Origin of the sequence: Streptomyces sp. NPDC032940, from assembly GCF_040636935.1 — a bacterium.
Classification (GTDB): domain Bacteria; phylum Actinomycetota; class Actinomycetes; order Streptomycetales; family Streptomycetaceae; genus Streptomyces.
Map to the genome: position 1 here is coordinate 80,612 of NZ_JBEZVJ010000012.1, position 56,802 is coordinate 137,413.

General features: G+C 74.1%; 50 protein-coding genes and 2 pseudogenes (2 of these 52 only partly in view). 25 read left to right on the forward strand and 27 right to left on the reverse strand.

Annotation, left to right across the window (positions count from 1 at the left end):
• The 5 genes from AB0E77_RS17375 to AB0E77_RS17395 all read right to left on the reverse strand — a co-directional run.
• Nucleotides 1-1,940, reverse strand: partial view of a 3-hydroxyacyl-CoA dehydrogenase NAD-binding domain-containing protein gene (locus tag AB0E77_RS17375; RefSeq protein ID WP_361571043.1) — the 5' portion only. 190 nt of this gene lie to the left of the window's left edge; the window shows 1,940 of its 2,130 coding nt (coding positions 1-1,940); it begins with the start codon at nt 1,938-1,940; the stop codon falls past the left edge of the window.
• Nucleotides 1,937-3,154 (reverse strand): acetyl-CoA C-acyltransferase, encoded by a 1,218-nt coding sequence (locus tag AB0E77_RS17380; RefSeq protein WP_361571046.1) that lies wholly within the window; start codon nt 3,152-3,154, stop codon nt 1,937-1,939. Before AB0E77_RS17380 ends, AB0E77_RS17375 begins: the two co-directional genes overlap by 4 nt.
• 198 nt (nt 3,155-3,352) lie before the next feature.
• Nucleotides 3,353-4,645 (reverse strand): ribonuclease D, encoded by a 1,293-nt coding sequence (locus AB0E77_RS17385; RefSeq protein ID WP_361571048.1) that lies wholly within the window; start codon nt 4,643-4,645, stop codon nt 3,353-3,355.
• Nucleotides 4,646-4,793: 148 nt separating this feature from the next.
• The gene (locus tag AB0E77_RS17390) at nt 4,794-5,456 is read right to left on the reverse strand and encodes a response regulator transcription factor (protein WP_030249151.1); all 663 of its coding nucleotides are present in this window, start codon (nt 5,454-5,456) and stop codon (nt 4,794-4,796) included.
• 302 nt (nt 5,457-5,758) lie between these two features.
• Nucleotides 5,759-6,436, reverse strand: coding sequence for a DUF3000 domain-containing protein (locus tag AB0E77_RS17395; RefSeq protein WP_361571051.1), 678 nt, complete (start codon nt 6,434-6,436; stop codon nt 5,759-5,761).
• Between the two features lie 182 nt (nt 6,437-6,618).
• On the opposite strand from AB0E77_RS17395, the gene hemE reads away from it, so the two are divergent.
• Both hemE and AB0E77_RS17405 read left to right on the forward strand, forming a co-directional pair.
• Nucleotides 6,619-7,686 (forward strand): uroporphyrinogen decarboxylase, encoded by a 1,068-nt coding sequence (hemE, locus tag AB0E77_RS17400; RefSeq protein WP_361571054.1) that lies wholly within the window; start codon nt 6,619-6,621, stop codon nt 7,684-7,686.
• Between the two features lie 168 nt (nt 7,687-7,854).
• Complete coding sequence (locus tag AB0E77_RS17405) at nt 7,855-9,528, forward strand: RICIN domain-containing protein (RefSeq protein WP_361571057.1); 1,674 nt, start codon at nt 7,855-7,857, stop codon at nt 9,526-9,528.
• A 103-nt stretch (nt 9,529-9,631) separates the two neighbouring features.
• Here the strand turns inward: AB0E77_RS17405 and AB0E77_RS17410 are convergent, their stop codons facing one another.
• Nucleotides 9,632-9,871, reverse strand: a complete 240-nt coding sequence (locus AB0E77_RS17410; protein ID WP_361571060.1) for a dTMP kinase — start codon at nt 9,869-9,871, stop codon at nt 9,632-9,634.
• A 155-nt stretch (nt 9,872-10,026) separates the two neighbouring features.
• On the opposite strand from AB0E77_RS17410, the gene AB0E77_RS17415 reads away from it, so the two are divergent.
• Nucleotides 10,027-11,457, forward strand: coding sequence for a WD40 repeat domain-containing protein (locus AB0E77_RS17415; protein ID WP_361571063.1), 1,431 nt, complete (start codon nt 10,027-10,029; stop codon nt 11,455-11,457).
• 14 nt (nt 11,458-11,471) lie between these two features.
• Here the strand turns inward: AB0E77_RS17415 and AB0E77_RS17420 are convergent, their stop codons facing one another.
• The gene (locus AB0E77_RS17420; RefSeq protein WP_361571066.1) at nt 11,472-12,290 is read right to left on the reverse strand and encodes a rhomboid family intramembrane serine protease; all 819 of its coding nucleotides are present in this window, start codon (nt 12,288-12,290) and stop codon (nt 11,472-11,474) included.
• Between the two features lie 134 nt (nt 12,291-12,424).
• On the opposite strand from AB0E77_RS17420, the gene AB0E77_RS17425 reads away from it, so the two are divergent.
• On the forward strand, nt 12,425-12,769 hold the full coding sequence (locus tag AB0E77_RS17425) for a hypothetical protein (RefSeq protein WP_361571069.1): 345 nt from the start codon (nt 12,425-12,427) through the stop codon (nt 12,767-12,769).
• A 19-nt stretch (nt 12,770-12,788) separates the two neighbouring features.
• Here the strand turns inward: AB0E77_RS17425 and AB0E77_RS17430 are convergent, their stop codons facing one another.
• Together AB0E77_RS17430 and AB0E77_RS17435 are read right to left on the reverse strand one after the other, a co-directional pair.
• A complete protein-coding gene (locus tag AB0E77_RS17430) occupies nt 12,789-14,204 on the reverse strand; it encodes an FAD-dependent oxidoreductase (protein ID WP_361571072.1) in 1,416 nt (471 codons plus the stop codon).
• A gap of 27 nt (nt 14,205-14,231) precedes the next feature.
• Nucleotides 14,232-15,221, reverse strand: a complete 990-nt coding sequence (locus AB0E77_RS17435; protein ID WP_361571075.1) for a DUF4349 domain-containing protein — start codon at nt 15,219-15,221, stop codon at nt 14,232-14,234.
• A gap of 165 nt (nt 15,222-15,386) precedes the next feature.
• On the opposite strand from AB0E77_RS17435, the gene hemG reads away from it, so the two are divergent.
• Together hemG and hemQ are read left to right on the forward strand one after the other, a co-directional pair.
• Nucleotides 15,387-16,865, forward strand: a complete 1,479-nt coding sequence (gene hemG / locus AB0E77_RS17440) for a protoporphyrinogen oxidase (RefSeq protein WP_361571078.1) — start codon at nt 15,387-15,389, stop codon at nt 16,863-16,865.
• Nucleotides 16,866-16,869: 4 nt separating this feature from the next.
• Nucleotides 16,870-17,601, forward strand: coding sequence for a hydrogen peroxide-dependent heme synthase (gene hemQ, locus AB0E77_RS17445; protein WP_361571081.1), 732 nt, complete (start codon nt 16,870-16,872; stop codon nt 17,599-17,601).
• A 64-nt stretch (nt 17,602-17,665) separates the two neighbouring features.
• On the opposite strand, the gene AB0E77_RS17450 is transcribed toward hemQ, so the two are convergent.
• The 12 genes and pseudogenes from AB0E77_RS17450 to zapE form a co-directional block, all read right to left on the reverse strand.
• Complete coding sequence (locus tag AB0E77_RS17450; protein WP_361571084.1) at nt 17,666-18,451, reverse strand: TIGR04222 domain-containing membrane protein; 786 nt, start codon at nt 18,449-18,451, stop codon at nt 17,666-17,668.
• A gap of 107 nt (nt 18,452-18,558) precedes the next feature.
• On the reverse strand, nt 18,559-19,884 hold the full coding sequence (locus AB0E77_RS17455) for a DUF692 domain-containing protein (protein ID WP_361571087.1): 1,326 nt from the start codon (nt 19,882-19,884) through the stop codon (nt 18,559-18,561).
• Nucleotides 19,885-20,005: 121 nt separating this feature from the next.
• Nucleotides 20,006-20,728, reverse strand: a complete 723-nt coding sequence (locus AB0E77_RS17460) for an aminoacyl-tRNA hydrolase (RefSeq protein WP_361571090.1) — start codon at nt 20,726-20,728, stop codon at nt 20,006-20,008.
• Nucleotides 20,729-20,756: 28 nt separating this feature from the next.
• Nucleotides 20,757-20,974, reverse strand: a pseudogene (locus AB0E77_RS17465) (hypothetical protein).
• An 18-nt stretch (nt 20,975-20,992) separates the two neighbouring features.
• Nucleotides 20,993-21,853 carry a polysaccharide deacetylase family protein gene (locus AB0E77_RS17470; protein ID WP_361571093.1) on the reverse strand — a complete coding sequence of 287 codons (861 nt, stop codon included), beginning with the start codon at nt 21,851-21,853 and terminating at the stop codon, nt 20,993-20,995.
• 111 nt (nt 21,854-21,964) lie between these two features.
• On the reverse strand, nt 21,965-23,488 hold the full coding sequence (locus AB0E77_RS17475) for an FAD-dependent oxidoreductase (RefSeq protein ID WP_361571096.1): 1,524 nt from the start codon (nt 23,486-23,488) through the stop codon (nt 21,965-21,967).
• Between the two features lie 55 nt (nt 23,489-23,543).
• Nucleotides 23,544-24,911 (reverse strand): PhoX family protein, encoded by a 1,368-nt coding sequence (locus AB0E77_RS17480; protein WP_361571099.1) that lies wholly within the window; start codon nt 24,909-24,911, stop codon nt 23,544-23,546.
• A 99-nt stretch (nt 24,912-25,010) separates the two neighbouring features.
• A complete protein-coding gene (locus AB0E77_RS17485; protein ID WP_361571102.1) occupies nt 25,011-25,787 on the reverse strand; it encodes a slipin family protein in 777 nt (258 codons plus the stop codon).
• Nucleotides 25,788-25,924: 137 nt separating this feature from the next.
• Nucleotides 25,925-27,418: a SulP family inorganic anion transporter gene (locus AB0E77_RS17490; protein ID WP_361571105.1), complete on the reverse strand. Its 1,494-nt coding sequence runs from the start codon at nt 27,416-27,418 to the stop codon at nt 25,925-25,927.
• An 8-nt stretch (nt 27,419-27,426) separates the two neighbouring features.
• Nucleotides 27,427-28,008, reverse strand: a complete 582-nt coding sequence (locus AB0E77_RS17495; protein ID WP_361571107.1) for a carbonic anhydrase — start codon at nt 28,006-28,008, stop codon at nt 27,427-27,429.
• A 77-nt stretch (nt 28,009-28,085) separates the two neighbouring features.
• Entirely contained in the window at nt 28,086-28,493 is a 408-nt protein-coding gene (locus AB0E77_RS17500; RefSeq protein ID WP_361571110.1) for a hypothetical protein, read from the reverse strand.
• A 198-nt stretch (nt 28,494-28,691) separates the two neighbouring features.
• Complete coding sequence (gene zapE, locus AB0E77_RS17505) at nt 28,692-29,816, reverse strand: cell division protein ZapE (protein WP_361571113.1); 1,125 nt, start codon at nt 29,814-29,816, stop codon at nt 28,692-28,694.
• A gap of 348 nt (nt 29,817-30,164) precedes the next feature.
• Here zapE and AB0E77_RS17510 point away from each other — a divergent pair, with 348 nt between their 5' ends.
• The 4 genes from AB0E77_RS17510 (at nt 30,165) to msrB (ending at nt 33,529) form a co-directional block, all read left to right on the forward strand.
• Nucleotides 30,165-30,935 carry a pyrimidine reductase family protein gene (locus AB0E77_RS17510; RefSeq protein ID WP_361571116.1) on the forward strand — a complete coding sequence of 257 codons (771 nt, stop codon included), beginning with the start codon at nt 30,165-30,167 and terminating at the stop codon, nt 30,933-30,935.
• A gap of 206 nt (nt 30,936-31,141) precedes the next feature.
• Nucleotides 31,142-31,615: an indole-3-glycerol phosphate synthase gene (locus tag AB0E77_RS17515; protein WP_361571119.1), complete on the forward strand. Its 474-nt coding sequence runs from the start codon at nt 31,142-31,144 to the stop codon at nt 31,613-31,615.
• Nucleotides 31,616-31,709: 94 nt separating this feature from the next.
• Nucleotides 31,710-33,107: a UDP-N-acetylmuramate--L-alanine ligase gene (gene murC / locus AB0E77_RS17520; RefSeq protein ID WP_361571122.1), complete on the forward strand. Its 1,398-nt coding sequence runs from the start codon at nt 31,710-31,712 to the stop codon at nt 33,105-33,107.
• Nucleotides 33,108-33,121: 14 nt separating this feature from the next.
• Entirely contained in the window at nt 33,122-33,529 is a 408-nt protein-coding gene (gene msrB, locus AB0E77_RS17525) for a peptide-methionine (R)-S-oxide reductase MsrB (protein WP_361571128.1), read from the forward strand.
• Nucleotides 33,530-33,636: 107 nt separating this feature from the next.
• On the opposite strand, the pseudogene AB0E77_RS17530 reads toward msrB, so the two are convergent.
• Nucleotides 33,637-34,013 (reverse strand): annotated as a pseudogene (locus AB0E77_RS17530) (TetR/AcrR family transcriptional regulator); the annotation flags it as partial.
• A 237-nt stretch (nt 34,014-34,250) separates the two neighbouring features.
• On the opposite strand from AB0E77_RS17530, the gene AB0E77_RS17535 reads away from it, so the two are divergent.
• From AB0E77_RS17535 to AB0E77_RS17550, 4 genes are all read left to right on the forward strand, one after another.
• Nucleotides 34,251-35,375, forward strand: coding sequence for an ABC transporter ATP-binding protein (locus AB0E77_RS17535; protein WP_361571134.1), 1,125 nt, complete (start codon nt 34,251-34,253; stop codon nt 35,373-35,375).
• Nucleotides 35,372-36,082: an ABC transporter permease subunit gene (locus tag AB0E77_RS17540; RefSeq protein WP_361571138.1), complete on the forward strand. Its 711-nt coding sequence runs from the start codon at nt 35,372-35,374 to the stop codon at nt 36,080-36,082. Before AB0E77_RS17535 ends, AB0E77_RS17540 begins: the two co-directional genes overlap by 4 nt.
• Complete coding sequence (locus AB0E77_RS17545) at nt 36,079-36,744, forward strand: ABC transporter permease (protein WP_361571140.1); 666 nt, start codon at nt 36,079-36,081, stop codon at nt 36,742-36,744. Before AB0E77_RS17540 ends, AB0E77_RS17545 begins: the two co-directional genes overlap by 4 nt.
• Before the next feature lie 77 nt (nt 36,745-36,821).
• A complete protein-coding gene (locus AB0E77_RS17550) occupies nt 36,822-37,781 on the forward strand; it encodes an ABC transporter substrate-binding protein (RefSeq protein ID WP_361571143.1) in 960 nt (319 codons plus the stop codon).
• Nucleotides 37,782-37,861: 80 nt separating this feature from the next.
• Here AB0E77_RS17550 and AB0E77_RS17555 read toward each other — a convergent pair whose 3' ends face one another.
• Both AB0E77_RS17555 and AB0E77_RS17560 read right to left on the reverse strand, forming a co-directional pair.
• Nucleotides 37,862-38,323 (reverse strand): DUF6114 domain-containing protein, encoded by a 462-nt coding sequence (locus AB0E77_RS17555; protein WP_361571146.1) that lies wholly within the window; start codon nt 38,321-38,323, stop codon nt 37,862-37,864.
• Nucleotides 38,323-39,018: a DUF6230 family protein gene (locus AB0E77_RS17560; protein ID WP_361571149.1), complete on the reverse strand. Its 696-nt coding sequence runs from the start codon at nt 39,016-39,018 to the stop codon at nt 38,323-38,325. The genes AB0E77_RS17555 and AB0E77_RS17560 overlap by 1 nt, the downstream gene beginning before the upstream one ends.
• Before the next feature lie 459 nt (nt 39,019-39,477).
• On the opposite strand from AB0E77_RS17560, the gene AB0E77_RS17565 reads away from it, so the two are divergent.
• The 7 genes from AB0E77_RS17565 to AB0E77_RS17595 all read left to right on the forward strand — a co-directional run bounded on the left by AB0E77_RS17565 (nt 39,478) and on the right by AB0E77_RS17595 (nt 47,735).
• On the forward strand, nt 39,478-40,131 hold the full coding sequence (locus AB0E77_RS17565) for a Tat pathway signal sequence domain protein (protein ID WP_361571152.1): 654 nt from the start codon (nt 39,478-39,480) through the stop codon (nt 40,129-40,131).
• A 190-nt stretch (nt 40,132-40,321) separates the two neighbouring features.
• Nucleotides 40,322-40,969 carry a ScbR family autoregulator-binding transcription factor gene (locus tag AB0E77_RS17570; RefSeq protein WP_361571155.1) on the forward strand — a complete coding sequence of 216 codons (648 nt, stop codon included), beginning with the start codon at nt 40,322-40,324 and terminating at the stop codon, nt 40,967-40,969.
• Between the two features lie 280 nt (nt 40,970-41,249).
• Nucleotides 41,250-42,434, forward strand: coding sequence for a damage-control phosphatase ARMT1 family protein (locus AB0E77_RS17575; protein WP_361571158.1), 1,185 nt, complete (start codon nt 41,250-41,252; stop codon nt 42,432-42,434).
• A gap of 143 nt (nt 42,435-42,577) precedes the next feature.
• A complete protein-coding gene (gene cyc2, locus AB0E77_RS17580) occupies nt 42,578-44,785 on the forward strand; it encodes a germacradienol/geosmin synthase Cyc2 (RefSeq protein WP_361571161.1) in 2,208 nt (735 codons plus the stop codon).
• Nucleotides 44,786-44,875: 90 nt separating this feature from the next.
• Entirely contained in the window at nt 44,876-45,460 is a 585-nt protein-coding gene (locus tag AB0E77_RS17585; protein ID WP_361571164.1) for a PDZ domain-containing protein, read from the forward strand.
• Nucleotides 45,461-45,621: 161 nt separating this feature from the next.
• Nucleotides 45,622-46,752: an aminopeptidase P family protein gene (locus AB0E77_RS17590; protein ID WP_361571167.1), complete on the forward strand. Its 1,131-nt coding sequence runs from the start codon at nt 45,622-45,624 to the stop codon at nt 46,750-46,752.
• 47 nt (nt 46,753-46,799) lie between these two features.
• The gene (locus AB0E77_RS17595) at nt 46,800-47,735 is read left to right on the forward strand and encodes an aminoglycoside phosphotransferase family protein (RefSeq protein WP_361571170.1); all 936 of its coding nucleotides are present in this window, start codon (nt 46,800-46,802) and stop codon (nt 47,733-47,735) included.
• Nucleotides 47,736-47,756: 21 nt separating this feature from the next.
• On the opposite strand, the gene treZ is transcribed toward AB0E77_RS17595, so the two are convergent.
• Nucleotides 47,757-49,502 carry a malto-oligosyltrehalose trehalohydrolase gene (gene treZ / locus AB0E77_RS17600; protein ID WP_361571173.1) on the reverse strand — a complete coding sequence of 582 codons (1,746 nt, stop codon included), beginning with the start codon at nt 49,500-49,502 and terminating at the stop codon, nt 47,757-47,759.
• A 173-nt stretch (nt 49,503-49,675) separates the two neighbouring features.
• On the opposite strand from treZ, the gene AB0E77_RS17605 reads away from it, so the two are divergent.
• The 3 genes from AB0E77_RS17605 (at nt 49,676) to AB0E77_RS17615 (ending at nt 52,208) form a co-directional block, all read left to right on the forward strand.
• The gene (locus AB0E77_RS17605; protein WP_361571176.1) at nt 49,676-50,227 is read left to right on the forward strand and encodes a DUF1707 and FHA domain-containing protein; all 552 of its coding nucleotides are present in this window, start codon (nt 49,676-49,678) and stop codon (nt 50,225-50,227) included.
• Between the two features lie 191 nt (nt 50,228-50,418).
• Nucleotides 50,419-51,744, forward strand: a complete 1,326-nt coding sequence (locus AB0E77_RS17610) for a M14 family zinc carboxypeptidase (RefSeq protein ID WP_361571179.1) — start codon at nt 50,419-50,421, stop codon at nt 51,742-51,744.
• On the forward strand, nt 51,741-52,208 hold the full coding sequence (locus AB0E77_RS17615) for an SSI family serine proteinase inhibitor (RefSeq protein ID WP_361571181.1): 468 nt from the start codon (nt 51,741-51,743) through the stop codon (nt 52,206-52,208). The genes AB0E77_RS17610 and AB0E77_RS17615 overlap by 4 nt, the downstream gene beginning before the upstream one ends.
• 59 nt (nt 52,209-52,267) lie before the next feature.
• On the opposite strand, the gene lpdA is transcribed toward AB0E77_RS17615, so the two are convergent.
• Nucleotides 52,268-53,671 (reverse strand): dihydrolipoyl dehydrogenase, encoded by a 1,404-nt coding sequence (lpdA, locus tag AB0E77_RS17620; protein WP_361571184.1) that lies wholly within the window; start codon nt 53,669-53,671, stop codon nt 52,268-52,270.
• A gap of 134 nt (nt 53,672-53,805) precedes the next feature.
• On the opposite strand from lpdA, the gene AB0E77_RS17625 reads away from it, so the two are divergent.
• A complete protein-coding gene (locus tag AB0E77_RS17625; protein ID WP_361571187.1) occupies nt 53,806-54,753 on the forward strand; it encodes a LysR family transcriptional regulator in 948 nt (315 codons plus the stop codon).
• A 221-nt stretch (nt 54,754-54,974) separates the two neighbouring features.
• On the opposite strand, the gene treY is transcribed toward AB0E77_RS17625, so the two are convergent.
• On the reverse strand, nt 54,975-56,802 hold the 3' portion of the coding sequence (gene treY / locus AB0E77_RS17630; RefSeq protein ID WP_361571190.1) for a malto-oligosyltrehalose synthase. The gene runs 587 nt beyond the window's last position; the window shows 1,828 of its 2,415 coding nt (coding positions 588-2,415); its start codon lies off the right edge, out of view — the gene reads right to left on this strand; its stop codon occupies nt 54,975-54,977.

The window sequence follows — 56,802 nt, forward strand, 5'->3', positions numbered from 1 at the left end:
TGGGCCACCGCGTCCAGGACGCGCTCGCGGACCTGCTCCTCGGTGAGGACGGTGTCGCCCTGCTCGAGCAGCGCGGCGACCTCCGGGTCCAGCTCGGGCTTGCCGCTGTCGTAGACGTAGAAGCCGCGCTTGCCCGCCTCGACGACCGCCTTCAGGTTCGGGGAGACCGTGAAGCGCTCCGGGAAGGACCGGTTCAGGGTCTCCGAGACGTGCAGGCCGATGGCCGGGCCGACCAGCTCCAGGAGGACCAGCGGGGACATCGGCAGGCCCAGCGGCTCCACCGCCTTCTCCGCGACCTCGACGGGCGTGCCCTCGTCGATGACGTTCTGGATCTCGCCCATGAAGCGGGTCAGGATGCGGTTGACCACGAACGCCGGGGCGTCCTTGACCAGGACCGCGGTCTTCTTCAGCTTCTTGGCGACGGCGAAGGCCGTGGCCAGCGAAGCGTCGTCGGTCTGCTCGCCGCGGACGATCTCCAGCAGCGGGAGGATCGCGACCGGGTTGAAGAAGTGGAAGCCGACGACCCGCTCGGGGTGCTTCAGCTTCGACGCCATCTCCGAGACGGAGAGGGAGGAGGTGTTGGTGGCGAGGATCGCGTGCGCCGGGGCGACCGCCTCGACCTCCGCGAACACCTTCTGCTTGACGCCCATCTCCTCGAAGACCGCTTCGATGATGAAGTCGGCGTCCGCGAAGCCCTCGGCCTTGTCCAGGACACCGCTCACCAGCGCCTTGAGGCGGTTGGCCTTGTCCTGGTTGACACGGCCCTTGCCGAGCAGCTTGTCGATCTCGGCGTGGACGTAGCCCACGCCCTTGTCGACGCGCTCCTGGTCGATGTCCGTGAGGACGACCGGGACCTCCAGGCGGCGCAGGAAGAGCAGCGCCAGCTGCGAGGCCATCAGGCCGGCGCCGACGACGCCCACCTTGGTGACCGGGCGGGCCAGAGACTTGTCCGGCGCACCGGCGGGACGCTTGCCGCGCTTCTGCACCAGGTTGAACGAGTAGATGCCCGCGCGCAGTTCGCCGCCCATGATCAGGTCGGCGAGCGCCTGGTCCTCGGCGTCGAAGCCCTGCTGGAGGTCGCCGTTCTTGGCGGCGGCGATGATGTCCAGGGCGCGGTAGGCGGCAGGGGCCGCGCCGTGCACCTTGCCGTCGGCGATGAACCGGCCGCGCGCGACGGCCTGGTCCCAGGCCTCCCCGCGGTCGATCGCGGGACGCTCGACGGCGATCTCGCCCTTGAGGACGGACGCGGTCCAGATCAGCGACTGCTCCAGGAAGTCCGCACCCTCGAAGATCGCGTCCGCGATGCCGAGTTCGTGGACCTGCTTGCCCTTGAGCTGCTTGTTCTGGTTGAGGCTGTTCTCGATGATCACCGAGACGGCCTTGTCGGCGCCGATCAGGTTCGGCAGCAGCGTGCAACCGCCCCAGCCGGGGACCAGGCCGAGGAAGACCTCGGGGAGGGAGAACGCAGGGAGGGCCGCGGACACCGTGCGGTAGGTGCAGTGCAGGCCGATCTCGACGCCGCCGCCCATGGAGGCGCCGTTGTAGTACGCGAAGGACGGCACGGCGAGGTTCGCCAGGCGCTTGAGGACGTCGTGGCCGCCCTTGCCGATGGCCAGTGCGTCCTCGTGGCGCTTCAGCAGCTCGACGCCCTTGAGGTCGGCGCCGACCGCGAAGATGAACGGCTTGCCGGTGACGCCGACGCCGACGATGTCGCCGTCCGCGGCCTCCTTCTCGACCTGGTCGATCGCGGCGTCGATGTTCGCCAGCGACTGCGGGCCGAGCGTGGTCGGCTTGGTGTGGTCGTGGCCGTTGTCCAGGGTGATGAGCGCGAAGCGCCCGGCTCCCAGGGGGAGGTCGAAGTGGCGCACGTGGGCGCTGGTGACGACCTCGCCGGGGAACAGCTCGGCCGCACCCTTCAGCAGCTCTGCGGTGGTGCTCACTTGTCCCCCTCGAAGTGCGGGTTCTCCCAGATGACCGTGGCGCCCATGCCGAAGCCGACGCACATGGTCGTCAGGCCGTAGCGGACGTGCGGCTGTTCCTCGAACTGGCGGGCCAGCTGCGTCATCAGGCGGACGCCCGAGGATGCCAGCGGGTGGCCGAAGGCGATGGCGCCGCCGTACTGGTTGACGCGGGCGTCGTCGTCGGCGATGCCGTAGTGCTCCAGGAACGCGAGGACCTGGACGGCGAAGGCCTCGTTGATCTCGAACAGGCCGATGTCGGAGATCGACAGGCCGGCCTGCGCGAGGGCCTTCTCGGTGGCCGGGATCGGGCCGTAGCCCATGACCTCCGGCTCCACGCCCGCGAAGGCGTAGGAGACCAGGCGCATCTTGACCGGCAGGCCGTTCTCGCGGGCGAAGTCCTCGCTCGCGATGAGGGAGGCGGTCGCGCCGTCGTTCAGACCGGCCGCGTTGCCCGCGGTGACCCGGCCGTGCACGCGGAACGGCGTCTTCAGGCCCGACAGGTTCTCCAGCGTGGTGCCCGGACGCATCGGCTCGTCGGCGGTGACCAGGCCCCAGCCCGTCTCGCCGGCTTCCGCGTTGGTGCGGCGCACCGAGACCGGCACCAGGTCGGCCTGGATCTGGCCGTTGGCGTACGCCTTGGCGGCCTTCTCCTGCGAGCGCACGGCGTACTCGTCGGCGCGCCGCTTGGTGATGCTCGGGTAGCGGTCGTGCAGGTTCTCGGCGGTCATGCCCATGAACAGGGCGGACTCGTCGACCAGCTTCTCGCTGACGAACCGCGGGTTCGGGTCGACGCCCTCGCCCATCGGGTGGCGGCCCATGTGCTCGACACCGCCCGCGATGGCGACGTCGTACGCGCCGAAGGCGACCGAGCCGGCCACCGTGGTGACGGCGGTCAGGGCGCCCGCGCACATGCGGTCGATCGAGTAGCCCGGGACCGAGGTCGGCAGGCCCGCCAGGATGCCGGCGGTGCGGCCGATGGTCAGGCCCTGGTCGCCGATCTGCGTGGTCGCGGCGACGGCGACCTCGTCGATCTTCTTCGGGTCGAGACCGGGGTTGCGGCGCAGCAGCTCCCGGATCGCCTTCACGACCAGGTCGTCGGCGCGGGTCTCGTGGTAGATGCCCTTCGGGCCCGCCTTGCCGAACGGGGTGCGGACGCCGTCGACGAAGACGACGTCCCTGACGGTACGAGGCACGATGGCTCTCCTCCAGGGTGCGGGATGGCACTGCTGCGGCACGCATGCACTGAGCGCGCGCTCAGGCCCATGCTACTTATGAGTAACGTAGCTGCCCAGTCCCCCCGGCCCAAGCGGTGAAGGTCACACCCGGAGCCGGGCGGACATCACCCCTTCGGCGGCCCGGGGGCGTCGCCGCCGCGCCTCCCGCCGCGTCCGTCAGGCGGGCTCCGCCTCCTGGTTCAGGGCCGTCACCAGGACCGGCGTCACCTGTTCCACCTGCCACGGCCGGGCGCCGTGGGCGGTGAGGGCCGCGGCCACGCTCTCCCGGTCGGCCGGCTTCGGCGGCTCCCAGCAGACCCTGCGCACGGTGTCCGGCGTGATCAGGTTCTCCTGCGGCATGTTCAGCTGCTCGGCCAGGGCGGTCACCCCCGCCCGCGCCGCGGCCAGCCGGGCGGCTGCGGCCGGGTCCTTGTCGGCCCAGGCGCGCGGCGGCGGGGGACCCGTCACCGGCTGGCCGGGCTGGGGCAGCTGGGACTCCGTGAGGCCCTTGGCCCGGTCGACCGCGGCCTGCCACTGGTCCAGCTGCCGGCGGTTCACCCGCCCGAAGCCGCCGAGCGCCCCGAGCGCGTGCGCGTTGGCCGGCAGCGCGAGCGCGGCCTCCACGATCGCGGCGTCCCCGAGCACCTTGCCGGGGGAGACGTCACGGCGCTGCGCGATCCGGTCCCGGGTCTGCCACAGCTCCCGGACGACGGCGAGCTGCCGGCGCCGGCGCACCTTGTGCATGCCGGACGTGCGGCGCCACGGGTCCTTGCGGGGCTCGGCCGGCGGGGCCGAGGCGATCGCGTCGAACTCCTGCCGGGCCCACTCCAGCTTGCCCTGCCGGTCCAGCTCCTTCTCCAGCGCGTCGCGCAGGTCGACCAGGAGCTCGACGTCGAGGGCGGCGTAGCGCAGCCACGGTTCGGGCAGCGGGCGGGTCGACCAGTCGACGGCCGAGTGGCCCTTCTCCAGGACGAATCCCAGCACGTTCTCGACCATCGCGCCGAGGCCGACCCGGGGGAAGCCGGCGAGCCGGCCGGCCAGCTCGGTGTCGAAGATGCGGGTGGGCACCATCCCTATGTCCCGCAGACACGGCAGGTCCTGGGTGGCCGCGTGCAGCACCCACTCGGCGCCCGAGACCGCCGCGCCCAGCTCCGACAGGTCGGGGCAGGCGACGGGGTCGATGAGCGCGGTGCCGGCGCCCTGGCGGCGCAGCTGCACCAGATAGGCGCGCTGGCCGTAGCGGTAGCCGGAGGCGCGCTCGGCGTCGACGGCGACGGGGCCGCTGCCGGCGGCGAATGCGGCGGTCACCTCGGCGAGGGCGGCCGCGTCGGCGATCACCGGCGGTACGCCCTCGCGTGGTTCGAGCAAGGGGATCGGCGCCTGGCTCACAGAAGATCCGGCGTCGTCCGGAGGAGCGCCTCCGGTGGTGCGCAGTGAACGGTCTGCTGCGGTTTCGTGGGCCTCGGTCACCGGTCAAGGGTATCGGTGTATGCGCGCAGCCCGCCGACGGAACGTTCCGTCGGCGGGCTGCGGGGGGTCGTTATCCGGACAGGTCAGGGAAGGACGGGGCGCACCGGGGAGGGGTGGGCGGTCGCGCGGCGGGCGGGGTTCGGGGCGGTCAGTGGATGATGCCGGTCCGCAGGGCCACCGCCACCATGCCGGCGCGGTCGCCCGTGCCGAGCTTGCGGGCGATGCGGGCCAGGTGGCTCTTGACGGTCAGGGCGGACAGGCCCATGGAGACGCCGATCGCCTTGTTCGACTGGCCCTCCGCGACCAGTCGCAGCACCTCGACCTCGCGGCCGGAGAGTTCGCGGTAGCCGCCCGGGTGGCTCGGGGCGCCCGGGGGGCGGCGGTGCAGTCGGGCGGCGGCGGCGCCGATGGGGGCGGCACCGGGCCGGGTGGGGAGCCCGATGTTGGTACGGGTGCCGGTGACGACGTAGCCCTTGACGCCGCCGGCGAGGGCGTTGCGGACGGCGCCGATGTCGTCGGCGGCGGACAGGGCGAGCCCGTTGGGCCAGCCCGCGGCGCGGGTCTCGGACAGCAGGGTGAGACCGGAGCCGTCGGGGAGATGGACGTCTGCGACGCAGATGTCGCGGGGGTTGCCGATGCGGGGACGAGCCTCCGCGACGGACGAGGCCTCGATGACGTCGCGCACACCGAGCGCCCACAGATGGCGGGTGACGGTGGAACGGACGCGCGGGTCGGCCACGACCACCATGGCGGTCGGCTTGTTCGGGCGGTAGGCGACCAGGCTTGCGGGCTGCTCGAGGAGAACGGACACCAGGCCTCCTGGGATGCGGGACGGGACCGGCTCCTGGGGGACGAAGCCGGGACGAACCGTGCTTTCAAGGTCACAGTCGTCTTCGGCACCGGACGCGTCCGCCTTTAGGGAATGATCACGATCTGGTGAGTAACAATCCGAGCAATTCGGACACGCGGTCGATCATTCGAAGATCGAACGGTTTCCATCTCTGTCGAGATCTTTGTCGATACGAGGCCGAAAGTGGCCGTATCGACAAAGTGACCGCCGGTCGGGCAGGCGTCGACGGGTGCGTTCCCTTGTGATCGTTCTTGACCGGCTTCCTAGCGGGACTGCGGCCCGCGCCGCTGGGGCAGCGTGACGACCGACGCGTCGCCGGGACCGGCCGGCGGCAGACCCGCGACCTGGGCCAGCAGGTCGCACCACGAGGCGAGGTGGGCGGCCGTGTCCGGCACCCCCTTCAGGCCCTCGCGGGGCGTCCAGGAGGCGCGGATCTCGATCTGCGAGGCGGACGGACGCGCCGACAGCCCGCCGAAGTAGTGGGAGCTGGCCCGCGTGACGGTGCCGCTGGGCTCGCCGTAGACCAGGCCCCGGGCCTGGAGGGCGCCGGTGAGCCAGGACCAGCAGACGTCCGGCAGCAGCGGATCCGCGGCCATCTCCGGCTCCAGCTCGGCGCGCACCAGCGTGACCAGCCGGAAGGTGCCTCGCCAGGCGTCGTGCCCGGCCGGGTCGTGCAGCAGCACCAGACGCCCGTCGGCCAGATCCTCGTCGCCGTCGACGACCGCGGCCTCCAGCGCGTACGCGAACGGCGCGAGGCGCTGCGGCGCGCGCGTCGTCTCCACCTCGATCTGCGGCCGCAGCCGCGCGGTCTGGAGCGCGTCGACGGCGGCCGTGAACGGCGGCGGTGCCGCGCCGCCCGGTTGCCGCCCGCCCTCCTTGGTGCCCTTCTGTTCGTCCATTCCGCCAGCGTCGTCCGACAGTCGTCCCTGAGCCGCAGCCATGCGGGGAAGATTAAGCGGAACGGCGCCCCGGCGCAGGGAGGGACACCCGCGTGCGGGCGCGATGTCCGGATCACGTGGTACGGCGAGGGCGCGCCGGGGCCCGTGCGGGTGCGCGCGCCCCGGTCCGGCGAGCCCGCACCCGAGGGCGGGCACCGCCCGGGGGGCATGCGAGACTTGCCGCTGTGAGTGCCAACGAGAGCCCCGCGGGCAAGCAGCCGACCGCCACGTACGACTCCGCCTTCCTCAAGGCGTGCCGGCGTGAGCCGGTGCCGCACACCCCCGTGTGGTTCATGCGCCAGGCCGGCCGCTCACTGCCGGAGTACCTCAAGGTGCGCGAGGGCATCCCGATGCTCGAGTCCTGCATGCGGCCGGAGCTGGTCGCCGAGATCACCCTCCAGCCGGTGCGCCGGCACGGCGTGGACGCGGCGATCTACTTCAGCGACATCGTGGTCCCGCTCAAGGCCATCGGCATCGACCTCGACATCAAGCCGGGCGTCGGCCCGGTCGTCGCGAACCCGATCCGCTCCCGCGCGGACCTCGCGCAGTTGCGCGACCTCACCCCGGAGGACGTCTCCTACGTCACCGAGGCGTACGGCCTGCTCACCCGTGAGCTGGGCGCGACCCCGCTGATCGGCTTCGCGGGCGCCCCCTTCACCCTTGCGAGCTACCTCGTGGAGGGCGGCCCGTCCCGCAACCACGAGCACACCAAGGCGCTCATGTACGGCGACCCCGAGCTGTGGGCCGACCTGCTGGACCGCCTCGCCGACATCACGGCAGCCTTCCTTTCGGTGCAGCTCGAGGCCGGCGCGAGCGCCGTGCAGCTCTTCGACTCCTGGGTCGGCGCCCTCGCCCCCGCCGACTACCGCCGCTTCGTGCAGCCCGCCTCCCGCAAGGTCTTCGACGCCGTCGCCGGGTACGGCGTGCCGCGCATCCACTTCGGTGTCGGCACCGGCGAACTGCTGCGCGACATGGGCGAGGCCGGCGCGGACGTCGTCGGCGTCGACTGGCGCGTCCCGCTGGACGAGGCCGCCCGCCGCGTCGGCCCCGGCAAGGCGCTCCAGGGGAACCTTGACCCGGCCGTGCTCTTCTCTTCCCCGCAGGCGGTCGAGGCCAAGACCCGCGAGGTCCTCGACGCCGCGGCCGGACTGGAGGGACACGTCTTCAACCTCGGCCACGGCGTCCTGCCCACCACCGACCCGGACGCGCTGACCCGCCTCGTGGAGTACGTCCACAGCAGCACCGCGCGCTGACCCTCGCGAGGGGCGCCGGGGCGGGCGCGGCGGAGAGGCCGCGACCGTCCCGGCCTTTTTGCGCGCGCCTGTTTACATCGATGTACAACCAGTCCTAGCCTGACGCGGATCTCGCTTCCCGAAGCTCACCGAAGCTCGCCGAAGCTCGCAGGAAAGGGGAACGTGTTGTTGCCGCTCCGACTGTTCCGCGCCCTCGCACACCACCGCTTCCGCGCCCTCTCACCCGTTCTGGCCGTGGTGCTGAGCACACTGCTCGCCGCACCGGCCGTCGCAGCGGCTCCCGCACCCTCCGCCCCGGCCGCGGCGGACACCGTCTCCACCGCCGCCACCGGCACCCCGCTGCGCGACGGCACGGGCCTGTACCCGCGCGCCATTCGGCTCGCCCGGGACGGACGGATCCTGGCCGGCGTCGTCACCTTCGACGGCGACCAGGGGATCGGCGCCGTCCACGAGAGCACCGACAACGGCGCCACCTTCCACGAGGTGGGCCGGATCTCCGACCCCGAGTCCGGGTCCGGCCGGGGGCTCTGCTGCAGCACCCTGTTCGAACTGCCCCGGCAGATCGGCGCGCTGCCGGCCGGCACCCTGCTCTGGGCCTCGTCGGCCGGCCAGGACGAGCCCGACCGCCGCATGGCGCTGCGGATCTGGCGCAGCGACGACGTGGGCCGCACCTGGTCCTACCTCTCCGCGTGCGCGGTCGCCACCGGCACCGGCGGCCTGTGGGAACCGGAGTTCTCGATCGCCTCGGACGGCGCCCTGGTCTGCCACTACTCCGACGAGACGGACCCCGCGCACAGCCAGAAACTCGTCGCCGTACGCAGCTACGACGGCGTCACCTGGCAGGGGCGCCACGACACCGTCGCCAGCTCCCTGGCGACCGACCGGCCCGGCATGCCGGTCGTGCGCAGGCTGCCCGACGGCACGTACGTCATGAGCTACGAGATCTGCACCCCCGGCGGGCAGTACCAGTGCGTGGTGCACTACCGCACCTCCGCCGACGGCTGGAACTGGGGGAGCGTCACCGACCTCGGCATCCGTCCCGAGACGGTCGACGGCAAGTACTTCCGCGCCACCCCGACCATCGCCTGGGCACCGAGCCCGGACGGCGACCCCGACGGACGGCTGCTGCTGGTGGGACAGCGCCTGCTCGAGAAGGACGGCAGCGTCGCCGCCGGGAGCGGCCGGACGATCCTCGCCAACACCGAGAACGGCAGCGGGCCCTGGTACGAGATCGAGGCACCGGTGCAGGTGCCCGACCCGCAGATCAACTACTGCCAGAACTACAGCTCCCCGCTGCTGCCCTCGGCCGACGGCCGCACGGTCCTGCAGATCGCCACCGACTTCGACGGCACGGTCTGCAAGCCGTACTACGCCACCGGCTCCGTCACCGGGACCGGCGACGGAGCCGGGGTCGTCGACGGCGCGGTCTACCGGCTGGTCAACGCCAACAGCGGACAGTGCCTCGACGTGGCCGCCGACTCCCGCGCGCCGGGCGGCAACGTGCAGCAGTGGCCGTGCAACGGACTCGGCCCGCAGGACTTCAGGTTCACCGCCCGCGGGGAGGGCCGCTTCACGCTCACCGGCCGCAACAGCGGCCACTGCCTGGACGTGGAGAACGGCTCCGCCACACCCGGCGCCAACGTCCGCCAGTGGTACTGCAACGGCGCCGCCGCCCAGGACTGGCGGCCGGAGAACGTCGGCCGGGGCTACTACCGCCTCGTCGTCCGCTCCAGCGGACAGTGCCTGGACGTGGCGCAGGGGTCGAGGACAGCAGGCGCCAACGTCCAGCAGTGGACCTGCAACGGCCTCCAGCCGCAGATCTGGCGGCTGGAGCGCGCCTGAGAGCGGGCCCCGCGGTCGGCCCGTCCCACGGCCACCGGACCGACCGCACCTCCACGGGACCCGCAGGGACCGTCGGCCGACGGGCCGAGCCCGCAGCGCACCCCTACTGGGCACCGCAGGCAGGAGCCCGGCCTCCTGCTCCGCGGGCCCCTGCCAACAGCGTCCTGAGATACGCGTCGTGCGCCTGTAGGAGCCGGACCGCGCGGTCCGTGCCGTCGGTCAGGAACGGCAGGACCGCAAGGGCCGGGACGGTGGCGGTGAGGGCCACGAGCTGGGCCGGGGCGAGCAGGGCGACCAGCAGCACGCGCCGAAGCGGGCCGATCAGCAGCGGAAGAAATGTCATGCCTCCAGCACAGCCCGTCCGGCCCCCGCCGGCGTCATGCCACGAACGAGCCCGTACCGAAGCGAAAGCCGCCGAACGCCGCCGAACACCGCCGAACGCCGCTGAGAACACCGGGCTCTTCCCTATCCTGGTGGGCACGCGCCAGGAGGTGACGGGTGGCCGACCGCGACGCCGTGCAGGGCACCGCCGCCGTGCCGGAGGACGACTTCGGGCGACGGCTGACGGAGTTCGCCGCCGACCTGAAGGAGCTGCGGATCGAGCGCGGCAACCTGCCGCTGCGCGAGATCGCCCGGCGCGCTCCCCGGCACCGGCCCCTGTCGGCCGCGGCGGTCAGCGAGACGCTCAACGGCAAGCGGCTGCCGCGCTTGGACTTCCTGATGGCGCTGGTACGGACACTGCTCGCCCACGACCACGAGGGCCGTCCGCATCCGCTCGGCCGCGACGACCCGCGCCTGGAAGTCTGGCGCACGCGCTGGCGCGACCTGGAACTGCTGCGCACGGCGCGGCCGCCCGCGGCCCGCCGCCCCGCCTCCCCGAAAGCGGACCCCGGTCCACCGGTCCCGGCATCCGCCGTCGCCGCCACCTCGCACGCTCCTGCCGCTGTCCGAGCCCCCGCCACCGCTCGCGCCGCCGCGGCCGATGCGTCCCCGGCCCGCGTCCTTCTCGGTGAACAGAGCCGCGGTGCGCGCTCCTTGGCGTTCTCGCCCGACGGGAAACTCCTCGCCACCGTGAACGACGACCCGCTGGTGCGGTTGTGGCACGCGGCCACCGGTGAGCCCGCGAGCGCCCCTCTCACCGGGCACGGGGACGGAGTCAGGTGTGTGGTGTTCTCGCCCGACGGCCGGCTGCTGGCGACGGCGGGCCGCGACCGGGCAGTGCGGCTGTGGGACCCGCGCACCGGTGTGCCCGTCGGCGAGCCGTTCGCGCAGAGCGGCACACTCTGGACCCTCGCCTTCTCCCCCGACGGGAGCCTGCTGGCCACCGGGGGCCGCGACCGGACCGTACAGCTGTGGGACCCGGTGACCCGGAAGCCGGTCGGCGCCCCGCTCGCCGCGCACACGGGCGGCGTCGAAGCCGTGGCGTTCTCACCGGACGGACGCCTGCTCGCCTCCGGAGGCGCCGGTGCCACCGTACGGCTGTGGCGGGCGGACGGCGGCGCGCCGGAGGGGGAGCCGCTGCTCGGGCACCGCGGCGAGATCCGGGCCCTGGCGTTCTCACCCGACAGCCGCCTGCTGGCCTCCGGCGACTGGGACGGGACGGTCCGCCTCTGGGACCCGTGCGCCGGCGCGCCCGTCGGCGATCCCCTCACCGGTCACCGCAACGCGGTCAGGGGCCTGGCGTTCTCGCCCGACGGACGGCTGCTGGTCTCGGCCGGCATGGACCGCACCGTCCGCTTGTGGGACCCGGTCTCCCACGGCCCCCTCGGCCCGCCCCTCACCCGCCACGCCTGCGCCTTCCGCACCCTCGGCTTCTCCCCCGACGGCCGCTTCCTCGCCGCCGGCGGGGACGACGAGCCGGTGGCCCTGTGGGCGACGGCGGATCTCGCCGGGGCCCCGGTCACGGACGGTCGACCGGACCGCACGTAATTGCTACGGGATTCCTACGGGGCCCGTCGGGCCCGGCGGCCGAAGAGGATGCCGGGCGGTTCCGGCGGCGGGGGAGTGCCGGGCTTGAGGGGCCAGGCGAGGAGCATGCCGGCCACGAAGCCGACGACGTGGGCCACGTAGGCGACGGCGCCCGCGGCGGAGACGCCCTGGCCGGCGGAGTAGAAGGCCTGGAGGACGAACCACAGGCCCAGGACGATCCACGCCGGCAGGCGCAGCGGCAGGAAGATCAGGAAGGGGACGAGGACCCATACCCGGGCCCTCGGATAGAGCACCAGGTAGGCGCCCAGCACCCCGGCGATCGCGCCCGACGCGCCGATCAGCGGGTCGGCCGAGTCCGCGTTCAGGAGGGCGAAGCCGTAGGTCGCCGCGTAGCCGCAGACGCCGTAGAACAGCAGGTAGCGCAGGTGGCCCATGCGGTCCTCGACGTTGTTGCCGAAGATCCACAGGAAGAGCATGTTGCCCAGCAGGTGCGGCCAGCCGCCGTGCAGGAACATCGCCGTCGCGACGCTCAGCTCCGGCGACTTGTCGTAGCCCGGCGGGCCGATCACACACCCGGGGCCCTGCGGGCCCACCCCGGTCGCACCGGTGGGCACCAGCCGGGGCATGCGGTGCTGCAGCAGTTCCCGGGGCACCGCCGCGTAGTGGTCCAGGAACGCCTGGAGATGGCACATCTGCGCGAGAGAGCCGTCGCCCGTCACGGAACCGGTCATGCCGGGGGTGAACAGGAACACGAGCACGTTCGCGGCGATCAGGGCGTACGTCACCCAGGGCGTGCGGCGCGCCGGGTTCACGTCATGGACGGGGATGACCACGGGACACTACTGCCCGCCTGACGGACGGTGAATCGGCGTGACGTCTGAACGCCCCCGTCCGTGGCTGCGTATGTCCTCTCAACCGCCCGCGGCCCGGGGAAGGCGGGGCGCGGGGACGACGTGAGGATCAGGCGATGAACGAACGGGTCACACCGGTTCCGGCGATGCACGCCCTGCCCGACGGCGAGGCCGAGGTCGCCCTCGTGCTGCGCCTGCCCTGGGAGGACGTCGCCCGGCTCGGGCAGGAGGCCGGGCGGCTGGCCGCGCAGCGGCAACGCCCCGTGACACTGGACGAGGCGGTGAGCCACCGGCTGCGCTCCGCCCGCGCCGCCGCGCACGCCAAGCCGGCCGGCGAGCAGCCGCCCGCCGTCACCGCCCCGGCGTCCATGACCGCCCCGGCGTCCGTGTCGTCCCTGCCCGCACGGCCCCCGGCCGAGCAGGCACGGCAGGCCATCGACCGCATCAACGGCACCGCGTAGCGCCCACGGGCGGAGCGGGTCAGCGGTGCTCCTCCACCGCCCGCGCCGCCTTGCGGGCCGCCACCAGCACGGGGTCCCACACGGGGGAGAACGGCGGCGCGTAACCCAGGTCCAGGGCCGTCATCTGCTCCACCGTCATCCCCGCCGTGAGGGCCACCGCGGCGACGTCGACGCGCTTGCCCGCGCCCTCACGGCCGACGATCTGCACGCCGAGCAGGCGTCCGGTGCGCCGCTCGGCGAGCATCTTCACCGTCATGGGCGAGGCACCCGGGTAGTACCCGGCGCGGCTGGTGGACTCGATCGTCACCGTCACGAACCGCAGCCCCGCCCGCAGCGCGTCCTTCTCCCGCAGCCCGGTCCGCGCGATCTCCAGGTCGCACACCTTGCTGACCGCGGTGCCGACCACGCCCGGGAACGTGGCGTAGCCGCCGCCCGCGTTGGTGCCGACGACCTGCCCGTGCTTGTTGGCGTGCGTGCCCAGCGGAATGTGCCGCTCCTGCCCGGAGACCAGGTCGAGCACCTCCACGCAGTCGCCGCCGGCCCAGATGTTCTCGTGCCCGCGCACCCGCATCGCGAGGTCGGTCAGCAGCCCGCCGTGGGCGCCGAGCGGCAGCCCGGCCCGGGCGGCGAGCGCGGTCTCGGGGCGGACGCCGATGCCGAGGACCACCACGTCCGCCGGGTACTGGGCGTCCGCGGTGGCCACCGCGCGGGCCCGGCCGTCGTCGCCGGTGAGCACCTCGGTGACCTCGGCGTCGTTCACCATGGTGATGCCGAGGCCCTCCATGGCCTCGTGCACCGTCCGGCCCATGTCCGGGTCGAGCGTGGACATCGGCTCCCGGCCGCGGTTGACCACCGTCACCTCGTAGCCGCGGTTGATGAGCGCCTCGGCCATCTCCACGCCGATGTACCCGGCGCCGACGACCACCGCGCGCCGCCCCCGCGTGCGGGACAGCGTCTCGAGCAGGGCCTGCCCGTCGTCGAGGGTCTGCACGCCGTGCACGCCGGGTGCGTCGATCCCCGGCAGATCGGGCCGGACCGGGCGGGCGCCGGTCGCGATCACGAGCTTGTCGTACGGCGTCCAGGCCTCCGCGCCCGACTCGAGGTCCCGGGCGCGCACCCGTCCGCCGGCCACGTCGACCTCCGTCACCTCCGTGCGCATCCGCAGGTCGATGCCGCGCGCGCGGTGCTCCTCGGGCGTACGGGCGACGAGGTCGTCCCGGTCGGTGACGTCACCGCCGACCCAGTAGGGGATGCCGCACGCCGAGAACGAGCTGAAGTGACCGCGTTCGAACGCGATGATCTCCAGCTCGTCCGGGCCCCTCAGCCGGCGCGCCTGCGACGCCGCGGACATCCCCGCGGCGTCACCGCCGACCACGACCAGCCGTTCCCGCGCCCCGCCCGCGCCCCGCCCACCGCTCGTACCGCTGATGCTCATGCGAACACGCTACGCGGGCGCGGATCTTCAGTCCCGCTCGCGGGTCGGCTCGGCGGGCCTGGCGCCCGGCACCGGCGGTGCGGCCGGCAGCGGGCCGACCGCCGTCGCCTGCGGCGCGGCGGCCGGGCGGCGCGGCAGCCGGGGCCGCACCACGCGCGCCCACAGCAGCACGAGCAGTGCCGCCACCGCGGCGAACGGCAGGACGGCGCCGAACACGATCGCCACCCAGCGCAGCATCGTCACGAACGCGTCCCAGCCGCCCGCCAGCGCGTCCGTGAACCCCGGGTCGTCGTCCTCCTCGACGGCCTCCTTCCTCACCGGCGTCTCGGACAGGGAGAGGGTGACGGTGGCCAGGCTCGTACGGTCCTTCAGGGAGGACTGCTGGGCGAGCAGCGCCTCCAGTTCGGCCTGACGGGAGCTCAGCTCGCTCTCCAGTGTCACCACGTCGCTCAGCGTGGTCGCGCGGTCCATCAGCTCGCGCACCCGGGCCACGCTGGCGCGCTGCGAGGCGATGCGGCTCTGCACGTCCACCACCTGGTCGGTGACGTCCTCCGCCTTCGCGTCGCGCTCCAGGAGCTTGCCGGCGCCCTCCAGTTCGGACATCACGTCCTGGTACGCGTCGACGGGCACGCGCAGGACGATGCGGGTCCGCTCGTGACCGTCCTCGTCCCGGCGGGTGGTCTCGTCGCCGACGTAGCCGCCCGCGTTCTCGGCCGTGGTGCGGGCCGCGTCGAGCGCCTTGGGGACGTCCTTGACCTGGACCGTCAGGGAGGCGGTGCGGATGATGTGGCTCGCGGCGGCCTTCGCCGGCGCGGTCGCCCGGGAGCGGTCGGCGCCCCCTTCCGCGCCCGCGCCCGCCGCGCCCTGCGCCCCGCTCGTCGGTGCGGCGGCCTTGGCGTCGCTCGTGCGGGCGGAGTCGTTCCCGTTGCCGGCGCTGCATCCGGTGAGGGCGAGGGACGCGGTCAGCAGGACGGCGGCCGCGGCCGGAACGGCTCGCAGGGTGGGTGGTGTACGCACAAGGGCCCCCCGGGGTCGGTGTCGACTGTCGTTCCTATGACGTCGCGAGGGGCGCGGACGACGGCGCGGAACGGTCCCGAAGAGGTCACGGTCCGGACTCGCCGACGGCCCCCCGCGGCCCGGCCTGACGGCCGCCGCGCCGACGGGGTCTGAGAGGCTTGGGGCATGTGCGCTAGCGAGACCCCGGCGGGCACGGCACCCGCGGACACCCGGCACGTCGTCGTCATCGGAGCCGGCATCGCCGGTCTGGCCGCCGCCCACCGGCTGCTGGAGCGGGGGGCCCGCGTGACCGTGCTGGAGGCCTCCGACCGCGTCGGCGGCAAGCTGCTGCCCGGTGAGATCGCCGGCGTCCGCGTCGACCTCGGCGCCGAGTCGATGCTGGCCCGCCGCCCCGAGGCCGTCGGCCTGGCCCGCGCGGCCGGTCTCGCCGACCGCCTCCAGCCGCCGTCCACCGCGACGGCCTCCCTGTGGACCCGCGGCGCCCTGCGCCCCATGCCCAAGGGCCATGTGATGGGCGTTCCCGGCACCGCCGCCGCCCTCGCCGGCGTGCTCTCGCCCGAGGGCCTCGCCCGCATCGGGCGCGACGCCGAACTGCCCCGCACCGAGGTCGGCGAGGACGTCGCGGTCGGGGAGTACGTGGCCGCGCGGCTGGGCCGCGAGGTCGTCGACCGGCTCGTCGAGCCGCTGCTGGGCGGGGTCTACGCGGGCGACGCGTACCGCATCTCGCTGCGCTCGGCCGTGCCGCAGCTCTTCGAGGCGGCCCGCACCCACACCTCCCTGACCGAGGCGGTGCGCGCCCTCCAGGGCCGCACGGCCACCTCCCCGCCGAGCGGCCCGGTGTTCATGGGTATCGAGGGCGGCATCGGCACCCTCCCGCTCGCCGTCGCCGAGTCGGTGCGGGCGCGGGGCGGCGAGATCGTCACCGGGGCACCCGTGACGGAGCTGCGCCGCACCGCGCCGGACGGCTGGCGGGTCGTCGCCGGCGACCGGGCGCTGCACGCGGACGCGGTCGTCGTCGCCGTGCCCGCGCCCGCCGCCGCCGGACTGCTGCGCGCCGAGGCGCCGGGCGCCGCCGCGGAACTGGACGCCGTCGAGTACGCCTCGATGGCCCTGGTCACCCTCGCCTACCGCCGCTCCGACGCCGCCGCGCTTCCCGAGGGCAGCGGCTTCCTCGTACCGCCGGTCGACGGGCGCACCATCAAGGCGTCCACCTTCGCCTCCCGCAAGTGGGGCTGGATCGCCGACGAGGACCCCGGCCTGGTCGTCCTGCGCACCTCGGTCGGCAGGTACGGCGAGACGGAGATCCTCGGCCGCGACGACGAAGGGCTCGTCGCCGTGTCCCGGCACGACCTGGAGGAGGCCACCGGACTGACGGCCGCGCCGGTCGCCACCCGCGTCACCCGCTGGCAGGACGGCCTGCCGCAGTACCCCGTCGGCCACCACGCGCGCGTGGTCCGCGTCCGCGCCCACGTCGCCAGGCTCCCGGGTCTCGCCGTGTGCGGCGCCGCCTACGACGGCGTCGGCGTCCCGGCGAGCATCGCGAGCGCGTACGCGGCCGTCGACCAGATCGACGGGGACCGGCGCGGTGTGGAGGAGCTCACCGCCAACCCGGTGCAGAGTCTGCACGGCGGAGCGGGAGAATAGGGTCATGAGTGACGACGCCACCACCCCCGCAGCCGACCGGATCCCGAACAAGGGCAAGCTGGCCAAGGACCTCAACGAGGTCATCCGCTACACCCTCTGGTCCGTCTTCAGGCTCAAGGACGTGCTGCCCGAGGACCGCGCGGGCTACGCCGACGAGGTCCAGGAGCTGTTCGACCAGCTCGCCGCGAAGGACGTGACGATCCGCGGCACCTACGACGTGTCCGGCCTGCGCGCCGACGCCGACCTCATGATCTGGTGGCACGCGGAGACCAGCGACCAGCTGCAGGAGGCGTACAACCTCTTCCGCCGCACGAAGCTGGGCCGCGCCCTCACGCCGGTCTGGTCGAACATGGCGCTGCACCGCCCCGCCGAGTTCAACCGCTCGCACATCCCGGCGTTCCTCGCCGACGAGACGCCGCGCAACTACGTCAGCGTCTACCCGTTCGTGCGCTCCTACGACTGGTACCTGCTGCCCGACGAGGACCGCCGCCGCATGCTCGCCGACCACGGCAAGATGGCCCGCGGCTACCCGGACGTGCGCGCCAACACGGTCGCCTCCTTCTCGCTCGGCGACTACGAGTGGATCCTCGCCTTCGAGGCCGACGAGCTGGACCGCATCGTCGACCTCATGCGCCACCTGCGCGGCTCCGAGGCCCGCATGCACGTCCGCGAGGAGATCCCGTTCTACACCGGGCGCCGCAAGGACATCGCGGAGCTGGTGGCCGGGCTGGCCTGACCGGCGGGACATCGCCGAGCTGGTCCGGGCCGGGCTGATCGCCCCCTGCCCGGCCCGGCGCCGCTCAGCCCCGCCGCTCCCCGAGGTACTCCTCGCGGTGCGCGAAGGCCGCCCGCAGATCGGGTTCACCGACGGCGTGGACGCCGCGTACGGCGACGGACGTGAGGTACGTGCGCTCGTCCGCCGCGCCGTCGGCCTGGCGGGCGAGCGTACCGAGCAGCCGCTGTCCGGCCGGGGAGGCCCAGCGGGAGTACGGGTGGACCTCCATCCGCGCTGTCGCCAGGGCGCTCAGCGTCAGGACGAGCGGCAGCGCGAACCACAGGGCGATCAGATGGCGCGGCACGTCCGTGGGAACGGGCAGCGCCAGCGCGGCGGCGCCCAGCGCGCACACGGTGAGCGCGGCGAGCCGCACCCGCCGGACGCCGGCCGCGATGCTGCGGGCCCCGTCCGGCACGGCGAGGCCCGCACCGACCAGCCGGTCCGCGAGGCCCCGTACCGCGTCGGCGGTGGCGGCGGCCGCCCGCACCGGTGCTATCCGGGACTGCCCCTGTGGCCCTATGGCCCCGAGGACCGACCGCTCCATCTCGTCCCGGCCGCGCGGGTCGACGACCGTCGCCCAGCCGGTGTGCGCGAGCAGCAGGCGCCGCTGGCGCGCCATGGAGACCAGCGTCAGGTCGGCGACCCGCCGGGGACCACCGGACAGGAACGCCGCCTCGTACAGCGTCAGCGTGTGCGCACGGCCCCCGGACGAGGTGTCGGTGGCGGCCTCGCGCACGGCGGCCAGGCACAGCCGTGTGCACGCCAGACCGGCGACGACCCAGGCCGGCAGCAGGAGAAGGACCCAGAACATGCCGTACTTCTATGCCAAGGGGTCACGCCGGCGCCATGCCCTTTTCACATTCCGGGACGCTCCGTCGCCGGTGTGTGACGTTCCGCTCGGCGGGGTCCGCGCCCCGCTCAGCGGCGCAGCAGCACCCGCCGGGTCGCGCGGGCCCACCGGACGCCGGGCCGCTCCGGTCGCGGGGCCGGCCCCGACCGCTCCAGCCACCACTCCCGCAACTCCCGCCGCGCGCGGGCGTCCTGGGGCCGGCCGTCCCGCAGCAGCCGCCCGGCGAAGTCCAGCGCGTCACGCCGGTACCCGCCGGTCATCGGCTGCCCCTGGGCGTAGGCGAGGAAGGCGGTCCGGTACTCCGGACCGAGGATCACCGGGAGTTCCGGCGCGACCTTCGCGACCACGTCCGCCCGCTTCCCGGCGAGCGCCCGCGCCTGTACACCGAGCCGCACCCGGTCGAACCCCTCGGGCACGGGCGTGCCGGCGACCAGCGCGGACAGCAGCGCGGCCTGGGCGAGGGCGAGGCGCTGACGCGCGGCGTCGGTGACGGTGACGGCGGGCTCCGGCTCCCGCTGCGGGGCGGCGTCGGCGCGGACGCCGGTGACCGCGGGGCCCGGTGCCGACGCCCGGCCCTTGTCGACGGCGGTCCGGATCGCCTCCACCTCGCCGCGCAGCTCGTCCTCGCCGGGGAAGTTCTCGTCGCGCTCCAGAAGCACGCCCGGGGGTGCCACGCGCGAGGCGAGGTCGGTCAGGATGTCGAGCACCGCCCGCGGCACGGGGTGGGCGTGGCTGTCGTGCCAGACGCCGTCGCGCTCGAAGCCGCCCGCGACATGGACGTACGCGAGGGCCTCCAGGGGGAGTTCGCGCAGTGCCTCGGCCGGGTCCTCGCCGCGGTTGACGTGGTTGGTGTGGAGGTTCGCGACGTCGATGAGCAGCCGCACCCCCGTCCGGTCGGCCAGGTCGTAGAGGAACTGCCCCTCCGTCATCTCCTCGCCCGGCCAGGAGATCAGCGCGGCGATGTTCTCGACGGCGAGCGGTACGGGCAGTGCGTCCTGGGCGATGCGCACGTTCTCGCACAGCACGTCCAGGGCGTCGCGGGTGCGGGGCACCGGCAGCAGGTGCCCCGCCTCGAGGCGTGGGGAGGCGGAGAGCGGCCCGCCCGCCCGGACGAACGCGATGTGCTCGGTGACCAGCGGCGACCCCAGCGCCTCCGCCCGCTCGGCCAGGGCCGCCAGCCTGTCCGCGTCGGGCCGCTCGGCGCCGCCGAGACCGAGCGAGACGCCGTGCGGGACGACGGTGACGCCGCGCTCGCGCAGCCGCAGCAGGGAGTCGGGCAGGTGGCCGGGACACAGGTTCTCGGCCACGGCCTCGACCCAGTCGATGCCGGGCATGCGCTCCACGACGTCCGCGATCTCCGGCCGCCATCCGATGCCGGTCCCCAGTCGCTCCATGGTCCGTTCCTCCCCGTCGGTTCGACGGGGGTATGGCCCGCGGCGTCCGGCGCCAACCCGGGGGTGGGCATGTTCAGAGCAACATCTGAGGTTCGCGCCCGACGAGCCTCCCGGCGGAGCGCTAGCGCAGCGCCGGATGGTCCGCCACGACCGTGCACGAGCCCGGTGCGATCTCCGTGAACCCGGCGTCGCGGACCACCGGCAGTCCGCCGGCGGTGAGGAGGTCCCAGCGGTCCGGGTCCGCGGGGCGCACCGCCAGCGGGAAGCCCGCGTCGCGCCATGCGTCCCGCGTCGCGTCGTCCAGCTCCCACCAGGCGAGCTGGGCGCCGTGGCCGGCCTGGGCCATCGCCTTGCCGGCCGACATGTCCAGGCCGGGGTTGAGCCAGAGGACGGGGGCCGTGGGGTCGGCGCCGGCCGGGGGCTCCGGGTCGTCGAGGTCGGTGCCGGAGACCTGGAGGCGGGCCAGGTCCTTGGGCCAGCCGTCCAGCGGGACCGGCGGGAAGACCCGCACCTCGGCCGCCTTGCCGGTCACCGTGATGCCGGGCAGCGCCTCGGCCCGCCGCCACTCGGCGCCGCGCGCCCGCCGCACCACCTTGCGGATCCGGGCGTCCTGCCAGTCGCGCACGGCCTCGGCCCACTCGCCGTCGCCCGTCGAACGCGCGTCGGCGAGCATCGTCAGCACCGCGCGGGCCGCGGTCTCCAGGGCGTCCGTCCTGGCCGGCGGCGCGGCCCGCTCGATGCGGACCACCAGCGGCAGCACGAACTGCGGCGCGAGGTCGCGGTCGCCGGGCTCGGGACGGAAGGGGCTGTCGGGGACGCGCGTCGTCGAAGGCTCATTGCTCACGGACCCAGTCTGCCAAGGCGCCCGCGCCTCACCCCGAGCAGGCCGTCCGCTGGGCCTCCCACCACTCGCACCGCGGGCACGGGGTGATCCCCTTGTACGACTCGGGTGCTCCGTCGGCTCCCGGCACAGCACACTCCCCCACGCTCGGCTGCGCTCGCGCGGGGGGACCCCCGTCGCGTACGGCGGCCCGTCGGCGACCGGTGGGCGGGTCGCGTCGATCAGACAGTAGTCCTCGTCGCTGCTCATGCCTCCGGCGCAGGACGGTCAGGCCCGTCCGTCCGCAGCGCCGATCAGCTCGGACACCTTGACGAAGCGGTAGCCCCGCTCGCGCAGTTCGGGCACGACCGTGCGCACCGCCCGCTCGGTCACCGGGGCGGCGCTGCGGGTGCAGTGCATGACGACCACCGAACCGGGCCGTACGCCGTCCAGCACCTGCCGGGCCACCGCGTCGGCGTCCGTCGCGAAGGCGTCCCCGCTCACCACGTCCCACTGCACGGCGGTGACGCCCGCGGGGGTCAGTTCCCCGAGGGCCGTCTTGTCGTAGCAGCCGCCGGGGAACCGGAAGTAGGGCATCGGGTGGGGCACGCCGGCCCTCTTGAACGCCGTGTACGCCCGCTCCAGGTCCGACCGCATCCGCTCCCGGGGCACGGTCGGCAGGCCGTAGCAGTCGTCGGTGTAGGCGTAGTGGCTGTAGGAGTGGTTGGCGACCTCGAACTGCGCGTCCAGCCCGAGGGAGCGGGCCTCGTCCGGGTACTCCTCGGCCCAGCGCCCGGTCATGAACACGGTGGCCGGCACCTTCAGCCTCCGCAGGGTCGCGATCAGCTGCGGGTTGTCGAACCGTTCGCCCGCCGCCGCCCGGGGCCCCTCGTCCGCGGTCATGTCGGCGTCGAAGGTGAGGGCGACCGTCTTGCCGGCGCCCTCACGCGGACCGTGCTCGAAGACGGGGGTGAGTCCCGCCGGGCCGGGCGCGAGGGTGGGCACGGCGGTCTTCGAGGGACCGGCGGAGGAGGCGGACGGCGCAGGCCGGGGAGCCTGCCCGGCCTCCGTGCTCCCGCAGGCGGCGAGGGCGAGGGAGGCGGCGGCGACCGCGCCCAGTGCGGTGGTACGTCGTACGAGAGTCATCACCGCACGAACGTATGAGTATGGTGGTCGTTTTGTACGACTATGAGGTGCGACGTGCCCGAGGGGTCACCCTCCCGGGCCAGGCGGGTCACGGGCGTACGGCGGGCCGGGCGGTCAGATGTCCCGCTGCTCCAGCGGCTTGGTCGCCGGACCCTCGATCACCGTGCCGTCCGTGGCGAAGCGCGAGCCGTGGCAGGGGCACTCCCAGGCGCGCTCCGCAGCGTTGAAGCCCACCAGACAGCCCAGGTGGGTGCAGCGCGGCGAGAGGGCGTGCAGCGCGCCCGCCTCGTCCCGGTAGACCGCGAGCCGGTCGCCGCCCGCGCGGACCACGGCGCCCTCACCCGGCGGCAGGGCGTCCACCGGCGGCGCGGGACGCAGCCGGTCGCCGACGAAGTGCCGGGCGACCTCGGCCTGCGTGCGCAGGAACGCCGGCGCCTCCCGCACCGCCGTGCCCAGTCGGCGCGGGTCGTACAGCCCGCTCCACGCGCACTCCTCTCCGGTGATCTGCGCGGTCAGCAGCAGGCCCGCCATCATGCCGCCGCTCAGCCCCCAGCCGCCGAAACCGGTCGCGACGTACGTGTGGCGCGCGCCCGGGTGCAGCGGGCCCGCCATCGGCACGGTGTCCGTCGGGTCGATGTCCTGGGTGGCCCACCGCCAGGTGGGGTCCACGCCGGGAAAGTGCTCGCCGGCCCAGGCGACGAGGCGCTCGAAGCGCTCCCGGGTGTCGCCCGTGCCGGGCGTGAAGTGCTCCCCGGTGACGATCAGCAGCCGCCGGTCCGCCTCGTCCAGCGGCGCCGTGCGCACCGAGCGCGTGTTCTCCTCCGGCGTGATGTACATGCCGTCGACGTCGCGGTCCGCCGCCATGCTCCCGGCGACGACGAGTTCGCGGCGCGGGGAGAGCCGGGCGAACAGCAGGGCCCGGTCGAAGATCGGGTAGTGGGTGGCGACCACGACGTCCCGGGCGGTGACCGTCGCCCCCGTGCCGGTCGACACGCGGCACGGCTCGCCCTCGTCCAGGCCGTGCACGGTGGTGTCCTCGAAGATCCGTCCGCCGCGCGCCTCCAGGTCCGCGGCGAGGCCCAGCAGGTATTTGCGCGGGTGGAACTGCGCCTGCCCGGTCACCCGGACGGCGCCCGCCACGGGGAACGGCAGCCCGGTCTCCGAAACGAACGACGCCGGCAGCCCGGCCTCCTTCGCGGCGGCGGCCTCGGCCCGCAGCTCGTCCACGCGGCCCGGGTCACGGACGTAGGTGTAGGCGTCCCGGGTCTCCCAGTCGCAGTCGATGCCCAGCTCCGCGACCACCCCGGCGGCGTGCTCTATCGCCTCGGTCTGCGAGCGGGCGTACAGGCGGGCGCCCTCGGGCCCCCGGGTGCGGCGCAGCTTGTCGTAGACCAGCGTGTGCTGGGCGGTCAGCTTGGCGCTGGTGCGGCCGGTGACGCCGGCCGCGACCCGCCCCGCCTCCAGCACCACCACGCTGCGCCCGGCCCGCGCCAGTTCCCACGCGGTGCTCAGCCCAGCGACGCCGGCGCCGATCACGGCCACGTCGGCCTCGAGATCCTCCGCGAGGGCGGGGCGCGGTGCGCCGCCCGGTGCCGTCCGAAGCCAGTACACGCCGTCGGCCTGGGGTTCCTCCGTCATGCGGCGTCGGGTACCCCGCCTGGGCGGCTTCAGTGACCGGGCGGCGTGCGCCCGGCTACCTGCGCCAGGGGCCGGTCACCGCGAAGGTCGTCCCCGGGGTGTAGCAGTTGACGTACATGGTGTCGCCGTCGGGGGAGAAGGTGACCCCGGCGAACTCGCCCCACTCGGGCTCCTCGGCGGTGCCGATGTTCTGCCGGCCGCGGGCCATCGCGTACACCTCGCCCTTGCGGGTCACGCCGAAGACGTGCTGGGCGCCGTTGCCGTCCTCGCAGACCATGAGGCCGCCGCTGGGCGCGAGACAGATGTTGTCCGGGGACTCGCCGGGCAGCTGGACCTCGGTGTCCGGGCCGAAGACGATCACCAGGGTGAGGCGGCGCCGGTCCGGGTCGTAGCGCCAGATCTGGCCGAAGTGGTCGGCGGCCGAGCCCTCGGCGCTGTGGGCGAAGGACGACACGAAGTACACGCAGCGCCCGCCCCAGTAGCAGCCCTCCAGCTTCTGCGCGTGGGTGATGCCGCCCCGGCCGAAGTCCTGGAAGCGGATCGGCGTCTCGGCGGCCAGCGGGTCGGGCACGTCCACCCACTCGATGCCGTCGAAGGCGGCGCCCGTCTCCTGGATCGAGGACAGGTCGGGCACGCCCGGCACGCGCATGGCCTGGAGCCGGCCGCCCGCCCGCAGCGAGCCCGTGCCGCCCAGCGGCTTCTCGGGCAGGAAGCGGTAGAAGAGTCCGAAGGGCCGCTCGAAGGCGTCCTCCGTCTCGTACACGACGCCCCGCCGCGGGTCCACGGCGATCGCCTCGTGCTGGAAGCGGCCCATCGCGGTCAGCGGCACCGCGCCGGTGCGGTGCGGGTCCTCCGGGTCGACCTCGAAGATGAAGCCGTGGTCCTTGGTGTAGCCGCTGGTGCCGGCCTTGTCCTCGGTCTCCTCGCAGGTCAGCCACGTGTGCCAGGGGGTGGGGCCGCCCGCGCAGTTGACGGCCGTGCCGGCGATCGCCACCCGCTCGGACAGCACGCGGTTGCGGGAGTCCAGCGTCAGCGCCGTACAGCCGCCCTTGCCCTCCGGGTCGTAGGTGAGGCCCTCGACGGTGGGCACGGGGACCCTGCCGCTCGCGCGGTTCTCGTGGTTGCGGACCAGGTGGGTGCGGCCGTGCCGGCCCGGGAAGGCGGACATGCCGTCGTGGTTGGACGGCACCGGTCCCTCGCCGGAGCGCAGCTGGTCGCCCTCACGGGACAGGACCCGGTAGCGGAATCCTTTCGGCAGGTCGAGCAGGCCGTCGGGGTCGGGGACCAGGGGGCCGTAGCCGGAGTGACCGAGGGACTGTGCGGCGGCGGTGCCCGCGAAGAGTTCGGAGAGGGCTCCGGTGAAGGCGATGCCGGCTCCGAGCGCACCGGAGCGGGCGAGCACCTGACGTCGTGTTGCGGACATGGGGCAACCTTCCTGCTGGCGGACAGGACTGTGACCCCGCTGTGTCTATCACCTGCCAGGAGCCCCGGGAACCACGCGTGTCCCACGTGTCACCGCTCGTCACCGCTCCACGGGCCGTTCCTGGGCCTTCTCCAGGAAGCGCAGCAGCTCCACCGGGAAGGGCAGGACCAGCGTCGAGTTCTTCTCGGCGGCCACCGCGACCACGGTCTGCAGCAGGCGCAGTTGCAGGGCGGAGGGCTGCTCGGACATCTGCTCCGCCGCCTCGGCGAGCTTCTTCGACGCCTGGAGCTCTGCGTCGGCGTTGATGATCCGGGCCCGCCGCTCCCGGTCGGCCTCGGCCTGCCGTGCCATGGAGCGCTTCATCGTGTCCGGCAGGGAGACGTCCTTGATCTCGACCCGGTCGATCTGCACGCCCCAGCCGACCGCCGGGCTGTCGATCATCAGCTCCAGGCCCTGGTTGAGCTTCTCCCGGTCGGAGAGCAGATCGTCCAGCTCGCTCTTGCCGATGATGGACCGCAGCGAGGTCTGCGCCATCTGGGAGACGGCGAACCGGTAGTCCTCGACCTTGACCAGGGCGTTCGCCGCGTCGACCACCTTGAAGTAGACGACGGCGTCGACCCGCACGGTCACGTTGTCGCGGGTGATGCCCTCCTGCGCGGGCACCGGCAGCGTGACGATCTGCATGTTGACCTTGTGCAGCCGGTCCACGAACGGGACGACCATGGTGAACCCGGGCGCGCGCACGTCCCCCGCGAGCCGCCCGAGCCGGAAGACCACCCCGCGCTCGTACTGCTTGACGACCCGCGCCGCCGAGACGACGTAGAGGACGCCCAGGCTCGCGACGACGGCCAGCGCGGTCAGCAGATCCTGGAGCATGACGGCCTCCTCGCCCAGAGGTCCGATTCGCCTGCTCCTGCAACGATATGCCCGGCGCCCGTTCCGGGGCCATGGCTGCGGGCCACGCCCGGAACGGGCGCCGGGTGGGATCGTCGGGTGCGGGGGCCCGGCGGGTGTTACGCCTGGGTCCCGGCCGGTGCCGTGACCTTCACCGGGTCCGTGCCGGTGGCGCTGTGCCGCTCGGCCCAGTTCTCCAGCGCCGTGCGGCAGGCGTGGTCCAGATGGTGCAGCCCGGACAGGTCCAGCTCGACCGGGCGGTCCTGCGGGAGCGCCTCGAGGCTCTCCAGCATCTTCGGCAGCCGCAGGAAGGTGGCGTTGCCCGACAGATGCGCCTGGACCGCACCGGCGCCCTTGTCGACGATCTCCAGTCTGAGGTGCGAGGCCTCCCAGGCCGTCTTGGCCACGGACAGGGCCAGTCCGATCAGCACGCCCTCGAACATGTTCACCGTGACGATGGACACCGCCGTGACCACCAGGATCAGCGCCTCGCCCCGGTGCCCGCGCCACAGCGACACGATGCCGCGGAACGGGATCAGCTTCCAGCCCGCGTGGACCAGCACACCGGCCAGCGCGGGCAGCGGGATCAGCGCGAGCGCGGACGGCAGCAGCGCGGCGAACACCAGCAGCCACACGCCGTGCAGCACCCGGGACGCCTTGGTCCGCGCGCCGGCGCCGACGTTGGCGGAACTGCGCACGATGACCGCGGTCATCGGCAGCGCGCCGAGCAGACCGCACACCGAGTTGCCGGCGCCCTGCGCCATCAGCTCCTTGTCGTACGCGGTGCGCGGGCCGGTGTGCAGCCGGTCCACGGCGGCGGCGCTGAACAGGCTCTCCGCCGAGGCGATCAGCGTGAAGGCGACGATGGTGCCGAGGAATCCGGCGTTCGCCAGCTCGCCGAACGCGTCCGCGCCGGGCGGCTGGACCGCGTCCAGCAGGCCCTTCACCTCGACGGTCGCCACCGGCGGTCCGAGCACGGCGGTGACCGCCGTGGCCAGTCCGACCGCGGCCAGCGCGCCCGGCACGGTACGGACGCGCCGCGGCAGCCGCGTCCACAGCACCATCACCACGACGGTGCCCGCGCCGAGGGCGAGGGAGGCGAGTGCCTCGGTGCTGCCCAGGGCGTCGGCGGCGGCCCCGGGCAGCCCGGTGATCTTGTCCAGGCCGGAGGAGGGCGCCTCCAGCCCGGCCGCCGAGTACAGCTGACCGGCTATGAGCACGAGGCCGATGCCGGCCAGCATGCCCTCGACGACCGACAGGGAGATCGCCCGGAACCAGCGCCCCAGCCGCAGGGCGCCCATCGCGAGCTGGAGCAGCCCGGCGGCCAGCACGATCACACCGAGCGCGGGCAGCCCGTAGGTCTCGACGGCGCCGAGGACCAGCACGGTCAGACCGGCGGCCGGACCGGACACCTGCAGGCTGCTGCCCGGCAGGAGACCGGTGACCAGGCCGCCCACGATGCCGGTGACGAGGCCCAGCTCGGCCGGCACACCGGAGGCGACGGCGACGCCGACGCACAGCGGGAGGGCGACCAGGAACACCACGAGCGAGGCGGTGAGGTCCTGCCGCCAGTACGGGAATCTGGACCGCGGGAACCCGGATATCGCGTCCACGGCCCGCCTCACAGGGTCTCGAAGGCGTCGGTGTCCGCCCGGTGCCGGAGCACGGTGCCGGTGTGCACCTCGTAGTACCAGCCGTGCAGGCGCAGCCGGCCCTCGGCCAGCCGCCGTTCGACGCACGGGTAGGAGCGCAGCCGCAGCAGCTGCGCCAGGACGTGGTGCTGGACGGCGTCGGCGACCGTGGGGTCGGCCGGGTCGCCGGGCTTCGGCTCGTCCGCGGCCTGGGCCAGCCAGTCGCGCACGGCGGGCACGGCGGTCAGGTCGTCGCCGCGCACCAGCGCGCCGACGGCACCGCAGTGCGAGTGGCCGCAGACCACGATGTCGGAGACGCCGAGGACCTCGACGGCGTACTCGACGGTCGCCGTCTCGCCGCTGGGGCGTTCGGCGCCGTAGGGCGGGACGATGTTGCCCGCGGTGCGCAGCTCGAAGAGCTGGCCGGGGCGGGCGCCCGTGATCAGGGCCGGGACGACCCGGGAGTCGGAGCAGGTGATGAACAGGACTTCGGGCGACTGGCCTGCGGCGTGCCCGGCGAACTCCTCAGGGCGCTGTCCGAACGTACGGGCGTTGTCGATGAGGGGCTGCATGATGCGGTCGTACCTCCTGGCGCGCTGTGGGGGCGCGTCGGACGGGCGTTGGACGAAGCGGGGGTTGCTCCGTCCGCTCAGCAGCGGAAGACCTGGAGGGCCGCGGGGGTGCGGTCCGCGGCGGATCTCGAGCGGCGTTCGTGCGCGCGGCCGGGCGGTACCTGCTCGAGCCCGTCCGTGCGCTGCCGGGACAGCGGAGGCTCGGGGGCCTCGGGCTCGGGGGCGGCGGTGGCGCGGTGCCGGTCGCGGACGCGCGCCGGGCCGTGCGTGTTACCGGAGCGGCCGGGCTCATGACAGGTGACGGTCTCGTCGCGCAGCGCCGTACCGGAGGGGGCGAACGCCCCGGACGCCGACCAGGCATGGGCCATGGAATCACGGCCCGTATACGCGGATGCGAACGACGGCGCGGGCGCGAAGAACTGGAGGACGAAGAGGACGGCGGCGAGGAGCGGGAACAGGGCCCGGGGTGTCGTACCTCGGAACATGCGTCCCCTCCCGGCAGTTCACACCTCTTGCGCACACCAACGATTGGTCAATGCTTGGTCAAGAAACACGTTAACCCCGCAGGGTCGTTTGCGGGGTTAACACGGCGTTACGGGCCGAAGAGCGCCTGAAAACCGAGGTCGGTCGGCGGGAAACGGACGGTGGGTCAGGCCGGCCGGAGGGGCGGACCGGACGCCGGATCAGTCCGCGTCGACGAGGCGGCCCGCGTCCCGGGCCAGTGCGGTGAGCCGGGAGATCGCGCGGAAGTACTTCTTGCGGTAGCCGCCCTTCAGCATCTCCTCGCCGAACAGCCGGTCGAAGGGCAGCCCGGAGGCCAGGACCGGCACCTCGCGGTCGTAGAGCCGGTCGGCGAGGACGACCAGGCGCAGCGCCGTCGACTGGTCCGGCACGGGGCGCACCCCGGTGAGGCACACGGCCGCGACGCCGTCGGTCAGCGCGCCGTAGCGGCTGGGGTGGACGCGGGCGAGGTGGTCGAGGAGCGCGGTGAAGTCGTCCAGGGACGCGCCCTCGGTGGCCTGCGCGGCGCGGGTGACCTGCTCGTCGGAGTACGGCGCGGGGGCCTCGGGCAGGCCGCGGTGACGGTAGTCCTCGCCGTCGATGCGCAGGGCGCGGAAGTGGGCGGACAGGCCCTGGATCTCGCGCAGGAAGTCGGCCGCCGCGAAGCGGCCCTCGCCGAGCTTGCCCGGCAGCGTGTTGGAAGTGGCGGCGAGTGCCACGCCGGCCTCCACGAGGCGGGCGAGCAGGCTGGAGACGAGGACGGTGTCGCCCGGGTCGTCGAGCTCGAACTCGTCGATGCACAGGAGACGGTGCCCGGAGAGGGTCTGCACGGTCTGCTGGAAGCCGAGGGCGCCGACGAGGTTGGTCAGCTCGACGAAGGTGCCGAAGGCCTTGCGGGAGGGGTCGGCGGGGGTGGCGTGCCACAGGGAGGCCAGCAGGTGGGTCTTGCCGACGCCGTATCCGCCGTCGAGGTAGACGCCGCGGGGGCCGGCGGGGGGTTTGGGGGCCTTGCTCCGGCCGAACCCGAAGAGACCCCGCTTGCCGGCGGCCGCGCCGGGGGCGCCGCCGTCCAGTCCGGCGGCGAAGCCCTCGAGCACCTGGACGGCCTCGCTCTGGGTGGGCTGGTTCGGGTCCGGGATGTACGTGCTGAAGCGGACCGAGTCGAAACGCGGCGGCGGCACCATCTCGGCGACCAGGCGGTCCGCCGGGACGTGCGGCTCGCGGGCGCACAGGGACAGCGGGGCCGCCACGGCTATCGGGGCGGGGCCGGAGGGGGTGGAGCCGGAGGCGGCGGAGGAGGACGACACGGTGCTCAATGGTAGGGCCTGCCTGGGGGTGGGCCGGGGGGCCGGGGCGGGGACCCGGCGCGGTGATCTCCGGTTGCCCGGCGTCGCGGCGGGGCGCGGGCGGGTCGCGCCGCCCGGCACCGAGGGGTGCCGCCGCGCCCACCCGTGCGGCCCCGGGGGGTGCCTCCCGGGCCGTTCAGACGCTGGGGGAGGCATTTGCCCGCGGCTGCGGCTGCGGCTGCGGCGGCTATGGCGGCTACGGCGCGTGCGGCGGCTTGGCGGTTACGGCGGTCACAGCGGCTGTGGCGGCCGCCCGTGGCCGGGGACGCTGCCGCGGTCCGGGCTCGGCCGCGTGGAACACTGCACCGCATGCGACGTCTGTTCCCTGTGACCGATCCGACAGCAGAGGGGGACTCCGCCGGGGACGACCGGGAGTGGAGCCTCACCGAGCTGGCCGCCGCCTACGCGTACCCCGAGGGGGTGCGGCTGCGGGCCAACATGGTCTCCACCCTGGACGGTGCCGCCCAGCACGACGGCCGTTCCCAGCCCATCTCCTGCGCGGCCGACATGCGGATCTTCGGCACCCTGCGGGCCCTCGCGGACGTGGTGATCGCCGGCGCCGAGACCGTACGCCAGGAGGGGTACCGGCCCGCACGCGCGCGTGCCGAGTTCGCGGAGCTGCGGCAGGCGGCCGGACAGGACCCGGCGCCGGTGATCGCCGTGGTCAGCGCGAGCCTGGAGCTGGACTTCGACCTGCCGCTGTTCACCTCCCCGCTGGTGCCCACCCTGATCCTCACCGGCGCCGCCGCGGCCCCGGACCGGATCGCCGCCGCCGAGCGGGCCGGCGCCCGGGTCGTGATCGCCGGCGACGGCGTCGGCGTGGACCCCGCCCGCGCCGTGCGCGAGCTCGCCGGCCTCGGTCACACCCGGCTGCTGACCGAGGGCGGCCCGCGGCTGCTGGGGCAGTTCGTCGCCGCCGGCGTCCTCGACGAGCTGTGTCTGACCGTCTCCCCGATGCTCACCGCGGGCGACGCGCAGCGCATCGCGGGCGGACCCTCGGTCGAGGTGCCGCGACGGTACGCCCTGGCCTCCCTGCTGGAGGAGGAAGGTTTCCTCTTCAGCCGGTACCGGCGGGCCTGAGTCACGGCGGCCGCGACCCGGACAGAGGTTCGGGCGTTAGCGCGCAGCCGCGAACCACATTCGGAATTACCCGTTCCGCTTAGCCCGCGCCGGGCACACTGAATCCGGCAGTACCCGTGCGATCACGGGGCAGGATGGTTTCCGCAGGGCTCGGCACGCCCGCGGAGGGTGGGGCCCGAGGGCCCTCGAAGGAGAAGGGGCGCCTGGTGTTCACAAGCGTTTTGATGATCGAGAAGGCCCTGACGTCCGCCGACGTGGAGTTCGTCACCACCTTGCACGGGGACGAACCGGTCGCCTTCCACGTGCTGCTCCAGCCACGCGGCGACCAGGCCGACCGGCTGCTGCGGGCCATCGACGACGTCGCCCTCGGCGAGCTCGACGACGCGGTCCGCGAGGGCGAGACCCCGGAAGGGGAGGAGGCGCTCAGCGTCGGGCAGCGGGCGCTGGAGGTGTCCCTCACCGCCCTGCGCGCGTCCGGCGCGGAGGCCGAGGGCCGTCTGATCGAGGACCACCCGCTGGACGCGCTCAGGTCGCTGGTCCGGGAGATCGACGCCGACGAGGTGATCGTCCTGACCGACCCGCACTACGTGGAGGAGTTCTTCCACCGGGACTGGGCCTCGCGGGCCCGGCACAAGGTCGGCGTACCGGTGCTGAAGCTGTTCTCCCACAGCAAGGCATAGGCTGGGGCCGCGCTCCGGGCCCCGCGCCGGGGGCGCACCCACCAGCACCCGTCACACGTACCAGCACGCACCGCACCTCTGGGGAGAACAGCGCATGGCACCCGGCCTTCCTACCGCCATGGACCGACCGCACTTCATCGGCATCGGCGGCGCCGGGATGTCGGGCATCGCCAAGATCCTCGCCCAGCGCGGGGCCGCGGTGGCGGGCAGCGACGCGAAGGACTCCGCGACCGCCGAGGCGCTGCGGGCACTGGGCGCGACCGTGCACATCGGGCACGCGGCGGAGCACCTCGCCGACGACGCGAGCTGTGTGGTCGTCTCGTCGGCGATCCGCGAGGACAACCCGGAGCTGGCCCGCGCGGCCGAGCTGGGCATCCCCGTCGTGCACCGCTCCGACGCCCTCGCCGCCCTGATGAACGGGCTGCGCCCGATCGCGGTGGCCGGCACCCACGGCAAGACCACGACCACCTCCATGCTCGCGGTCTCCCTCTCCGAGCTGGGCCGCGGCCCGTCGTACGCGATCGGCGGCGACCTGGACGCGCCCGGTTCCAACGCCCTGCACGGCGACGGCGAGATCTTCGTCGCCGAGGCCGACGAGAGCGACCGCAGCTTCCACAAGTACGCGCCCGAGGTCGCCATCGTCCTCAACGTCGAGCTGGACCACCACGCCAACTACGCGTCGATGGACGAGATCTACGAGTCCTTCGAGACCTTCGCCGGCAAGATCGTCCCCGGCGGCACGCTGGTGATCTCCGCCGACCACGAGGGCGCCCGCGAGCTGACCCGGCGCCTGGCCGGCACGGTGCGGACGGTGACGTACGGCGAGTCCGAGGACGCCGACGTGCGCGTCCTGGCGGTCGTCCCGCAGGGCCTCAGGAGCGAGGTCACCGTGCTCATGGACGGCACCGAGCTGACCTTCGGGGTCTCCGTGCCCGGCCGCCACTACGCCCACAACGCGGTCGCCGCCCTCGCCGCGGGCGCCGCCCTGGGCATCCCCGCCGCCGAGCTGGCCCCCGCCCTGGCCGCCTACACGGGCGTCAAGCGGCGCCTCCAGCTCAAGGGCGAGGCGGCCGGTGTGCAGGTCGTCGACTCCTACGCGCACCACCCCACCGAGATGACGGCGGACCTGGAGGCCATGCGCGCCGCGGTCGGCGACGCCCGCATCCTGGTCCTCTTCCAGCCGCACCTGTTCTCCCGCACCCAGGAGCTCGGCAAGGAGATGGGCCAGGCGCTCGCCCTGGCCGACGCGTCGGTGGTCCTCGACATCTACCCGGCCCGCGAGGACCCGGTCCCCGGGGTCACCAGCGAGCTGATCATCGAGGCGGCGCGGGCGGCGGGCGCCGACGTGACCCCGGTCCACGACAGGGACGCGGCGCCCGCGGCGGTCGCGGGAATGGCGAAGGCCGGTGATCTCGTTCTCACCATGGGCGCGGGCGACGTCACCGACCTCGGACCGCGCATCCTGGACGAGCTGTCGAACACGGGCGAGTGAGGGGCTGAGTACTCATGGCGTACGACGTCGAGAAGCCGGACGAGCAGTGGCGCGCGGAGCTGGAGCCCGCCGAGTACGCCGTGCTCCGCCAGGCCGCCACGGAGCCCGCCTTCACCGGTGAGTACACCGACACGAAGACCGAGGGCGTCTACTCCTGCCGTGCCTGCGGCGCCGAGCTGTTCACCTCGGAGACCAAGTTCGCCTCGCACTGCGGCTGGCCGTCCTTCTTCGACCCGAAGGACACCGACGCGGTCGAGCTGATCGAGGACCGCTCCCACGGCATGGTCCGCACCGAGGTGCGCTGCGCCCGCTGCGGCTCCCACCTCGGGCACGTCTTCGAGGGCGAGGGGTATCCGACCCCGACCGACCAGCGGTACTGCATCAACAGCATCGCGCTGCGGCTGGCGCCCACCGAAGGCTGACACGGCCCTTCGGGGAACGCCCTGACGGGGCGCGGGTCCACGGTCCACTCCGTGAGCCCGCGCCCCGTCGGCGTTCCACCTCCCCGCGCGGCCCACGCCGCCCGCGGTCACCCCGCCGGGAGCGCCGCCTCGACGTGGGCGAGCTGCGCGGCGAGGAGCTCCTCGAACGCGGCGCGGCGGTCCGCCCCGCGGAGGGCGAGGGCGAGGGCGCGGGCGAAGTGGGCCGGGGCCCAGAAGCGCGCCGGGCCGGCGCCGAGAACCGCCACGCGGAACAGCTCCATGCCCTGCTCGTGCTCCCGCGGGTCGACGGTGCTCACGCCGCCCTCCGAGGCGGTCAACGCGGCGACGAGGACCGCCGGCCGGTGGTAGCTCGCCGGGATCTCCTCGTCGGGCGGCCCCGACGCGCGCAGGGCCCGGAGCACTCCTCCGTCACCAGCCGGGAACCGGTGCCGCACGACGCGTAGCACCCCCGGACCGAGGCGATCCCATCGACGCCGCGCTCGCGGCCCTCCACCGCGTGGCGATGCACGGCCGACCGGGCCGGGCGGAGGCCGGAGCGGACGCCGTGGTGAACGCCGGTGTGAACGCCCCGACATGGGGAAGGAGTCGCCCCGGACCGAAGGGCGCCGCGACACCCCCGTCTACACTCGACCGGCGACGGCCCCACCGACCGTGGCCGGAGCGGGCAGCTTCTGCCAGACCCCGAAGGGCATGCGGCGTTGTGATACGGATGGAAGCAGTCACCAAGCGGTATCCGGACGGCACGACGGCGGTCGACCGGCTGTCGCTGGAGATCCCCGACCGGTCGATCACCGTCCTCGTGGGCCCCTCGGGCTGCGGCAAGACGACGACCCTGCGGATGATCAACCGGATGGTCGAGCCGACCGAGGGCACCATCCTCCTCGACGGCGCGGACATCCAGCGCCAACCGGTCACCACGCTGCGCCGGTCCATGGGGTACGTCATCCAGAACGCCGGCCTCTTCCAGCACCGGACGATCCTCGACAACATCGCCACCGTGCCCCGCATGCTCGGCTGGGGCAAGCAGAAGTCCCGGGCGCGGGCCGCGGAGTTGATGGAGCGGGTCGGGCTCGACACGGCCCTCGGGAAGCGGTACCCGTACCAGCTCTCCGGCGGACAGCAGCAGCGCGTCGGCGTGGCGCGGGCGCTCGCCGCCGATCCGCCGGTGCTGCTCATGGACGAGCCGTTCTCGGCCGTCGACCCCGTGGTCCGCAAGGGCCTCCAGGACGAACTGCTGCGCATCCAGGACGAGCTGGGCAAGACGATCGTCTTCGTCACGCACGACATCGACGAGGCCGTCAAGCTCGGCACCAAGGTCGCGGTGATGCGCACCGGCGGCCGGCTCGCCCAGTTCGCGACCCCCGCCGAGCTGCTGTCCGATCCGGTGGACGCCTTCGTCGAGGACTTCCTCGGCGCCGACCGCGGCATCCGCAGGCTCTCCTTCTTCCCGTCCGCCGCACTGGAGCTGACGACCGACGCCGTCGTGCCGCTCGACGCCGGCGCCGAACGCCTCGCCGCCCCGGACGCCCCCTATCTCCTCGTGACCGACCCCGACGGCAGGCCCCTCGGCTGGGGCGAGCCGCGCGACCTGACCGCCGGGGACATCGCGCCGGACGCCCTCCTGCCGTACGGGCGGCCGTTCGTGCCCGGCACCGACTCGCTGCGGGCCGCGCTCGACTGCGCCGTGCTCTCACCCACCGGCTGGGCCGTCGCCGTGGACGCCGACGGCCGGGTGACCGGCGTCGTCTCCCAGCAGACCATCGGCGAGGCCATCCGCGCCGCCCACGCCGCAGGGCGCGCCGACGACGCCAAGGTCGCCTCGTGAACGGCTTCTTCGACATCCCGAGCGACCTGCAGAACACCTACTCCGGCCTGATCGGCCTGCACCTGCGCGAGGCGCTGCTGCCGGTGCTGGCCGGACTGCTGCTCGCGCTGCCCGTCGCCCAGCTCTGCGTGCGCTTCCGCTGGCTCTACCCGCCCGTGCTCGGCGTGACGACCGTGTTCTACGCCATCCCGTCGCTCGCCGTCTTCGTCGTCCTCATCGACTACACCGGCCAGACCGAGCTGACGGTGATGATCCCGCTGGCCGTCTACAGCCTGGTGGTGCTCGTCCCCGCCATCGTCGACGGCGTGCGGTCGGTGCCGCAGGAGACACTGGCCGCGGCGACGGCCATGGGCTTCGGGCCCGTACGGCGCTACCTCCAGGTGCAGTTGCCCATCGCCGTGCCCGCGATCCTCGCCGGGCTCCGGGTGGCCACCGCCTCCAGCATCTCCCTGGTCAGCGTCGGGGCCCTCATCGGCAACCAGGGCGCCCTCGGCAATCTGCTCGCGGACGCCCAGAAGTACGACCGGCCCGAGCTCGCGGTCAACTCCGTGGTCACGACGGCCGTGCTGGCCGTCCTGTGCGACGCCGCGCTGGTCCTCGCCCGGACGCTGCTGACCCCGTGGATGCCGCGCGGCACCCGCCCGCGCGCCGGGGACACCGGCGCCGCGCGGCAGGAGCAGCCCGTGGCGAAGGAGACGGCCCGGTGAACGTACTGAACTTCGTCAACGCCTTCTTCAGTGACGGCGCCCACTGGCACGGCTACGACGGCATCCCGCAACGCCTGCTGGAACACGTCCGGTACACCCTGCTGGCCCTCGCCCTCGCCGCCGCGATCGGTCTGCCCGTCGGACTGCTCACCGGGCACACCGGGCGGGGCGGCAACGCCGTCGCCTTCGTCGCCACCGCGGCCCGGGCCCTGCCCAGCTTCGGCCTGCTGGTGCTGATCGCCGTCGTGGTGGGCATCGGCCTGCTGCCGGTGATGATCCCGCTGGTCGTCCTCGCCGTACCGCCGATCCTGGTCACCACCTACGAGGCCGTCCGCTCCGTCGACCCCGCGCCGGTGGACGCCGCGCGAGGCCTGGGCATGCACGAGACGCGCATCCTCTTCCAGGTCGAACTGCCGGTCGCCCTCCCGCTGGTGCTCAGCGGACTGCGCTCGGCGGCCATCCAGGTCGTCTCGACGGCCACCATCGCCGCGTACGTCAGCCTGGGCGGCCTCGGCCGGTACATCATCGACGGGCTCTACCAGCGCGACTACGAGAAGGTCGTCGGCGGCGCCACCCTGGTAGCGCTCCTGGCGCTGGCCACGCTCGCCCTGTTCTGGGCGGCGGGCCGCTTCGCGGTGTCGCCGGGGGTGCGCAGGCGCTGACGGCCGGACGAGGACGTGCGGAAACCGTGACCCGGCCGTAGTTGACTGACCGACAAGCGGCTCGTTTGGATCGGTGGATGACTTCTACCGCGAAGCGCAGCAATTCCAGGACGAGGCACACCGGCGCGGCGGCCGTCGCGCTCACCGCCGCGGCGGCGCTCCTCGCGGGCTGTTCCTCCTCCGACGACACCTCGGACAACCCGCTGGCGGGGGAGAAGGCGAAGGCCGGCACGGTCGTCGTCGGCTCGAACAACTTCGCCGAGAGCACGCTGCTCGCCGACATCTACGGCGAGGCCCTCAAGGCCAAGGGTCTCGAGGTCACCTACAAGCACAACATCGGCAGCCGCGAGACGACGTACGGCCTGATGAAGAACGGCTCGGTCACGGTGCTGCCGGAGTACAACGGCTCGCTGCTGGCCTATCTCGACCCGAAGGCCGGACAGGAGTCCGCCGACGCCGTGAACACCGCCGTGAAGGCCAGGCTCGACAAGAGCCTGACGCTGCTGGAGTCGTCGCCGGCCGAGGACAAGGACTCGGTCAGCGTCAACGCCGAGACCGCGAAGAAGTACGGCCTGACCGCCGACTCCACCCTCGCCGACCTCAAGAAGGCCGCGCCCGAGCTGGCGATCGGCGGCTCGCCCGAGTTCCAGACCCGGCAACAGGGCCTCAAGGGCCTGGAGTCCGTCTACGGACTGAAGTTCAAGACCTTCAAGGCGCTCGACGCGGGCGGCCCGCTGACCCAGTCGGCGCTGGCCAAGAACACCGTGCAGGCCGCGGACGTCTTCACCACGGATCCGACCATCGTGAAGGAGAAGTTCGTCGTCCTGAAGGACCCGGAGAACCTGTTCGGGTTCGCCAACGTCACCCCGCTGGTCAACAAGGAGGGGCTGCCCCAGGAGGGCGTCGCCGCCCTGAACGCGGTCTCCGCCAAGCTGGACACCGAGACCCTCCTCGACCTGGACGCGCAGGTCCAGCTGGACAAGAAGGACCCCCTGGACGTGGCCAAGGAGTGGCTGAAGTCCGCGGGCCTCGCCTGACGCGAGCCCGACGCCCACGACGCCGCGGCCCCGGCCGCGGCGTCGCTCGCCCGGTTCGCTCCCTGACGGGCCCGTCCCGCTCAGGCGGGCCCGCCGGCCCGTTGCTCCAGCGGCTGCGCGGAGGCCCGCCGCTCGGCGCGGGCCCGTTTCCTGCGCCGTCGCCGTTCACGGCGGGACTCCTGGTCCGGCAGCCAGCCGAAGACGAGGCAGCTGCCGGTGCAGCCGAGGAGCAGGCCGATCAGGAAGCCGCCCAGATTGGACGTCAGCCAGGTGCCCAGTGAGGCCAGCACGCCGATGAGCGAGTAGAAGAGGCGCTGGGCCGGGGCGACGAGCGTGAGCAGTCCGCACAGCAGCATGACGACGGGCAGCAGGTAGCCGGCCACTCCCTGCATGCCGACGTGCAGGACGACCTTCAGCGACGCCTTCATGGTGAGCAGGACCTCCGCCCCGCCCAGGGCGAGCAGCAGCCCGCCCCAGAACGGCCGGCCGGACCGCCAGTCGCGGAAGGCGGCCCGCGGGCTCCTGCGCCGGTCGCCGGGCATCAGCAGCCCGAGTCGCTGAAGCGCATCTTCAGCCCGGGCAGCTTGAACACGCCGGCCGTGGTGGCGTAGTTGGTCTGCCGCAGGTTCTTGATGTGCACGGTGTCGGCCTGCTGGCTGAACACACCGATGGGGCCGCGGCCCTTCGGCCCGGCCTTGTCCAGCGTGCTGGCGTCGTTGCCGATCTCGATGTTGTTGAAGGCGGCGTCGCCGGACAGCAGCGTCGAGTCGGTGGTCAGGTCGCTCGCGGACACCTTCGTGTCCCCGCCGCCGGCGGTGATGAGCAGGTTGGTGCCGCCCAGGTCGACGCTCTGGCACAGCTTGGTGAGCGTCGCATCCTTGATCACGGAGGTGACGACCAGCACCTGCCCGCCGGTGTCGCCCGCGTTGGGGCTGCCCTCGGCCATGTTGTCGAGGCCGCCGAACTGGGCGAATCCGGTGCCGTCCAGCTCCGAGGCGGTGACGGTGAAGGGCATCCCGGAGATCGCGAACTGCACGCCGAGCGCGCCCTGAGCGGTGAGGATCGCCAGCCCCGCGGTGACCAGCGCGGCCGGCACCGCGAGCACGGCGGCCCGGCGCATCCTGACCCGCCCGCGTCTCGTGCCGTCCGCGCCCTGAGGCGTGGAACCGCTTTCCGGTCTGTCGTCGGGTTCGGGGGTGTTGCCGGCGGACGGGGTGACGTCCGAGGACGAGGCCATGTCTGCTCCCAGAGGCATAGTCAATGCGGATCGGGTCTCAGCGGCACGTTGTCCTGGCGCGGACAGCGGCTGGTGCGCACGCCTCCCCGGCAACTCCCGGCGGATGCAAGGGCTTTCACGTTACGCACCAGTAGCCATTCGGGAAGTTACCGGTGGTTACACGCGAGGGTCAAGCATGGTGTGAGTAAAGGGCGGAGATCATGTGCCGACGGCGTCACGGAGCTCAAACACCGTACGGACACTTGACTCTGACGGCGCATCAGCTCTACAACCGGAAGTGTTTCCCGGATCCGTGGCGCCGGATCCGTTCCCGCGGCCCCGTCCGCGTTCCCGGCCCCGAACAGGGCCTCACCGCACCTCCCGGGCGCAGCCCGGACGTTCGTCGCATCGGCCCGGCCGCATCCCCGCCGCCGGCCCGCCCCTGCTTCACGAACCCCACTTCAGAGAAGAGGCAGCCGCATGCGTACTCGTACCCTGCTCACGCTCACCGCAGCCGTCGCCGCACTGACCCTCCCCGCGGCACTGCCCGCGGCCGCGGCCGACACACCCGTTCTGACCACGGGCGCCGCCGGCGGTGCGCCGGTCGCGGCCGGCGACACCCTCACCGCCTCCCTGGCGAGCGGCACCACCGCCACGTTCCACTCCAGCGCCACCGGCACCAGCGGAGTCTCCTGCACGGCCTCGCAGTTCACCGTCTCCGTCACCGACAACCCCACCGCGCCCGGCACCGCCACCGAGTCGCTCACCGCCCACACCTTCGACAGCAGCACCTGCACCAGCAACGTCACGGGCGTCCTCGGCGTCACCGGCATCCAGGTCGCCAACCTGCCCTACACCACCACCGTCTCCTCCGACGGAGCCGTCGCGGTCACCCCGCCCAGCGGCTCCACCGTCCGCACCACGGTCACGCTGCGCACCCTCCTCGGCAGCGTCAACTGCGTCTACGAGGCACCCGGCCTGTCCGGCACGGCGAGCAACGCCGACAACTCGATCGCCTTCAGCGACCAGCACTTCACGAAGGTGTCCGGTTCCAGCCTCTGCTTCGCCAACGGGTACTTCACCGCCACCTACGCACCGGTCACCGACGGGGGCGCCACGGTCTTCGTCAACTGAGCGGGCGCACGCCGTGACACGGCGGGCCGGCCGGTGCACCGGATGCGCCGGCCGGCCCGTCGCCATGCGCCGGTGCGCTCCGTCGACCCCGGGGGGCCGAAGAACGCGCGCCGGTCCGTGAGTTATCGTGTACGGGGGGTTAACGCAGACGGCATGACCCGTCGAGTTCCAGCCCAGGAGAGTTCAGCCGATGGCGAGGCAGTTACGCGCCGAGCAGACCCGCGCGACCATCCTCCAGGCAGCCGCCGACCTGTTCGACCGGCACGGTTACGAGGCGACCAGCCTGGCCGAGATCGTCGAGCACGCCGGCGTCACCAAAGGCGCCCTGTACTTCCACTTCGCGGCGAAGGAGGACCTCGCCCACGCGATCATGGAGCTCCAGTCCAGAACCTGGCGCCGGCTGTCGACGGAGCTGGACGGCCGGGGCTACACCGCCCTGGAAGCCCTGATGCGCCTGACGTTCGTCATGGACCGGCTGTCCGCCGAGGGGCCGGTGCTGCGGGCCGGGGTGCGGCTCGCCACCGCGGGAGCGCCGGTGCGGCCTCCGCTGACGCACCCCTTCGCGCAGTGGGTGGGCATCGCCTCGTCCCGGCTCCTCGACGCCGTCGGACAGGGTGACCTCCCTCCGGAGACCGACGTCGAGTCGGTCGCCCACACCATCGTCTGCTCCTTCGTGGGGTCCCGTGTCGTGGGACTCACCCTGGAACCGGCCGCCCGGCAGCCCCGGCGGATGGCGGAGCTGTGGCACGTCCTGATCCGCGGCATGGTCCCGGTGACCCGCCGCGCCCGTTACCTCAGCCTCGCCGCCCGCCTGGAGCGCGAGGCGAGCATGGCCTGAGGGGGACTCCGCCGGGCGGCGCGGGGACGCCGGGCGGGGGGCTTGCGCGGCGTGTGCGCGCCGGGGGTGAGCAGGGGGCCGGGTGGGCCGAGGGACGGCGGCCCCGGGCCTGCGCGTCCCGGCTGAGAGCCGGCCCGCGCGGGCCGGTCGGTGAGCGGGCTGGTCGGTGAGCGGGCCGGTCGGTGAACGGTGCGGGCCGGTGGCCGAGGGGCCGGCTCCCGGGGGCCCGCGCCGGATGCGTGTCCGGCGGAGCCGAGTCGCGGACGCTACCGTGAGGCACATGGCCGACACCCCCTGCGAGACCGCCCCCGTCATCGTCGCCGACGAGCCCGGGTCCTTCCCCCACGGTGTGCTGGCCCACCGGCACCCCGCCATCCTCCGGCAGGTCCGGGAGGCGTACCCCTACGGCCCCGAGCGGCGCCGCGCCCTGGACGCGCTGCTGGCGGACTGCACCGCGGGCGTGATCGAACCCCTGCCCGCCGACGCCCACGACCGGGACCGCTGGGCGGCCTGGGGGCTCGCCGAGTACACCGGACGCTCCTGGTTCGACGTGCCCTGGCTGTGGGCCGAGAGCTACTTCTACCGCCGGCTCCTCGACGCTGTCGGCCACTTCGCCCCCGGTGCCTGGCAGGGTATCGACCCCTTCCGGCCCGCCAAGCTCACCGAACTCGACGCACCCGAGACGGCCGGGGAGCTCGCCGCGCTCGACCGCCTCGCCGGCCGGCCCGCCGACGAACAGCTGCGCGCCCTGCTGCACGGCTCCCTCTGGGGCAACCGCGCCGACCTGAGCTTCCGCCTCTCCACGGCCGGAGCCGGTGCCGACGGCGCCGCGGGGGCGCTGGTCGCCGACGACGGCGACGCGCTCCTGACCCTGCTGTCCGGAGGGGACGCGGCGACCCTCTGCCTCGTCGCCGACAACGCCGGCCGCGAACTCGTCCCCGACCTGCTCCTCGTCTCCCACCTCCTCGCGCACGGCCGCATCGGCCGAGCGGTCCTGCACGTCAAGCCGTACCCGTACTACGTCTCCGACGCCACCACCGCCGACGTGTTCGACGCGCTGCGCCGGCTGATCACGGCGGGCGGGGCCGCCGGGGAGTACGGCCGCACCCTGTGGTCCGCGCTGACCGACGGCCGCGTCACCGTCCGCGCCCACCCCTTCTCCGCCGCCCCGCTGCCCTACGCGGACATGCCCGACGGCCTGCGCGCCGACTTCGCCGCGGCCACGGTCACCGTCCTCAAGGGCGACCTGAACTACCGCCGCCTGGTGGGCGACCGCCGGTGGCCCCCGACGACGCCCTTCGCCGACGTCACCGCCTACTTCCCCGGCCCGGTCGCCGCGCTGCGCACCCTGAAGTCCGACGTGATCACCGGACTGGACGCGAGGACGGAGGCCGCGTTGACGGCGAGCGAGGGGCAGCGGTGGCGGACCGGCGGGACGCACGCGCTGATCCAGGTCGGGAACTGAGCCACCGGGGGCGGCGGGCGGCGGACGTGCCTCCCGGGACACGGGGCCGGCGAAAGGTGCCCCGTTCCGTCCCGGTTCACGCGATGGTGTGATCATGTCCCGGCCCGCGGATGCCGCCGAAGACCCCTGGGTAGGGCCCGGCCATGACGCAACAGCCCTTCGAACTCCCGCACTTCTACCTGCCGCATCCCGCGCGGCTCAACCCGCATCTCGACGAGGCCCGCTCCCACTCGACGACGTGGGCACGCGAGATGGGCATGCTGGAGGGGTCCGGGGTCTGGGAGCAGTCCGACCTCGACGCGCACGACTACGGCCTGCTCTGCGCCTACACCCACCCCGACTGCGACGGACCCGCGCTCTCCCTCATCACCGACTGGTACGTGTGGGTCTTCTTCTTCGACGACCACTTCCTGGAGAAGTTCAAGCGCAGCCAGGACCGGATCGGCGGCAAGGCCCATCTGGACCGGCTGCCCCTGTTCATGCCGCTCGACCCGGCCGCCGAGATGCCCGAGCCGGAAAATCCGGTCGAGGCCGGCCTCGCCGACCTGTGGCGGCGCACGGTGCCCGCCATGTCGGCCGGCTGGCGCCGCCGCTTCGCCGTCGCCACCGAGCACCTCCTCAACGAGTCCCTGTGGGAGCTGTCCAACATCAACGAGGGGCGGATCGCCAACCCCGTCGAGTACATCGAGATGCGCCGCAAGGTGGGCGGCGCCCCCTGGTCGGCCGGACTCGTGGAGTACGCGACCGCCGAAGTGCCCGCCGCCGTCGCCGGAAGCAGGCCCCTGCGGGTGCTGATGGAGACGTTCTCCGACGCCGTGCACCTGCGCAACGACCTGTTCTCGTACCAGCGTGAGGTCGAGGACGAGGGCGAGCTGAGCAACGGCGTGCTCGTCCTGGAGACGTTCTTCGGCTGCACCACCCAGGAGGCCGCCGACCTGGTCAACGACGTCCTCACCTCCCGGCTCCACCAGTTCGAGCACACCGCCTTCACCGAGGTCCCCGCGGTCGCCCTGGAGCAGGGGCTCACCCCGGCCGAGGCCGCGGCCGTCGGGGCGTACGCGAAGGGACTCCAGGACTGGCAGTCCGGCGGCCACGAGTGGCACATGCGCTCCAGCCGCTACATGAACAAGGGCGCCCGGCCCGCCGCCGGCTGGCAGGCGCTGACCGGCCCCGGCACCTCAGCGGCCGACGTCGGCGCCCTGCTCGCCGAGGCCGGCGCCCGGCGGGCCCGCCCCTACACGTTCGTGCCCTTCCAGAAGGTCGGGCCCTCGGTCATCCCCGACATCCACATGCCGTACCCGCTGGAGCTGAGCCCCGCGCTGGAGGGCTCCCGGCGCCATCTCCTCGCGTGGTCGCACCGGATGGGCATCCTCGGCGAAGGGGTCTGGGACGAGGACAAGCTCGCCAGTTGCGACCTCCCGCTGTGCGCCGCGGGGCTCGACCCGGACGCCACCCAGGAGCAGCTCGACCTCGCCTCCGACTGGCTGGCCTTCGGCACCTACGGCGACGACTACTACCCGCTGGTCTACGGCCACCGCCGCGACCTGGCCGCCGCCCGGCTCACCACGGCCCGCCTGTCGGCCTGCATGCCGCTGGACGGCGAGCCGGTACCGCCGCCCGCCAACGCCATGGAACGCGCCCTGATCGATCTGTGGGCGCGCACCACGGCGCACATGACGCCCGAGGAGCGGCGCCCCCTCAGGACCGCCGTCGACGCGATGACCGAGGCCTGGGTCTGGGAGCTGTCCAACCAGATCCACAACCGCGTCCCCGACCCCGTCGACTACCTGGAGATGCGTCGCGCCACCTTCGGCTCCGACCTCACCCTGGGCCTGTGCCGCGCCGGACACGGCCCGGCCGTGCCGCCCGACGTCTACCGCAGCGGCCCCGTCCGGTCCCTGGAGAACGCGGCGATCGACTACGCCTGCCTCCTCAACGACGTCTTCTCGTACCAGAAGGAGATCGAGTACGAGGGCGAGATGCACAACGCGGTCCTCGTCGTGCAGAACTTCTTCGGCATCGACTATCCGACCGCGCTGCCCGTCGTACAGGACCTGATGAACCAGCGCATGCGCCAGTTCGAGCACGTCGTCGCGCACGAACTGCCCGTCGTCTACGACGACTTCCAGCTCTCCGACGAGGCACGTGCCGTCATGCGGGGCTATGTGACGGACCTGCAGAACTGGATGGCCGGCATCCTCAACTGGCACCGGAGCGTCCCGCGTTACAAGGCGGAGTACCTGAGCGGACGCACCCACGGCTTCCTCCCGGACCGGCCCCCGGCCGTGCCGGTGCCGGCACCCATGCCCGTCCCCGGGTCGCGGAGCGCCCCGCTGCCCGCGCTCGGCTGACCCGGCCGGGGGCGCGCCGCCGGTCAGTCTCACTCGTTCGTGGCTCGTCGCGGGCCGGGGCGCCGGGTAGGCACTGCCCGGAGGCGAACGATGGAACAGACTGCGCTACGACCCAAGCCGATGCCCGGCCGCGACTGCGGCAGCGGCGCCCCGACCGGCCCGGCAGGGCGCCCGCACGCCGCGCGCGGGCGCCGCCGCCGGCTCACCAGCCTGCTGTGCGGCCTGCTCGCCGCCACGATCCTGCTCCTGGCGGGGGTCGGGCTCGGCACGGTGGGCGCCGCGGTGATCGGCATGAGCAGGCTCGCCGAGCCGCAGCGCGCGGCCGGAGCGCCGGGACCGGGCGCCCCGCCCGGCAGCCGGGCAGCGCCGGCACATCCGGCGGCCACCCCCGGCCCCTCCCCGGCACCGGCCGCCCCGACGCTCGGCGTGGAGGCCGTGGACGACGAGAAGGCGGGGGCCCTGGTCGTGGGCGTGCACGTGCCCGGCCCGGGGTACTCCGCGGGCCTGGTCAGGGGCGACGCGATCCTGGCGGTCGGCACCACCCGCATCGACTCGGCCGCCGACCTCGCCCGCGCCGTCGCCCGTGCCCGGCCCGGCAAGGAGGCCGAGCTGACCGTGCGCCACGAGAACGGCGACCGCGGACGGCTGACGGTCGTACCGGGGATCGTCACCTGAGCGTGCGGAAGCGGCAGGAGCGGCGGCCGGCCGGTGTCCACATACTAAGATCGGTGCCGGTGGGGGCGAGGTCCGCCGAGTGGTCCGGCCATCGGCTCGCGTCGTCTCCCCGGCCCGGGCAGGATGCTGCCCGAGACCCTTCGCCCGCCCAGGAGGCCCGGATGACCGGCAGTACGCCCGCTGCTTCCTTCACCGCCGACGACTACCGGGCCCGCATGGAGCGCGCCGCCCGGTCGGCCGCCGACGCCGGACTGGCCGGGCTGCTGGTGGCCCCGGGCCCGGACCTCGTGTGGCTGACCGGGTACGCGCCCACGGCGGCCACCGAACGCCTCACCCTGCTCGTCCTCGCCGCGGGCCAGGACCCCGTCCTCGTCGTGCCGGCCCTGGAGGCCCCCGACGCCGAGAAGGCCGTCGGCGCGCCCGCCCTGACCCTGCGCGACTGGACCGACGGCAAGGACCCCTACGCCGTCACCGCCGCGCTCCTCGACGGCTCGGGACGGTTCGGCATCAGCGACAACGCCTGGGCGATGCACCTCCTCGCCCTCCAGCGGGCGCTGCCCGGCACGTCGTACGCCTCCCTCACCGAGGCGCTGCCGATGCTGCGCGCCGTGAAGGACGCGGCGGAGCTGGAGCTGCTCGCGGCGGCCGGCGCGGCGGCGGACGCGGCGTTCGAGGAGATCCGCACGGTCTCCTTCCGCGGGCGCCGGGAATCCGACGTCGCCGCGGACCTCGCCGCGCTGCTGCGGCGCTTCGGCCACTCCCAGGTCGACTTCACCATCGTCGCCTCCGGACCGAACGGCGCCAATCCGCACCACGAGGTCGGCGACCGCGTCATCGAGGACGGCGACATGATCGTCCTCGACTTCGGCGGCCTCAAGAACGGGTACGGCTCCGACACCTCCCGCACGGTCCACGTCGGCGAGCCCACCGACGAGGAGCGCCGGGTGCACGACCTGGTCCGCGAGGCCCAGGAGGCCGGTTTCCGGGCGGTGCGGCCCGGCGTCGCCTGCCAGGAGATCGACCGGGCCGCGCGCGCCGTCATCGCCGACGCCGGATACGGGGAGTACTTCATCCACCGCACCGGCCACGGCATCGGGGTCACCACGCACGAGCCGCCCTACATGATCGAGGGCGAGGAGCAGCCCCTCGTGCCCGGCATGTGCTTCTCCGTCGAGCCCGGCGTCTATCTGCCCGGCCGGTTCGGGGTCCGCATCGAGGACATCGTCACCGTCACCGAGGACGGCGGCCGGCGCCTGAACGACACCACCCGGGAGATGGTCATAGTGGACTGAGCCGCCACGCACAGACCCGCCACCCTCCGGAAGACGACGCCCCGACCATGACCCAGGCACCGACACCGACCGCGGACACGGTCCGCCGACTGGTCCGCGCCCTCCTCAGCGAGGGCGCGGAACCGGAGGTCCGGCCCGTCGCGGAGGGCGCCGAGCCCACCACCTGGTGGGTCGGCACCCGCCACGTACTGCGGCTGGCCCCCGACCGCGAGAGCGCCGTGCGCCAGCGCCGTGAGCTGCGGCTGCGCGACCTGGTCCGTCCGCACCTGTCCGTCGCGGTGCCGACGAGCGTGGCGCACGGCGAGTGGGCGCCGGGGCTGACGTACACGCTGGACACCAAGGTGCCCGGCGGGTCGGGCGAGCAGCACCATGTGTCCGCCGTCGGCGAGGCCGACCTGGCGGCGCTGCTCACCGGGCTGCGCGAGGTACCGGTCCGCCAGGCCGAGACCCTCGGCGTGCCGCGGGCCGCCCCGCGCCCCCTGGAGACGCTGCGCCGCGCCGCCGAGAGCGCCGCCCGGCGTCTCGCCGAGGCCGACGAGTTCGACCCGGCCCGGCCGGAACGGCTGACGGCCGCGGCGGCGGCCCAGCTGGGCGCCCAGCCAGGGGCCGCCGTCCTCGTCCACCACGGCCTGGCCGGCGAGCACCTCGTCGTCGGCGCCGACGGACGGGTGCGCGCGGTCCTCGGCTGGACGGACGCGGTCCTCGGCGACCCGGCCGAGGACATCGCCGGACTCGCCCTCTCCGTCGGCTCGCCCGCCGCCGTACGCGCCGCCACCCTGGCCGGCTACGGCGCCCGGCCCTGTCTGCGCGGCCTGTGGCTGGCCCGCTGCGACACCGTCGTCCACCTCACCGACGCCCTGGCCGGCCGGTCGGCCACGCCCCTGCCCCTGCTGCGGACCCGGCTGCGCCGCGCCTGGGAGCCGATCCTGCTGGAGCGGGTGACGGAGCTCCGCGAGGACGACGCGGACGGCACCGCCCGGTAGCCCGGGCGCGGCGCCCGCACGTCACTCCTGCACGAGCACCACGCTCGACTCGCCCGGCACGCGCAGCACCCCGTCCTCGCCCGGCCCCTCCACGGGCTCCCACGCCGCGAGCACCCGCGCTGGACGGGGGCCCAGCGGGATCGCCGCGGGTTCGCCGCCCAGATTGACGGCCACCCGGATGTCGCCGCGCCGGAAGGCCAGCCACCGAGCCTCACCGTCGTAGGCCACCCTGGTGTCGGCGAGGTCCGGGTCGGTCAGGTCCGGCTGCTCGTGCCGCAGGGCGATCAGCCGGCGGTACCAGGCCAGCACGCGCGCGTGGGGATCGCGTTCCGGCTCGGACCAGTCGAGGCAGGAGCGGTCCCGCGTCGCCGGGTCCTGCGGGTCGGGCACCTCCTCCTCCTTCCAGCCGTGCGCGGCGAACTCCCGCCGCCTGCCGCGCCGTACGGCCTCGGCGAGGTCCGGGTCGGTGTGGTCGGTGAAGAACTGCCACGGCGTGCCCGCCGCCCACTCCTCACCCATGAACAGCATCGGCGTGAACGGCGCCGTCAGCGTCAGCGTGGCCGCGCAGGCCGCCAGGCCGGGGGAGACCAGGGAAGCCAGCCGGTCGCCCTGGGCGCGGTTGCCGACCTGGTCGTGGGTCTGGCTGTAGCCGGTCAGCCGGTGCGCCGCCGTGCGCTGCCGGTCCAGGGGCCGGCCGTGACCGCGGCCCCGGAAGCTGGAGTAGGTGCCGTCGTGGAACCAGCCCCGCGTGAGCGTCTTGGCGAGCGCCGCCAGCGGATCGCGCGCGAAGTCGGCGTAGTAGCCCTGCGACTCCCCGGTCAGCGCGGCGTGCAGGGCGTGGTGGAAGTCGTCGTTCCACTGCGCGTGCACGCCCAGGCCGCCCCGCGCGCGCGGGGTGATGATCCGCGGGTCGTTCAGGTCGGACTCCGCGATCAGGAACAGCGGCCGGCCCAGGTCGGCGGCCAGCTCGTCCACCGCCGTCGACAACTGCTCCAGGAAGTGGCACGCGCGCGTGTCGGCCAGGGCGTGCACCGCGTCCAGGCGCAGGCCGTCGATCCGGTAGTCGCGCAGCCATGCCAGCGCGCTGTCCACCAGATACGCCCGCACCTCGTCGGAGCCGGGCGCGTCCAGATTGACCGCGGCGCCCCAGGGCGTGTGGTGGGTGTCCGTGAAGTACGGGCCGAAGGCGGGCAGATGGTTGCCGGACGGGCCGAGGTGGTTGTGGACCACGTCCAGGACGACGCCCAGGCCGAGTTCATGGGCCCGGTCGACGAACCGCTTCAGCGCGTCGGGCCCGCCGTACGGCTCGTGCACCGCCCACAGCGACACCCCCTCGTACCCCCAGCCGTGCCGGCCGGGGAACGGGCACAGCGGCATCAACTCGACGTGTGTGACACCCAGTTCCGCCAGGTGCTCCAGCCGCTCGGCGGCGGCGTCGAGGGTGCCCTCGGGCGTGTACGTGCCCACGTGCAGCTCGTACAGCACCGCGCCGGGCAGCGGGCGTCCGGACCATTCGGCGCGCCAAGGGTGGCGCCCGTGGTCGACGACCGCGCTCAGCCCGTCCGGACCGTCCGGCTGCCGCCGCGAGCGCGGGTCCGGCAGCACCGGCCCGTCGTCCACCGCGAAGCCGTAGCGCGACCCCTCCCGGGCGTCGGCCGCGCCGCACCACCACCCCCGCCGCTCCGGATCGCGCTCCATCGCGCGCGTGACGCCGTCGCACGTCAGCGTCACGCGGCCGGCCTGCGGTGCCCACACCTCGAACTGCACGGACGGTTCCCCTTCGTCTGCTCACGGTGACGTAGCCCGTCCATGGTCCTGCAAAATCGATCAATCCGCCGGTGAACGTCCCCGTTCGCGCCGGGTGTCGTGAACCCGCGGCCCCGGCGGCCGTCTCCCGGTCTTCTGGACACCCCCGGCCCTGCTGACCGACAATCACCTGCGTGACGTCGTCCTTCGAGTTCTCCACATACCCCGCGCGGCTCTCCGACGCGGAGCGCGACAAGGCGCTGAAGGTGCTCCGGGACGGCGTCGCCCTGGGCCGCCTGTCGCACGACACCTTCGTGCGCCGTATGGAACTGGCGCTGGCCGCCCACCACTCCCACGAACTCGCCGCGCTCACCGCCGACCTGCCCACGGAGGGCAGGGCCTCGCGCCTGGTGTTCGGCGCCGTCGAGGCGGTCTCCGGCTTCGGGGTCCGGCTGCGCCGGGCCTGGCGGGCCGAGCGGCTGCCCAAACTGCTGCTGCCGCACCCCGGCACCGGCCATCCGCTGCGCATAGGGCGAGACCCGGCCAGCGGCCTGCGGCTGACCCACGAGACGGTCTCCCGCGTCCACGCCGAACTCGTCCGCCAGGGCGGGATGTGGGTGCTGCGCGACCTCGGTTCGACCAACGGCACCACAGTCAACGGACGGCGCGTCATCGGTGCCGCCGTGGTGCGCGAGGGCGATCAGATCGGCTTCGGCCAGATGGCGTTCCGCCTCGCCGCGAACTGACCGCCCGCACAGCACTGGCCTGGGCCTCACGCGGCGTCGCCTGTCCCGCCGTGGCCTGAATCCCTTTGCTTCTCCTGGTGTTGACGTACCCCTGAAGTCGTGACTGACTGTGCGTACACCGCGCACGTCAGGTGAACCGACGGCTCCCATCGTGGAGGTGTGCCCTGCCGCCCCTCCTGCGCTACCCGACCGTGGACGAGCTGGGCGCCCGGGCCGCCGCACTCGTCTCCCGCCACCCCCGGGACGCCCGGCTGCGCCGCGTCGGCACCTCCCGCGCGGGCACCCCGCTGCTGCTGCTCTCCGTCGGCCACGGCACCCGCCAGGTCCTCGTCGTCGCCGGGCCGCACGCCAACGAGCCGGTGGGCGGCGCCACCGCGCTGCGGCTGGCCGAGCGGGCGCTGGCCGACCCGCGGCTCACCGAGGGCGCCGACGCCACCTGGAACCTGCTGCTGTGCGCCGACCCCGACGGGCTGCGCCGCAACGAGGGCTGGCTGTCCGGCCCATACACCCTCGGCCGCTACGCCCGGAACTTCTTCCGGCCCGGCTTCCTGGAACAGCCCGAGTGGCTGCCCGACGGACCCGACCGCGCCGTGCTGCCGGAGACCCGCACCCTGCTCGCGCTCCAGGACGAGCTGCGGCCCTTCCTGCACTGCTCCCTGCACGGTGTCGACGTCGGCGGCGGCTTCGCCGAGCTCACCCACGACCTGCCGGGCCTCGCCCAGCGCATGGCCCACACCGCGGCCCGCCTCGGCATCCCCCGCGAGCTCGGCGCCTACGACACCCTGTACTGGCCCGGACTCGGCCCCGCCCTCTACCGGATACCGCCGCCCCGCCACGGGGACCTGACGCAGGCCATCACCGAGGCCGCCGTCGACTCGACCTGGTGCCATCCGCGGCGGTACGGCACCGTCACCGCGGTCGTCGAGGCGCCCATGTGGGGCGTGGCGGCCGTGGAGGACGACTCGCCCCCGGCCGACCGGGACGCGGTGCTGCGCTCCGTGAGCCGGACCCTGCGCCACGACACCCGCCGGCTGCAGCGCATCCTCGCCCGGCTGAGGCCGCACACCGCGGGCAGCCCCGACACGGCCCGCCTGCTCGCACCGGTCGACGACTACCTGCTGGTCTGCCCCAGACTCGCCGACGCGTGGGACCCGGACGCCGACGACGGCACGGGCCGTTCGCTGCCGCCGATGAGCACCGCCCACCTGGTCGCCCTGCGCCTGGCCGGCCGGCGTCTCGCCCTGCGCACGTCCGGTCTGCTGCACCAACTGGTGACCCGCGGCGGAAACGATCCCGCAGGCGTCCTGCCGGAGCTCGACCGGCTCGTCGACGAGGGGTGCGCCGACTACCGCGACGGCTGCGGGGCCCGCTGGATACCGGTCTCCCGCCAGGTGGAGTACCAGACCCGCGTCGTGCTCGCCGCGTTCGAACTGGCCGGGCGGCGCACGGGGGCGGTCTCCCGTTCGGGTGAGCCGGGCTGGGGCTCCGAACCCGCCGTGCCGATGCACCGGGAATGACCCACATCCTCACCGCCGTGGCGGCCCGGACGGGCCTCCTCCTCACCGCCGCCCTCCTCGCCGCAGGCGCGGCCCCCGCCCGGGCCGTCGCCCCGCCGGAGCCCGCCCGCGACTGGCTCCTGGTCACGGTCGCCCGGGGCGACGCCAACGGCCCCGCCCTCCCCGGCGCCTCCTCCTCCGGCGACACCCGCAGCGCCGTGCTCCGCTGCGACCCGCCCCGGGGCCACGCCCGCGCGGCCGAGGCGTGCGCGGAGCTGGACCGGGCGGACGGGGACCTCGGCCGCATCCCGCTGCGGGACACCTACTGCCCGATGGTCTACGCGCCGGTGACCGCGCACGCCCAGGGGCAGTGGCGGGGACGGGCCGTGGAGTACGCGCAGACCTTCCCCAACACCTGTGTCATGACGGCGCGGACGGGCTCGGTCTTCGCCCTGGACGAGGCGGGGGCCGAGCCGCGGGGGTGAGCCGCGCGGTCCGGTGACCGGGCCCCGGTGACCGGACCGCCCGGCCACGGGGCCCGGCGTCACTGCTGGTGCAGTCCCCGGCCCGCCAGGGTCAGGAACGCCTCGCCGACCGCCTCCGACAGGGTGGGGTGGGCGTGCACGTGCCGGGCCACGTCGGCGGGCTCGGCGTCCCACCCGACGATCAGCTGGCTCTCGGCGATCATCTCCGAGACGTGCGGGCCCACCAGATGCACCCCGAGCACCCGGCCGCCGCCCGCCTCGGCGACGACCTTCACCATCCCGCCCTGCCCGTGCACCATCCCCTTCGCCACGGCCGTCAACGGCATCACGCCGACGGCGGGTTCGTACCCGCGCGCGCGTGCCTCCGCCTCGCTCAGTCCCACGGCGGCGGTCTGCGGCGCCGAGTACGTCACCCGGGGCACCGCCGCGTAGTCGACCGGCGCGGACGGCACGCCCGCCAGCGTCTCGGCCACCAGCAGGCCCTCCGCGAAGGACGCGTGGGCCAGTCCGGGCGACGGCGGCGGCAGCAGGTCGCCCACCACGTGGACCCCGGGCACGGCCGTCTCCAGCCGGTCCCAGTCCGCCGGTACGACGAAGCCGCGCCCGTCGGTGCCGAGGCCCGCCGCGTCCAGGCCGAGACCGTCGGTGACCGGGGCCCGGCCGACGGCCACCAGCAGCCGCTCGGCCCCGACCGTGAGCGTCTCGCCCCGCGCCGTGCGCACCCACGCGCGCACGCCGTCGTCCAGCACCTCGGCGTCCAGCAGCCGCGCACCCACCCGGACGTCGACGCCGCGCTTCTTCAGACCCCGGGTCAGATGGCGGCTCACGTCCGCGTCCTCCAGCGGCACGATCCGCTCCGCGGCCTCCACGAGGGTGACCTCCGCGCCCATGGAGCGGTGGAACGAGGCGTACTCGACGCCGATCGCGCCGCCGCCCAGGACCAGGACGGACGCCGGCAGCCCGGGCGCGAAGAGGGCGTCGTCGCTCGTCACCACGCGCCGGCCGTCCGGTTCGAGGCCCGGGAGGGTGCGCGGGCGGGAACCGGTCGCCAGCACGACGCCCCGGCGTGCGGTGAGCCGGGGGCCGCCGTCCACGCGCACCGAGCGCGGTCCTGTGAGCCGCGCGCTGCCCCGCACCACCGTCACGCCGGTGTGCGCGAGGTGCGCCTCCACGCCCCGGTGGTTGCGCGCCACGATGTCGTCGCGGGTGGCGACGAGAGCCGGCCAGTCGACGCCGTCCAGGCTCGCCTTCACCCCCCAGCGCTCACGCGCCTCGGCGACGCCGTCCACCAGTTCGGCGGCGTGCAGCATCGCCTTGCTCGGGATGCAGCCGCGGTGCAGACAGGTACCGCCGACCTTGTCGCGTTCGACCAGGGCGACGTCGAGACCCAGAGCCGCCGCACGCAGCGCGGTGCTGTAACCGCCGGTGCCGCCGCCGATGACGATCACGTCGTGTGTGTTCATGTCCCCAGCGTCCGCCCGGCGCTTGTCATGAGTCCAAGGCAATGTTGTCCTGGGTTCGATGAGGAACGTTCATGGCGGGGCGGGGCGGGGCGGCGGCGGAGCGGGGCCGGTGCCGGACCGGGGGAGGAGCGGGGATGAGTCTGCGGCAGATGGAGTACTTCATGGCCGTTGTCGACGAGGCGTCGTTCACCCGGGCGGCCGAGACCCTGCACGTCACGCAGTCCGCCCTCTCGCACCAGATCAAGGCCCTCGAGAGGTCGGTCGGCGGCGCCCTCCTGGAGCGCATGCCGCGCGGGGTGCGGCTGACGCCGATGGGCCGCGCCTTCCGGCCGCACGCCGAACTCGCCGTCCGCAGCGCGGCCCAGGCCCGCCGCGCGGCCCGCGCCGCCGCCGGTGCCGAGGGCGGGGAGCTGCACGTCGCGGCCGTGCACTCGGTCGCCGTCGGCGTCCTTCCCGACGTCTTCGCCCGCTGGCGCGCCGCCCACCCCGGGGTGCTGCTGCACCTCCACGAGTACGCGACGACCGAGGCGCTGGAGGAGGAGGTCGAGCGTGGCACCGCGGACCTCGCCGTGGGTCCGGCGCCCCGTGACTGGCCCGGCACCGTCGTCCCGGTCGGCGAGGAGGAGATCGTCCTGGTCGTGCCCTTCGACGACCGCTTCGCGGGCCGGACGACGGTGACGCTGCCGGAACTCGCGGACCGGCCCTGGGTGCGGTGCGCCATGGAGCCCGTCGTCGAGGGGCAGCGCTTCCTCGACCTGGTGTGCGGGCGGGCCGGATTCCGGCCGCTCACCGCGGTCTTCACGGAGCACACGTCGACGGCCGTGCGGATGGCCGCCGCCGGCGTCGGGGTGTGCACGGCGCCCTCGCACATCGTGGGCGGGGCGGTCGGCGAGGACTGCGTGGTCCTGGCCCCCGACCCGCCGTGGCGCCGCCCGATGACGGTCTTCACCCGCGTCCCCCCGACGGGCGCCGCCGAGGCGTTCACCGACCTGCTGCGCACGTCGTGGCCGGCCCCGGGTGTCCCCGCGGCGCGGACGGAGGCGGCGGAGGTCTGCGACGCGGGACGTGCGGTGGCGGGCTGAGCCCCGCCCGAACAGCCCTCCGCCGGGCCGGGTCGGGCGCGGACGCGCAGGTCGTCCGTGCCCGTCCGGGGTGCGACGAACGGGTGTCCGTCGCGGGTCCCGCCGGGCGCCGTGCCCTCACCGCCGGGCATGGGAGGGGCCCGGCTCCGGGCACGGCAGTACCGCCCCGGGGCCGGCCGTCGGAAGGCGCGGGGTGTGCGGTCGCGGGCCGGTGGGCCCCGTCAGCCCGTCTCCTGCGGCGTCCCCGTCCGCTCCAGCAGCGCCACCGGCAGGTCCGCGAACAGGTCCTCCACGCGCGCCCGGCCCTCGAACTCCCGGGCCGCGGACCCCGGACCGCAGGCCCGCGCGTCGGTCCAGCGGCCCGGCGGCAGCGCGAGCGTCGTCCCGCGCCAGCCCCCCGACTCGGCCAGCCGCAGCGACAGTCGCGTCACCGCCGTCAGGACCCGGCCGGAGCGGACGAAGGCCACGCAGTGCGCCGCAGCGGGGCCGTCGGCGGGCAGCGCCTCGTACGTCGCCGTGCCGCCGAACGCCTCGGGCCGCCGCGCCCGCAGCGCCAGCGCCGCCCGGGTCACCGCGTCCTTGTCCCCCGGGGAGACGGGCGGGAAGTCCACGGGCCGCCGGTTGTCGGGATCCACCAGGGCGCGGTACTCGCCCTCGGTGCCCTGGTAGAGGTCCGGCACGCCCGGCATCGTGAGGTGGATCAGGGCCGTGCCGAGGACGTTGGCCCGGATGTGCGGCTCCAGCGCGGCCCGGAAGGCGGCCACCCGCTCGCCGGGCGCGCCGCAGGGCCCCTTCGCCACGAACCGGGCCACCGCCTCCTCGTACACCGGCTCCCGCTCGGTCCAGCTGGTGTGCAGCCCCGCCTCGCGCACATGCTTCAGCAGCGCCTGCTCCACGCGCTCCCGGTCCGCCGCGCCCAGCCCGAACACCGTCTGCCAGGCCGCCCACGCCAGCTGCCCGTCCGGCGCCGCATCTCCGGTGCCGGTGATGTCCGCCAGGAGGTCCGCCCAGCGTTCGGGGCACTCGGTGAGCACCGCCAGCGCGGCCCTCACGTCGGCGCTGCGCTTGGTGTCGTGGGTCGACACGACCGTGCCGGTCGTGGGCCAGTCCCGCTGCACACGCGCGCAGTACGCGTGGAACAGCTGCGGCGACACCGCGGGACCGCCCGGGTTCCCGCCCACCTCGGTCGCCGACAGCAGCGGCACATGGCGGTAGAACGCCGTGTCCTCGACCGACTTGGCGCGCAGCGCCGACGCCGTCTGGGCGAACCGCGTCCGGAACTCCACGTGGTCCGGCCCGTCGCCGAACCGCCCCAGCAGCAGGTCCCGCACCACGTCCACCGCCCCGGCCTCCTCCGGCACCGTGAACGCGCGCCGCGCCTCGGCCGCCGCCTCCTCGGTGACGACCGACGCCGCGTCCCCGGGCGTGTAGGGCCGGTACACCTCCAGCCGGACCAGCAGCTCGCGCAGGGCGGTGCGCAGCGCCCACGGCGCCCGGTCGCGCAGCGCCGGGTGCGGCGAGGCGACGCACAGCCGGTGCGCCACCCGGGTCAGCCGGTCCGTCTCGGCGGCCAGCTCGTGCGTGAGCACCTCGTACGCGGCCCGCCGCACCGTGGCCGCCCACTCCCCGCCGCCGTCCGGCCGCGGGGCGGCGAACGCGCGGTACCGGCCGAGGAGTTCCCCGTGCCCCACCGGGTCGGTGAAGAGTCCGTCCACGTGCCGCAGGGCGTCGTAGCCGGTCGTGCCCGCGACGGGCCAGTCCGCGGGCAGCCGCTCCCCGTCCGCCAGGATCTTCTCCACGACCGTCCACCGGCCGCCGCTCGCCTCGTGCAGCCGCGCCAGATAGGTGCCGGGGTCGGCGAGCCCGTCGGGGTGGTCGACGCGCAGCCCGTCGACCACGCCCTCGTGCAGCAGCCGCAGGACCGTGGCGTGGGTCGCCTCGAACACCTCCGGGTCCTCCACCCGCACCCCGATCAGCTCGGAGATGCTGAAGAAGCGCCGGTAGTTCAGCTCGGTGCGGGCCAGCCGCCACCACACCGGCCGGTACCAC

Excerpts from the sequence above, each read along its gene's own strand:
- AB0E77_RS17395 (WP_361571051.1), bottom strand. The coding sequence starts at position 6,436 with ATGGCTGCGGCTCAGGGACGACTGTCGGACGACGCTGGCGGAATGGAC.
- AB0E77_RS17410 (WP_361571060.1), bottom strand. The coding sequence starts at position 9,871 with ATGACATTTCTTCCGCTGCTGATCGGCCCGCTTCGGCGCGTGCTGCTG.
- AB0E77_RS17425 (WP_361571069.1), top strand. The coding sequence starts at position 12,425 with ATGAACGAACGGGTCACACCGGTTCCGGCGATGCACGCCCTGCCCGAC.
- AB0E77_RS17430 (WP_361571072.1), bottom strand. The coding sequence starts at position 14,204 with ATGAGCATCAGCGGTACGAGCGGTGGGCGGGGCGCGGGCGGGGCGCGG.
- hemG (WP_361571078.1), top strand. The coding sequence starts at position 15,387 with ATGTGCGCTAGCGAGACCCCGGCGGGCACGGCACCCGCGGACACCCGG.
- hemQ (WP_361571081.1), top strand. The coding sequence starts at position 16,870 with ATGAGTGACGACGCCACCACCCCCGCAGCCGACCGGATCCCGAACAAG.
- AB0E77_RS17450 (WP_361571084.1), bottom strand. The coding sequence starts at position 18,451 with ATGTTCTGGGTCCTTCTCCTGCTGCCGGCCTGGGTCGTCGCCGGTCTG.
- AB0E77_RS17455 (WP_361571087.1), bottom strand. The coding sequence starts at position 19,884 with ATGGAGCGACTGGGGACCGGCATCGGATGGCGGCCGGAGATCGCGGAC.
- AB0E77_RS17475 (WP_361571096.1), bottom strand. The coding sequence starts at position 23,488 with ATGACGGAGGAACCCCAGGCCGACGGCGTGTACTGGCTTCGGACGGCA.
- AB0E77_RS17480 (WP_361571099.1), bottom strand. The coding sequence starts at position 24,911 with ATGTCCGCAACACGACGTCAGGTGCTCGCCCGCTCCGGTGCGCTCGGA.
- AB0E77_RS17485 (WP_361571102.1), bottom strand. The coding sequence starts at position 25,787 with ATGCTCCAGGATCTGCTGACCGCGCTGGCCGTCGTCGCGAGCCTGGGC.
- AB0E77_RS17495 (WP_361571107.1), bottom strand. The coding sequence starts at position 28,008 with ATGCAGCCCCTCATCGACAACGCCCGTACGTTCGGACAGCGCCCTGAG.
- AB0E77_RS17500 (WP_361571110.1), bottom strand. The coding sequence starts at position 28,493 with ATGTTCCGAGGTACGACACCCCGGGCCCTGTTCCCGCTCCTCGCCGCC.
- AB0E77_RS17510 (WP_361571116.1), top strand. The coding sequence starts at position 30,165 with ATGCGACGTCTGTTCCCTGTGACCGATCCGACAGCAGAGGGGGACTCC.
- murC (WP_361571122.1), top strand. The coding sequence starts at position 31,710 with ATGGCACCCGGCCTTCCTACCGCCATGGACCGACCGCACTTCATCGGC.
- msrB (WP_361571128.1), top strand. The coding sequence starts at position 33,122 with ATGGCGTACGACGTCGAGAAGCCGGACGAGCAGTGGCGCGCGGAGCTG.
- AB0E77_RS17550 (WP_361571143.1), top strand. The coding sequence starts at position 36,822 with ATGACTTCTACCGCGAAGCGCAGCAATTCCAGGACGAGGCACACCGGC.
- AB0E77_RS17555 (WP_361571146.1), bottom strand. The coding sequence starts at position 38,323 with ATGCCCGGCGACCGGCGCAGGAGCCCGCGGGCCGCCTTCCGCGACTGG.
- AB0E77_RS17560 (WP_361571149.1), bottom strand. The coding sequence starts at position 39,018 with ATGGCCTCGTCCTCGGACGTCACCCCGTCCGCCGGCAACACCCCCGAA.
- AB0E77_RS17565 (WP_361571152.1), top strand. The coding sequence starts at position 39,478 with ATGCGTACTCGTACCCTGCTCACGCTCACCGCAGCCGTCGCCGCACTG.
- AB0E77_RS17570 (WP_361571155.1), top strand. The coding sequence starts at position 40,322 with ATGGCGAGGCAGTTACGCGCCGAGCAGACCCGCGCGACCATCCTCCAG.
- AB0E77_RS17575 (WP_361571158.1), top strand. The coding sequence starts at position 41,250 with ATGGCCGACACCCCCTGCGAGACCGCCCCCGTCATCGTCGCCGACGAG.
- cyc2 (WP_361571161.1), top strand. The coding sequence starts at position 42,578 with ATGACGCAACAGCCCTTCGAACTCCCGCACTTCTACCTGCCGCATCCC.
- AB0E77_RS17585 (WP_361571164.1), top strand. The coding sequence starts at position 44,876 with ATGGAACAGACTGCGCTACGACCCAAGCCGATGCCCGGCCGCGACTGC.
- AB0E77_RS17590 (WP_361571167.1), top strand. The coding sequence starts at position 45,622 with ATGACCGGCAGTACGCCCGCTGCTTCCTTCACCGCCGACGACTACCGG.
- AB0E77_RS17595 (WP_361571170.1), top strand. The coding sequence starts at position 46,800 with ATGACCCAGGCACCGACACCGACCGCGGACACGGTCCGCCGACTGGTC.
- AB0E77_RS17615 (WP_361571181.1), top strand. The coding sequence starts at position 51,741 with ATGACCCACATCCTCACCGCCGTGGCGGCCCGGACGGGCCTCCTCCTC.
- lpdA (WP_361571184.1), bottom strand. The coding sequence starts at position 53,671 with ATGAACACACACGACGTGATCGTCATCGGCGGCGGCACCGGCGGTTAC.
- AB0E77_RS17625 (WP_361571187.1), top strand. The coding sequence starts at position 53,806 with ATGAGTCTGCGGCAGATGGAGTACTTCATGGCCGTTGTCGACGAGGCG.